Annotated in this window: 52 protein-coding genes and 1 pseudogene (2 of these 53 running past the window's edge); 23 read left to right on the top strand and 30 right to left on the bottom strand. The window is 60.6% G+C overall.

Annotated features, from left to right (window positions below; translation table 11 throughout):
• Together AC1DM5_RS08140 and AC1DM5_RS08135 are read right to left on the bottom strand one after the other, a co-directional pair.
• On the bottom strand, positions 1-326 hold the 5' end (the start) of the coding sequence (locus AC1DM5_RS08140) for an ABC transporter ATP-binding protein (protein WP_477818727.1). It extends 1,570 nt beyond the left edge of the window; 326 of the gene's 1,896 nt are visible here — the first part of the coding sequence; the start codon lies at positions 324-326; its stop codon lies beyond the left edge, outside the window.
• A gap of 24 nt (positions 327-350) precedes the next feature.
• Complete coding sequence (locus AC1DM5_RS08135) at positions 351-2,204, bottom strand: ABC transporter ATP-binding protein (protein WP_477974836.1); 1,854 nt, start codon at positions 2,202-2,204, stop codon at positions 351-353.
• A 312-nt stretch (positions 2,205-2,516) separates the two neighbouring features.
• Between AC1DM5_RS08135 and AC1DM5_RS08130 the strand changes: the two genes are divergently transcribed.
• From AC1DM5_RS08130 to AC1DM5_RS08120, 3 genes are all read left to right on the top strand, one after another.
• Positions 2,517-3,386: an aldose 1-epimerase family protein gene (locus AC1DM5_RS08130; protein ID WP_477818725.1), complete on the top strand. Its 870-nt coding sequence runs from the start codon at positions 2,517-2,519 to the stop codon at positions 3,384-3,386.
• A 277-nt stretch (positions 3,387-3,663) separates the two neighbouring features.
• Positions 3,664-5,070 carry an FAD/NAD(P)-binding protein gene (locus AC1DM5_RS08125; RefSeq protein WP_477818724.1) on the top strand — a complete coding sequence of 469 codons (1,407 nt, stop codon included), beginning with the start codon at positions 3,664-3,666 and terminating at the stop codon, positions 5,068-5,070.
• Between the two features lie 77 nt (positions 5,071-5,147).
• Positions 5,148-7,073 (top strand): hybrid sensor histidine kinase/response regulator, encoded by a 1,926-nt coding sequence (locus tag AC1DM5_RS08120; RefSeq protein WP_477818723.1) that lies wholly within the window; start codon positions 5,148-5,150, stop codon positions 7,071-7,073.
• 8 nt (positions 7,074-7,081) lie between these two features.
• Here AC1DM5_RS08120 and AC1DM5_RS08115 read toward each other — a convergent pair whose 3' ends face one another.
• The 5 genes from AC1DM5_RS08115 to cyoA are packed head-to-tail and all read right to left on the bottom strand — an operon-like array spanning position 7,082 to position 12,106.
• On the bottom strand, positions 7,082-7,840 hold the full coding sequence (locus tag AC1DM5_RS08115; protein WP_477818722.1) for an SURF1 family protein: 759 nt from the start codon (positions 7,838-7,840) through the stop codon (positions 7,082-7,084).
• A 46-nt stretch (positions 7,841-7,886) separates the two neighbouring features.
• The gene (cyoD, locus tag AC1DM5_RS08110; protein WP_113320590.1) at positions 7,887-8,288 is read right to left on the bottom strand and encodes a cytochrome o ubiquinol oxidase subunit IV; all 402 of its coding nucleotides are present in this window, start codon (positions 8,286-8,288) and stop codon (positions 7,887-7,889) included.
• Complete coding sequence (gene cyoC, locus AC1DM5_RS08105; protein WP_477974834.1) at positions 8,285-8,905, bottom strand: cytochrome o ubiquinol oxidase subunit III; 621 nt, start codon at positions 8,903-8,905, stop codon at positions 8,285-8,287. The genes cyoD and cyoC overlap by 4 nt, the downstream gene beginning before the upstream one ends.
• 6 nt (positions 8,906-8,911) lie before the next feature.
• A complete protein-coding gene (cyoB, locus tag AC1DM5_RS08100) occupies positions 8,912-10,915 on the bottom strand; it encodes a cytochrome o ubiquinol oxidase subunit I (RefSeq protein ID WP_477818720.1) in 2,004 nt (667 codons plus the stop codon).
• A gap of 42 nt (positions 10,916-10,957) precedes the next feature.
• Complete coding sequence (gene cyoA / locus AC1DM5_RS08095; RefSeq protein WP_477818719.1) at positions 10,958-12,106, bottom strand: ubiquinol oxidase subunit II; 1,149 nt, start codon at positions 12,104-12,106, stop codon at positions 10,958-10,960.
• 377 nt (positions 12,107-12,483) lie between these two features.
• Between cyoA and AC1DM5_RS08090 the strand changes: the two genes are divergently transcribed.
• The gene (locus tag AC1DM5_RS08090; RefSeq protein ID WP_477974832.1) at positions 12,484-13,815 is read left to right on the top strand and encodes an MFS transporter; all 1,332 of its coding nucleotides are present in this window, start codon (positions 12,484-12,486) and stop codon (positions 13,813-13,815) included.
• Between the two features lie 72 nt (positions 13,816-13,887).
• Here AC1DM5_RS08090 and AC1DM5_RS08085 read toward each other — a convergent pair whose 3' ends face one another.
• The 10 genes from AC1DM5_RS08085 to AC1DM5_RS08040 form a co-directional block, all read right to left on the bottom strand.
• On the bottom strand, positions 13,888-14,355 hold the full coding sequence (locus tag AC1DM5_RS08085) for a cyclic nucleotide-binding domain-containing protein (protein WP_025669918.1): 468 nt from the start codon (positions 14,353-14,355) through the stop codon (positions 13,888-13,890).
• A 96-nt stretch (positions 14,356-14,451) separates the two neighbouring features.
• Positions 14,452-17,166 (bottom strand): ABC transporter transmembrane domain-containing protein, encoded by a 2,715-nt coding sequence (locus tag AC1DM5_RS08080; RefSeq protein ID WP_477818718.1) that lies wholly within the window; start codon positions 17,164-17,166, stop codon positions 14,452-14,454.
• 194 nt (positions 17,167-17,360) lie between these two features.
• Positions 17,361-18,494, bottom strand: coding sequence for a glycosyltransferase family protein (locus AC1DM5_RS08075; protein ID WP_477818717.1), 1,134 nt, complete (start codon positions 18,492-18,494; stop codon positions 17,361-17,363).
• A complete protein-coding gene (locus AC1DM5_RS08070) occupies positions 18,491-19,738 on the bottom strand; it encodes a glycosyltransferase family 4 protein (RefSeq protein WP_477818716.1) in 1,248 nt (415 codons plus the stop codon). Before AC1DM5_RS08070 ends, AC1DM5_RS08075 begins: the two co-directional genes overlap by 4 nt.
• A gap of 11 nt (positions 19,739-19,749) precedes the next feature.
• Positions 19,750-20,958, bottom strand: coding sequence for a glycosyltransferase family protein (locus tag AC1DM5_RS08065; protein WP_477818715.1), 1,209 nt, complete (start codon positions 20,956-20,958; stop codon positions 19,750-19,752).
• A 95-nt stretch (positions 20,959-21,053) separates the two neighbouring features.
• Entirely contained in the window at positions 21,054-22,229 is a 1,176-nt protein-coding gene (locus AC1DM5_RS08060; protein WP_477818714.1) for an ABC transporter permease, read from the bottom strand.
• The gene (locus AC1DM5_RS08055) at positions 22,229-23,227 is read right to left on the bottom strand and encodes an ABC transporter permease (RefSeq protein ID WP_477974830.1); all 999 of its coding nucleotides are present in this window, start codon (positions 23,225-23,227) and stop codon (positions 22,229-22,231) included. Before AC1DM5_RS08055 ends, AC1DM5_RS08060 begins: the two co-directional genes overlap by 1 nt.
• Positions 23,228-23,230: 3 nt before the next feature.
• On the bottom strand, positions 23,231-25,135 hold the full coding sequence (locus AC1DM5_RS08050; protein WP_477974828.1) for an ABC transporter substrate-binding protein: 1,905 nt from the start codon (positions 25,133-25,135) through the stop codon (positions 23,231-23,233).
• Complete coding sequence (locus AC1DM5_RS08045; RefSeq protein ID WP_477818712.1) at positions 25,135-27,024, bottom strand: ABC transporter ATP-binding protein; 1,890 nt, start codon at positions 27,022-27,024, stop codon at positions 25,135-25,137. Before AC1DM5_RS08045 ends, AC1DM5_RS08050 begins: the two co-directional genes overlap by 1 nt.
• Positions 27,025-27,208: 184 nt before the next feature.
• Positions 27,209-28,549 (bottom strand): adenylate/guanylate cyclase domain-containing protein, encoded by a 1,341-nt coding sequence (locus AC1DM5_RS08040; protein WP_477818711.1) that lies wholly within the window; start codon positions 28,547-28,549, stop codon positions 27,209-27,211.
• A 425-nt stretch (positions 28,550-28,974) separates the two neighbouring features.
• On the opposite strand from AC1DM5_RS08040, the gene AC1DM5_RS08035 reads away from it, so the two are divergent.
• Entirely contained in the window at positions 28,975-30,318 is a 1,344-nt protein-coding gene (locus AC1DM5_RS08035; protein ID WP_477818710.1) for a nucleotide sugar dehydrogenase, read from the top strand.
• Here the strand turns inward: AC1DM5_RS08035 and AC1DM5_RS08030 are convergent.
• Positions 30,308-31,483, bottom strand: coding sequence for a DUF3095 domain-containing protein (locus AC1DM5_RS08030; RefSeq protein ID WP_477818709.1), 1,176 nt, complete (start codon positions 31,481-31,483; stop codon positions 30,308-30,310). The genes AC1DM5_RS08035 and AC1DM5_RS08030 overlap by 11 nt on opposite strands.
• Before the next feature lie 121 nt (positions 31,484-31,604).
• Between AC1DM5_RS08030 and AC1DM5_RS08025 the strand changes: the two genes are divergently transcribed.
• Positions 31,605-32,084 (top strand): class I SAM-dependent methyltransferase, encoded by a 480-nt coding sequence (locus AC1DM5_RS08025; protein WP_477818708.1) that lies wholly within the window; start codon positions 31,605-31,607, stop codon positions 32,082-32,084.
• A 7-nt stretch (positions 32,085-32,091) separates the two neighbouring features.
• Here AC1DM5_RS08025 and AC1DM5_RS08020 read toward each other — a convergent pair whose 3' ends face one another.
• The gene (locus AC1DM5_RS08020; RefSeq protein ID WP_477818707.1) at positions 32,092-32,547 is read right to left on the bottom strand and encodes an Rrf2 family transcriptional regulator; all 456 of its coding nucleotides are present in this window, start codon (positions 32,545-32,547) and stop codon (positions 32,092-32,094) included.
• 134 nt (positions 32,548-32,681) lie between these two features.
• Here AC1DM5_RS08020 and AC1DM5_RS08015 point away from each other — a divergent pair, with 134 nt between their 5' ends.
• A complete protein-coding gene (locus AC1DM5_RS08015; RefSeq protein ID WP_477818706.1) occupies positions 32,682-33,587 on the top strand; it encodes an NAD(P)/FAD-dependent oxidoreductase in 906 nt (301 codons plus the stop codon).
• A gap of 12 nt (positions 33,588-33,599) precedes the next feature.
• On the opposite strand, the gene AC1DM5_RS08010 is transcribed toward AC1DM5_RS08015, so the two are convergent.
• On the bottom strand, positions 33,600-34,478 hold the full coding sequence (locus tag AC1DM5_RS08010) for an FkbM family methyltransferase (RefSeq protein WP_477818705.1): 879 nt from the start codon (positions 34,476-34,478) through the stop codon (positions 33,600-33,602).
• Entirely contained in the window at positions 34,478-36,193 is a 1,716-nt protein-coding gene (locus AC1DM5_RS08005) for an adenylate/guanylate cyclase domain-containing protein (protein ID WP_477818704.1), read from the bottom strand. The genes AC1DM5_RS08010 and AC1DM5_RS08005 overlap by 1 nt, the downstream gene beginning before the upstream one ends.
• A gap of 192 nt (positions 36,194-36,385) precedes the next feature.
• On the opposite strand from AC1DM5_RS08005, the gene AC1DM5_RS08000 reads away from it, so the two are divergent.
• Both AC1DM5_RS08000 and AC1DM5_RS07995 read left to right on the top strand, forming a co-directional pair.
• On the top strand, positions 36,386-37,480 hold the full coding sequence (locus AC1DM5_RS08000; protein ID WP_477818703.1) for a glycosyltransferase family 4 protein: 1,095 nt from the start codon (positions 36,386-36,388) through the stop codon (positions 37,478-37,480).
• Positions 37,470-38,237: a polysaccharide deacetylase family protein gene (locus tag AC1DM5_RS07995; RefSeq protein WP_477818702.1), complete on the top strand. Its 768-nt coding sequence runs from the start codon at positions 37,470-37,472 to the stop codon at positions 38,235-38,237. Before AC1DM5_RS08000 ends, AC1DM5_RS07995 begins: the two co-directional genes overlap by 11 nt.
• Here the strand turns inward: AC1DM5_RS07995 and AC1DM5_RS07990 are convergent.
• The gene (locus tag AC1DM5_RS07990; RefSeq protein ID WP_477818701.1) at positions 38,219-39,049 is read right to left on the bottom strand and encodes an MBL fold metallo-hydrolase; all 831 of its coding nucleotides are present in this window, start codon (positions 39,047-39,049) and stop codon (positions 38,219-38,221) included. The two genes, AC1DM5_RS07995 and AC1DM5_RS07990, sit on opposite strands and share 19 nt — an antisense overlap.
• Positions 39,050-39,558: 509 nt before the next feature.
• Between AC1DM5_RS07990 and AC1DM5_RS07985 the strand changes: the two genes are divergently transcribed.
• The 4 genes from AC1DM5_RS07985 to AC1DM5_RS07970 all read left to right on the top strand — a co-directional run bounded on the left by AC1DM5_RS07985 (position 39,559) and on the right by AC1DM5_RS07970 (position 43,610).
• Entirely contained in the window at positions 39,559-40,674 is a 1,116-nt protein-coding gene (locus AC1DM5_RS07985; protein WP_477818700.1) for an ABC transporter ATP-binding protein, read from the top strand.
• The gene (locus tag AC1DM5_RS07980; protein ID WP_477818699.1) at positions 40,667-41,626 is read left to right on the top strand and encodes an ABC transporter substrate-binding protein; all 960 of its coding nucleotides are present in this window, start codon (positions 40,667-40,669) and stop codon (positions 41,624-41,626) included. Before AC1DM5_RS07985 ends, AC1DM5_RS07980 begins: the two co-directional genes overlap by 8 nt.
• 10 nt (positions 41,627-41,636) lie before the next feature.
• Positions 41,637-43,316, top strand: coding sequence for an ABC transporter permease (locus AC1DM5_RS07975; RefSeq protein WP_477818698.1), 1,680 nt, complete (start codon positions 41,637-41,639; stop codon positions 43,314-43,316).
• 84 nt (positions 43,317-43,400) lie between these two features.
• Positions 43,401-43,610, top strand: coding sequence for a hypothetical protein (locus AC1DM5_RS07970; RefSeq protein ID WP_439017645.1), 210 nt, complete (start codon positions 43,401-43,403; stop codon positions 43,608-43,610).
• Between the two features lie 2 nt (positions 43,611-43,612).
• On the opposite strand, the gene AC1DM5_RS07965 is transcribed toward AC1DM5_RS07970, so the two are convergent.
• From AC1DM5_RS07965 to pcaD, 6 genes are all read right to left on the bottom strand, one after another.
• Complete coding sequence (locus tag AC1DM5_RS07965; RefSeq protein ID WP_477818697.1) at positions 43,613-44,380, bottom strand: SDR family oxidoreductase; 768 nt, start codon at positions 44,378-44,380, stop codon at positions 43,613-43,615.
• Positions 44,381-44,442: 62 nt separating this feature from the next.
• Positions 44,443-45,489 carry a 3-carboxy-cis,cis-muconate cycloisomerase gene (locus tag AC1DM5_RS07960; protein WP_477818696.1) on the bottom strand — a complete coding sequence of 349 codons (1,047 nt, stop codon included), beginning with the start codon at positions 45,487-45,489 and terminating at the stop codon, positions 44,443-44,445.
• Positions 45,490-45,609: 120 nt separating this feature from the next.
• Complete coding sequence (gene pcaG / locus AC1DM5_RS07955; protein WP_477818695.1) at positions 45,610-46,221, bottom strand: protocatechuate 3,4-dioxygenase subunit alpha; 612 nt, start codon at positions 46,219-46,221, stop codon at positions 45,610-45,612.
• Position 46,222: 1 nt separating this feature from the next.
• Positions 46,223-46,972: a protocatechuate 3,4-dioxygenase subunit beta gene (gene pcaH / locus AC1DM5_RS07950; RefSeq protein WP_477818694.1), complete on the bottom strand. Its 750-nt coding sequence runs from the start codon at positions 46,970-46,972 to the stop codon at positions 46,223-46,225.
• 9 nt (positions 46,973-46,981) lie between these two features.
• A complete protein-coding gene (gene pcaC / locus AC1DM5_RS07945; protein ID WP_477818693.1) occupies positions 46,982-47,380 on the bottom strand; it encodes a 4-carboxymuconolactone decarboxylase in 399 nt (132 codons plus the stop codon).
• Positions 47,377-48,180 carry a 3-oxoadipate enol-lactonase gene (gene pcaD / locus AC1DM5_RS07940; protein ID WP_477818692.1) on the bottom strand — a complete coding sequence of 268 codons (804 nt, stop codon included), beginning with the start codon at positions 48,178-48,180 and terminating at the stop codon, positions 47,377-47,379. The genes pcaC and pcaD overlap by 4 nt, the downstream gene beginning before the upstream one ends.
• Positions 48,181-48,273: 93 nt before the next feature.
• On the opposite strand from pcaD, the gene pcaQ reads away from it, so the two are divergent.
• The 7 genes and pseudogenes from pcaQ (at position 48,274) to AC1DM5_RS07905 (ending at position 53,445) form a co-directional block, all read left to right on the top strand.
• Complete coding sequence (pcaQ, locus tag AC1DM5_RS07935) at positions 48,274-49,212, top strand: pca operon transcription factor PcaQ (RefSeq protein WP_477818691.1); 939 nt, start codon at positions 48,274-48,276, stop codon at positions 49,210-49,212.
• Positions 49,213-49,273: 61 nt separating this feature from the next.
• Positions 49,274-49,750 (top strand): annotated as a pseudogene (locus tag AC1DM5_RS07930) (NAD(P)-dependent oxidoreductase); the annotation flags it as partial.
• Entirely contained in the window at positions 49,736-50,173 is a 438-nt protein-coding gene (locus tag AC1DM5_RS07925; RefSeq protein ID WP_477818895.1) for an NAD-binding protein, read from the top strand. The pseudogene AC1DM5_RS07930 and the gene AC1DM5_RS07925, both read left to right, overlap by 15 nt.
• Positions 50,174-50,254: 81 nt before the next feature.
• Positions 50,255-50,932 carry a response regulator transcription factor gene (locus AC1DM5_RS07920; RefSeq protein WP_477818690.1) on the top strand — a complete coding sequence of 226 codons (678 nt, stop codon included), beginning with the start codon at positions 50,255-50,257 and terminating at the stop codon, positions 50,930-50,932.
• Positions 50,929-52,299, top strand: coding sequence for a sensor histidine kinase (locus tag AC1DM5_RS07915; protein ID WP_477818689.1), 1,371 nt, complete (start codon positions 50,929-50,931; stop codon positions 52,297-52,299). Before AC1DM5_RS07920 ends, AC1DM5_RS07915 begins: the two co-directional genes overlap by 4 nt.
• Positions 52,300-52,385: 86 nt before the next feature.
• Positions 52,386-52,955: a class I SAM-dependent methyltransferase gene (locus tag AC1DM5_RS07910; RefSeq protein ID WP_477818688.1), complete on the top strand. Its 570-nt coding sequence runs from the start codon at positions 52,386-52,388 to the stop codon at positions 52,953-52,955.
• A 4-nt stretch (positions 52,956-52,959) separates the two neighbouring features.
• A complete protein-coding gene (locus AC1DM5_RS07905; protein ID WP_477818687.1) occupies positions 52,960-53,445 on the top strand; it encodes a DedA family protein in 486 nt (161 codons plus the stop codon).
• An 18-nt stretch (positions 53,446-53,463) separates the two neighbouring features.
• Here AC1DM5_RS07905 and AC1DM5_RS07900 read toward each other — a convergent pair whose 3' ends face one another.
• Together AC1DM5_RS07900 and AC1DM5_RS07895 are read right to left on the bottom strand one after the other, a co-directional pair.
• Positions 53,464-54,219 carry an IclR family transcriptional regulator gene (locus AC1DM5_RS07900; RefSeq protein WP_477818686.1) on the bottom strand — a complete coding sequence of 252 codons (756 nt, stop codon included), beginning with the start codon at positions 54,217-54,219 and terminating at the stop codon, positions 53,464-53,466.
• Between the two features lie 114 nt (positions 54,220-54,333).
• On the bottom strand, positions 54,334-55,245 hold the full coding sequence (locus AC1DM5_RS07895; protein WP_477818685.1) for an acetamidase/formamidase family protein: 912 nt from the start codon (positions 55,243-55,245) through the stop codon (positions 54,334-54,336).
• 231 nt (positions 55,246-55,476) lie between these two features.
• On the opposite strand from AC1DM5_RS07895, the gene AC1DM5_RS07890 reads away from it, so the two are divergent.
• From AC1DM5_RS07890 to AC1DM5_RS07880, 3 genes are all read left to right on the top strand, one after another.
• The gene (locus AC1DM5_RS07890) at positions 55,477-55,890 is read left to right on the top strand and encodes a YbaN family protein (RefSeq protein WP_477818894.1); all 414 of its coding nucleotides are present in this window, start codon (positions 55,477-55,479) and stop codon (positions 55,888-55,890) included.
• The gene (locus tag AC1DM5_RS07885) at positions 55,874-56,245 is read left to right on the top strand and encodes a hypothetical protein (RefSeq protein ID WP_477818684.1); all 372 of its coding nucleotides are present in this window, start codon (positions 55,874-55,876) and stop codon (positions 56,243-56,245) included. The genes AC1DM5_RS07890 and AC1DM5_RS07885 overlap by 17 nt, the downstream gene beginning before the upstream one ends.
• A gap of 350 nt (positions 56,246-56,595) precedes the next feature.
• Positions 56,596-56,812, top strand: the start of a protein-coding gene (locus AC1DM5_RS07880; protein WP_477818683.1) for a 3-oxoacid CoA-transferase subunit A. Its footprint extends 491 nt past the window's final position; only the first 217 of its 708 coding nucleotides appear in the window; it begins with the start codon at positions 56,596-56,598; its stop codon lies off the right edge, out of view.

Here is a 56,812-nt window from a genome sequence, read left to right as displayed (position 1 = left end):
TTGATGAGAATGGCGATGAGGAAGGCGACGATCGCACCTATTAGCGCCGAGTTGCTGTCGTCCGGCTGCATGCCGTGATCAATGGCATAGCGAATGATGAGCGGAATGAGCAGCTGCATAGAGGTGAAGACCAGCACCGAAATCACCGACAGGATGACATCGCGTCGATAGGGATGCACGAAGGCCCAGATGCGCTTGACGATGTTGGTATCGAAGACCTTGCCGAAGATTTCCTCTTCGACGCGCTGCGATCCGACAACCGCCCTCGGCGGGCGTCTGCCATCCTCGCGAACGTCCGGACGCTCGGTTTCCAGTTCCTCGGCCATGCTGTTTCCTCCTGCGCCGGTTTCTTACGCGCTCAAAGCGTCGTCGCCCGGTCGCACCTGCAAATCGTAAAGTGCCTTGTATCGTCCGCCGAACGTCAACAACTCGTCATGCGTGCCCTGTTCGACGATGCGGCCATCCTCGATGAAGAAGATTCTGTCGGCATGCATCAGCGAGCTCAGGCGGTGCGCGACAATGATCGTCACACGGTCGGCAGCGTAGCGGCGCATGGCGCTGCGGATGCGCTGCTCCGTCGCCGCGTCGATTGCTGCGGTCGAATCGTCGAACACCATCACGGCGGGCTTGAGCATCAGGGCGCGGGCGATCGAAAGCCTCTGGCGCTGGCCGCCGGAAAGTGAGACGCCGCGTTCGCCGACGACGGTGTCGTAGCCGGTCGGCAGGCCGAGCACATAGTTGTGGAGCTGCGCGCTTTCGCTGGCGCGCTCGATGCGGCCTTCCTTTGCCCAGGGATCGCCATAGGCGATGTTGTTCTCGATCGTCGTAGTGAAGAGGAAGGAATCCTGCTGCACGACGGCCACGGAGCGGCGCAGCGACTGCAACGTCGCCTTACGGATATCCTGGTCGTCGATGGTGATCTTGCCGCCGGTTGCGTCATAGAAGCGGGGGATCAAGTGCGCGAGCGTCGACTTGCCGCTGCCGGGCGGCCCGACGATGCCGATCGTCTCGCCACGCTTTGCCTCGAAGCTCACCTCATGCATAACCTCATGCATCGGCGAACTCGGATAGGCGAAGCTGACATTCTCGAAGCGCAGCGTGCCATCGGTGACCTTTAGCTCCTTGGCATCGGAGGCATCGCGAACAGCGATTTCCAGATCCAGCAGCTCGAAGAGGCGCGTGCCGCAGGTCGAAGCGCGGGCAAAGGCGTTGACCATCAGGCCGAGCTGGCGCACCGGCATCTGCAGGATGGTCATGAAGGTGAGGAACGAGGCGAGTGTGCCGACGGTGATCTCGCCGGAATGCACCTTGGTGCCGCCGACCCACAAGACCAGACCCATGGCCGCAAAGAAGGAGAAGGTCATGGCGCTGGTGTTGATGACGCGGATGCCGACGCGCTGATGGGCAAGCTCCAGCGCATTCTTGGAGGCCGCTTCGAATTTCGAAAGCTCGTGCTCCTGCGCAGCGAAGGCGCGGACCACGCGGATGCCACCAAGGTTTTCCTCCATGATACGCGTCAGCACCGACAGCCGCTGCTGCAGGTCGAGCCAGGTGGCGCGCAGGCGAAGCTGCGTGACGGAAGAGCGCCAACCGACGAAAGGCACGAAGGAGAGCGCCAGCAGACCGAGCACGACATCCGTGGTCAGAAGCATATAGGCGCCGATGCCGATCAGCATGGAAAGCAGAAAGACGCGCACGAGCGCGGTCGAAAAATACATGCGTACGCCTTCCAGATCGAGAAGGCCGACGGTGATCAGGTCGCCCGAATGCACGCTGTCATGGAAGGAGAAGGAGAGGCGCTGGATCTTTTCGTAGCAGGCGAGGCGAAGCTCGTAGCCCATGTGGTGGCCGACGGATTCACTGTAATAGTTCTGGACCATCGTGAAGATGCCGCGCAGCACGCTTGYGCCGAGCAGAAGCAGCGCCGTTGTCAAAAGCGCGTCCTGCGCCTGCTGCCCGAGCGTGCCGCCATGAAGCGCCACCTGCGTATGATCCACCGCCTGGCCGAGCAGGCGGGGAATCAAGAGCTGGAAGGTCGAGGCTATCAGCGTAGCGCCGATGGCGAGGCCGGCTTGCCAAGGATGGCGGAAGGCCATGACGGTGATGCGGAACAGTGTGTAGAGGCCCTTGCCCCACCCTGCCGCGGTTGCAAGCGCCATCGAAGCCGAAGGCTTCGTCGCGCGTATAGACGCATCGCTGCTCACGGTATTTTTTCCAATAGATGTGTGCTCGGACCAAGTGGCCCGGAAAGAAGGCAAATCCATGAAGGGATTGATAGCGCACCCACATTTGCCGATTCCGACAGGGGGTTCAAGTAAAGAATTCACCAGTCGGTTATTTTTACGTGAGCCTTCCTCGCATTGGACGGTAACGCTACCGTTATGGCCTGCCGACTGCACGCGGCAGGCGCATTTTTCTGCCGGAAAACGAAAGTCTCGGAGCGGCGCATCGCCAGTGGAAATCCCTGTGCCGCGCATGTATGGTCCGCTCGCCAACCAGCACGAAGAGGGCGTTCGATGTCATCCACGGTCCGGATCGCAAATCAGTTTCTCACTGTCGACGTTTCCTCGCTCGGCGCCGAAATGCAGGCGCTGACATCAAGCGACGGCCGCTCCTGGGTCTGGAACGGCGATGCCGCCTTTTGGACAGGCCGTTCGCCGATCTTGTTTCCGATGGTTGGCAAGGCACCGAACGACATTCTAAAGGTTGGCGGTCGCAGCGCGCCGATGGCCCAGCACGGCTTTGCCCGTCGCAGTGAATTTGCGCTGGTATCCTCGTCCGAAGGGAGCTGCCGCTACGAGCTTGTCGCTTCAGAGGTGACGAAGGCGGTCTATCCCTTCGATTTCCTGCTGGCCGTCATCCATAGCGTCGAAGGCCGAGCTCTGACCGTTGCTGCCGAAGTCACCAACCGCGACAGCCGGCCGATGCCTTTCGGTATCGGCTTTCATACTGCTTTCCGCTGGCCGCTGCCGGGTGCTGAGAACAAGCCGCATACAGTCACGCTGGACAATGGCGCTGAGCCGGCACTTGTCAGGCTCGAAGGCGGTCTGATCTCGCCGAAGAAACTTGCTTCGCCCTTCAGGTCCGGCAGCCTGGTGCTCGACCATTCTATGTTCGAGCAGGATGCGATGATCTTTCCGGAAGGCGCGGGCCCCGGCTTGCATTATAAGGCCGAAGGCGGCCCGTCCATGCATTTCAGCTTCGAGAACCTGCCCAATCTGGCGCTCTGGACCAAGCCCGGCGCTCCCTTTCTCTGCATCGAGCCCTGGCACGGAACGGCCGCGGAAAATGGCGGCCCGGACGATCTGGAGGGTCGCCCCTATACAAAGGTGCTTGCTCCGGGCGAAACGGTGCGTTTTTCCTTCACCGCCGAAATCCTCTTATAGGCCGGGACTCATTTTCCATTTTGGATCAGGGTGTTGGGCAGGTGGTAAAATAAACTTCTTGCCACCATGCGCTTTTCGCGCTTTCATACACGACTAGTTTAATAGACTATGGGGTGGACTGAGAGTGTCTTCTCCGGCCTGCAATGGTTCCGAATGGAACCCGATTTAGCGGCGAACGTTTTGCATGGCCGCATGAACCTGCCCAACGCAGGGCTTCAAATGTTCTGCGTTGAAACCTTGATCGAGACACATGCGGATGAGCCGCAAGGGAGTTGAGATGACGGTTCAGGGACTTTTTTCCGGCAAGGCGAATGTGGCGGCCCAGATTTCCGCCGTGCCACGCATTGCGATCGTCGGCCGCGGGTTTTCCGGCATGATGATGGCGGTGGCGCTGATGCGCACTGTGCGCACGCCGTTTCACCTCCAGCTTTTCGATCCGAACTCTACGGTCAACGGCGGCCAGGCGTTGGCGTCAGCAAGCTCCTCGACCATCCTTAATACGCGGGTGCGTGATCTCTCCGTTTCGCTCGGCGATCCCGACGATTTCAACGACTGGCTCTGTAGCAACGCCGAATTCCGCGCCGCCGTGCCAGCCGCAATCCCCGGTTTCCGGCAGATCTTCGTACCCAGGGAAATCTTCAGCGACTACGTCTACCAGCGTTTTTCCGAAGCGCTCGCTGCCCGCCGGGACATCACCGTCCAGGTTTGCCATGATCCGGTCGTGGCGATCCGCAGGAGCCATGGCAGCCGATTCCTGCTTGAAAGCGCCAATCCGTCTAATCCGCTTTTCGATACCGTGATCCTCGCGACAGGCTACGGCCTGCCTCGACCCGAGGCCGCGGAGCAGGAGGTTTCACCGGTCAGGGCGCAGCGCCTCGTCGCCCGGCCGCACACGGTGCTGCTCGGTAGCGGCATTCGCGTCGTGGACCAGCTGCTGCAGCTTCGCGACGCCGGTTATACCGGGCAGGTAACGATCATTTCACGGCACGGTTTCCTGCCGCAGAGCCATACGCCGAATTCCGCCGATCCGGTCTTCCCCGCTGAGGCGCTACCGCAAAGCCTGCCTGACATTGTCAGCTTCATCCGCCAGGCCTGCCGCGAGGCGGAAGAGGAGGGGCGAAGCTGGCAGTCGGTCATGAACGGCCTTCGCAGACACGCGCGTTCGCTCTGGCGATCGTTGCCGGCGAGCGAGAAGCGTCAGTTCAACCGGCATCTGCGGGCGATCTATGACAGTCACCGCAACCGCCTGCCGGAGACCATGCATCTGCGCCTCAAGCGGGAGCTTGCCGAAGGCCGCACGGTGCTCAGGCGCGGCAGCGCAGGGCGTCGAGGTCTCAGCGGCCTGTTCTTCACGCCGGCCGGTTCGTCGAGCGAGGAGGTCATCCATGCCGAGCGCATCATCGATTGCCGCTGCCATGCGCCTGATCTTTCCGCTCCTCTGATTCAGAGCTTGCTCGCGGCGCGTCTCGCCATGCCTGACGAGCTTGCGCTTGGACTGGCGGTCAATGCCCGCGGCGAAACGTTCCTGGACGACGGCTTGTCGATTGACGGGCTTTTTGCGGTCGGCCCGCTCGGCCTCGGCAGCCTGCCGGACATCGATCTCGTGCCTGAGATCGTCACGCAGGCCTATTCGGCGTCAGAGCGAATTGCGGAACGCTTCTATCCGCAGAGCCAGGCCGTCTGAGGGAATTCGTCGTTTCAGCTGGAACCATCGGCCCAAGCCGGCGTTATAGTGCGCTGGTAAAGCGTTTAGAGGGGCAGATGGAAGCGGTGGATCGATATGATACGTCTCTTCAGAACGAGGGGCGTTTTCGGGTGCTCGTCGATGCAATCACCGACTATGCGATCTACATGCTGAGCCCCGAAGGTTATGTGACGAGCTGGAATTCCGGCGCCCAGCGTTTCAAAGGGTATCGCGCTTCCGAAATCCTCGGCCAGCATTTTTCCCGATTTTATCTTGATGCCGATCGGGAAGCCGGCCTGCCGGCCCGCGCGCTGGCGATTGCCACGAAAGAGGGACGCTTCGAGGGCGAGGGCTGGCGGCAGCGCAAGGATGGTACGCGCTTCTGGGCACATGTCATCATCGATCCGATCCGCCATTCCTCGGGCGAGCTGATCGGCTTTGCCAAAATCACCCGTGACCTGACGGAGCGCAAGGCGACAGAGAACGCATTGAAGCGCAGCGAAGAGCAGTTTCGCCTTCTCGTTCAGGGCGTCTCCGATTATGCGATCTACATGCTCGACCCCGAAGGCAACGTTACGAGCTGGAATTCCGGTGCCGAACGCATCAAGGGTTATAGGTCGGAAGAGATCATCGGCCGACACTTTTCCACTTTCTACACAGATGAGGATCGCCTTAACGGATTGCCTCAGCAGGCACTGGCCACCGCCAGCCGCGATGGGCGGTTCGAAAAGGAAGGCTGGCGCCAGCGCAAGGACGGTTCCCGCTTCTGGGCCAGTATCGTGATCGACGCGATCAGGGACGATTTCGGCGAGATTATCGGCTTTGCAAAAATTACCCGCGACATCACTGAGAAGCTGGAAACGCAGCGTGCGCTGGAGCGGGCCCGCGAGGAACTCTTCCAGGCGCAGAAGATGGAAGCGATCGGCCAATTGACCGGCGGTATCGCGCACGACTTCAACAATCTACTAATGGCGGTGCTAGGCAGCCTCGAAATCCTCAAGAAGCGCATGCCGCAGGACCCTGTATTGTCGCCGCTTGTCGACAACGCCATGCTCGGCGCACAGCGCGGTGCGGCACTGACCCAGCGCATGCTTGCCTTTTCCCGCCGCCAGGAGTTGCAGGTGGAGACGATCGATGTTTCCGAGCTCTTGCGTGGCATGATGGATATGGTCTCGCGCTCCCTCGGCCCGACTGCCTCGCTTGAAACCGAATTTCCCGAGAGCCTGCCGGCGATCGCCACCGATCCGAACCAGCTCGAGACGGCAGTGCTCAACCTCGTCGTTAATGCCCGCGATGCCATGGCTGGCGGCGGGCTTATTAGGATCAAAGCTACTGAAGAGGTCGTGCCTGACGGCGGCACCATCCCGGCCGGCCATTATGTGTGCGTCGCCGTTGCCGATGAGGGCGAAGGCATGGACGAAGAGACGCTGAAACGGGCGGTGACCCCGTTCTTCACGACCAAGGGCGTCGGCAAGGGTACGGGTCTCGGCCTTTCCATGGTGCAGGGGCTCGCCGGTCAGTCCGGCGGCAGGCTCGTGCTGAAAAGTCGGCTCGGTGAAGGCACGACAGCTGAGCTCTGGTTTCCTGTTACAGGAGCCGAAAACATTGTTGAAGAGCCTGAACAATGCGTGCCCGAAGCCGCAAATAACTCACGGCCGTTACGCATTCTTGCCGTCGATGATGACGGGCTGGTCCTGATGAACACCGCGCTGATGCTGCAGGATCTCGGCCACACGGTGATCGAGGCGACGGCCGGCGCCGACGCGCTCGATATCCTTCGCAACGAAAACGTCGATCTCGTTATCTCCGATCATGCAATGCCGCGCATGACAGGCTCGCAGCTTGCCCTCGCAATCCGCAGAGAGTGGCCGAAGATGCCGATCATCCTTGCGACTGGCTTTGCCGAGATTCCCGAGGGTTCCGGCATTATCGATATACCGCGCCTCGGTAAACCCTTCTCACAGGCGCAGCTTGCAGAGGCGATCGGCCGCATTGCCCAATAGATCTCTCGTTAAGAGATCCTGCGAAGCCTGACTTCGTTCCGCACGATATAGACGAGCAGCCCCGCCACCATGATCGCCAGCACATACCAGGTGATCGCATAGACAAGGTGGTTGTTCGGAAAGTCGAGGACCGTCAGCCCTCCGACGGGTAAGCCGCCGGCATTGGGTGTCGCGTCAGCGTCGATGAAGAAGGGGGCAACGTCCGCAATACCACGCTTTTCGGCGATGGCTGCGACATCGCGCGAATACCAGCGGTCGGCAGCCGGATCGTTGGAGCGCAGCAAGATGCCCTTCGGCTCGGTCATGCGCATCAGCCCAGTGACGGTTGTCGGCCCGGTGATCTGGCTTTGCGATCGTAAGGCCGGGTCGCGACGGTCGGTCGGCACGAAGCCGCGATTGATTGATATCGCGCTGCCGTCCGCGAGCCTGAACGGCGTCAGCACCCAATAGCCGGCGCCGAGCGCTGTCGATGCCGTGACCAGCGTTTCCTTGTCGTTTTCGAAAGTGCCTGTAGCCGTCACTCGCCGGTATTCGTCATCGGCGGCGTTGACCTTACCCCAGTCGGTGCGAGTTGGCGGGGCGACTGGTTCGGCGTGGACGCGCGCATCGACGCGAGCGATGAGGTCGAGTTTCCAGGAGAGTCGATAGACTTGCCAGGTGCCGAGCGCGATCAAGGCGGCAACGAGAGCCAGAAGGCCGAGCCCAAGGATCGCAAGGGTTACGGCCGAACGCGGCCTGTCCTGTTGGTCGGAAGAGATATCGGTCATTGGTAAACCGCAACGGGCGGCGTTGCCGCCGCCCGTTCCTTTGCCTTTATGGCATGTTCTTCATCATTTCAGGGCTCATCGGCATCATGTTCGCATTCAGATGATACATGACCCAGAGCGAACCCGAGAGAGCGATGGCGACGATGATGATCGTGAAGATCAGCGCCATGATCGTCCAGCCGCCTTCCGACTTCGTGTTCATGTGCAGGAAGAAGATCATGTGAACGACGATCTGCACGGCGCCGAGCACCATCACGAAGATGGCGGTCACGACATGATTTTCGAAGACCTCTCCCATGACCAGCCAGAAGGGGATGGCAGTCAGGATTACGGAGAGAATGAAGCCCGTCACGTAGCTCTTGAAACTGCCGTGACCGGCCTGGTGCCCATGGCTGTGGCCGTGGTGAGCCTCGTGGGCATCCTCATGTGCGGGTGCTTGCGAACTCATCCGAGAACTCCCATCAGGTAAACGAAGGAAAAGACGCCGATCCAGACGACGTCGAGGAAGTGCCAGAACATGGAAAGGCACATCAGACGGCGGCGGTTGGCTTCATGTAAGCCATGCATGGAGACCTGCACCATCAGCGTGATCAGCCAGATGATGCCGAAGGTGACGTGCAGACCGTGCGTACCGACCAGCGTGAAGAAAGACGACAGGAAGGCGCTGCGCTGCGGACCGGCGCCCTCGTGGATAAGGTGCACGAACTCGTAAAGTTCGAGGCCGAGGAAGGCCGCGCCGAAAAGGCCGGTCACGGCCAGCCAGAACAGCGTTTCCGCCTTTGCGTTTCGCTCCATCTGCAGCATGGCGAAGCCATAGGTGATGGAGGAGAGCAGCAGCATCGAGGTGTTGATGGCGACCAGCGGCAAATCGAAGAGATCGGCCGGTGACGGACCGGCCGCATAGCTGCGGCCGAGCACGGCATGGGTGGCAAACAGGACCGAGAATATCAGGCTGTCGCTCATCAGATAGAGCCAGAAGCCCAGATTGGTGCTGTTTTCCGGATGATGGTCTTCCGCCAGATAGAATTCAGGCTTTTCGGCCGTGTCGATAGTATGATCGCTCATGGTCTCTTACACCTGTTCGGCAAGCAACTGCGTGCGCTTGCCTTCCGTTTCGGTGACTTCATCCGCGGGGATGTAGAAGTCGCGGTTGTAGTTGAAGGTATGGCCAATCGCGACGACGAGCATGGCAACGGCGGAGACGACCACCAGCCACCACATGTACCAGATCAAGCCGAAGGCGAGCGCGATGCTGATGGCGGACAGAATCGCGCCGGTGCCGGTATTCTTCGGCATGTGGATCGGTTTGAAGCCGCCGAGCGGACGCTCGTAGCCGCGATTCTTCATGTCGTACCAGCTGTCGTGATCGTGCACGACCGGCGTGAAGGCGAAGTTGTAATCCGGCGGCGGTGAAGAGGTCGACCATTCTAGCGTGCGGCCGTTCCACGGATCGCCACTGTCATCGCGCAGCTCTTCGCGCCTCATGAAGGAGACGACGATCTGGATCAGGAAGGACGCGATGCCAAGCGCGATCAGCCCGACGCCGAAGGCGGCGATGATAAACCAGATCTGCAGCGACGGATCCTCGAACTGGCTCATGCGGCGGGTGACGCCCATCAGACCAAGCACGTAGAGCGGCATGAAGGCGAACCAGAAGCCGATCTGCCAGAACCAGAAGCTCATCTTGCCCCAGAAGGGATCGAGCTTGAAGCCGAAGGCCTTCGGGAACCAGTAGTTCACGCCGGCGAACATGCCGAACAGAACGCCCCCGATGATCACGTTATGAAAGTGGGCGATCAGGAATAGCGAGTTATGCAGCACGAAGTCGGCCGGCGGGACGGCAAGCATGACGCCGGTCATACCGCCGATGACGAAGGTCACCATGAAGCCGACTGTCCACAGCATCGGCACCTCGTAGCGAATACGGCCGCGATACATAGTGAAGAGCCAGTTGAACATCTTTGCCCCCGTCGGGATCGAGATGATCATCGTGGTGATGCCGAAGAAGGAGTTGACGGAAGCGCCCGAACCCATTGTGAAGAAGTGGTGCAGCCAGACGAGGTAGGACAGGATCATGATCACGCAGGTGGCATAGACCATCGAGGCGTAGCCGAAGAGGCGCTTGCCGGAGAAGGTTGCGACCACTTCCGAGAAGATGCCGAAGGCCGGCAGAACCAGGATGTAGACTTCCGGGTGGCCCCAAATCCAGATGAGGTTGACATACATCATTGGATTGCCGCCGAGGTCGTTCGTGAAGAAGTTCGTGCCGGCATAGCGGTCGAGCGACAGGAGAGCGAGCGTTGCGGTCAGGATCGGGAAGGAAGCGACGATCAGGATGTTGGTGCAGAGCGCCGTCCAGGTGAAGACCGGCATCTTCATGAAGGTCATGCCCGGAGCACGCATCTTCACGATGGTCGCGATCAGGTTGATGCCTGACAGCGTCGTGCCGACACCGGCCACCTGCAGGCCCCAGATGTAATAGTCGACGCCGACGCCAGGACTATAGTCGGCACCCGACAACGGCGGGTAAGCGAGCCAGCCGGTCTGGGCGAATTCGCCGATGAAGAGCGAGAGCATGATGATGATTGCGCCCGCCGTCGTCATCCAGAACGAAAAGTTGTTGAGGAACGGGAAGGAGACGTCGCGCGCGCCGATCTGCAGCGGCACCACGAAGTTCATGAGGCCGGTGACGAAGGGCATCGCCACGAAGAAGATCATGATGACGCCGTGGGCGGTGAAGATCTGGTCATAATGGTGCGGCGGCAGTGGGCCTTCATTGCCGTTGAAGGCGATCGCCTGCTGCACGCGCATCAGGATGGCGTCAGAGAAGCCGCGCAACAGCATGATGACGGCCAGGATCACATACATGATGCCGATCTTCTTGTGATCGACGCTGCAGATCCAGTCGCGCCAGAGCGGACCCCAGAACTTGAAATAGGTGATGATGCCAAGCACCGCGATCGCGCCGATAGCGACGCCGATGAAGGTCACGACCAGGATCGGCTCGTGATAGGGGATCGCGTCGAGGGTCAACCGGCCGAAGATGAACTTCAGGAGGTCAGGATTGGAAAACATGGAACAACCCGTTCATTATGTCTTGCGACGCAAAGCGCCAGGTTAATTGTTATTGTTGAGCTGCGCCGGCGCCGGATCGCCGCCAGTGCTCGTGCCGGGCATGGAATGACCCTCATGCTGCATGTCCATGCCGGGCATGTTCTGCATGCTGTTGCCATCGGTGCTTTCGGCCGGCTCACTGCGTGCGGGAGCGCCTGTTGCGGGCGCGGCGATCCCTTCATCCGCATGGCGATTGTCGTAGGTCAGCTTTTCGCGGTTTTCTTCGCTTTCCTTGCCGCCGCCGCCCATCATGTCGATGTGCATCATTTCGCTCGCGCACATCTTGCCGGGCGTGGCGCACATGTTGAGGATCGCGTCGTAAAGATCGGCATCGGCGCCGGCGTAATAGCGCACCGGCTCCTTTTCGCTCGGCTTTTCGAGCTTCAGATAGGCGTCGCGGTTGAGCATCGTGCCGCGCTGCTTGACCTGCGCCACCCAGGCATCGAAGCCCTCCTGGTTCAGGCCGTGGAACTTGAAGCGCATGTGCGAGAAGCCTTCACCGCTGTAATTTGCGGAGAAGCCGTCATACTCGCCTTCCTTGTTGATGACGGCATGCAGTCTCGTTTGCATGCCGGGCATGGCATAGACCTGGCCGGCAAGGGCGGGGATGAAGAAGGAGTTCATCACCGAGGAGGCGGTGATCTTGAAGTCGATCGGCACGTCGACGGGAGCTGCGAGCTCATTGACCGTCGCAATGCCGAGGTCGGGATAGAAGAATAGCCATTTCCAGTCGAGCGCCACGACCTCGACAGTCAGCGGCTTGGTATCTGCCGGAATGGCACGGTCCGCATCGATACGGTCGAGCGGGCGGTAGGGATCGAGCTTGTGCGTGGAAATCCAGGTGACGGCGCCAAGCGCGATAATGATGGCGAGCGGCGCTGCCCAGATCACGATTTCGAGGCGCGTGGAATGATGCCATTCGGGCGCGTAGTCCGCGGCCGTATTGGAGCGCCGGTAGCGCCAGGCGAAAAACAGTGTGAGGAAGATCACCGGAATGATGATCAGCAGCATCAGCACCGTGGAGACGATGATGAGGTCGCGCTGTTGGGTGGCGATATCGCCTGAGGGCGACATGACCACCATGTTGCATCCTGCCAAAAAAAACAGCGGCAAGATTAATAGAAGGCGGGAAAACTTCTGCAGTTTTGGCACGTCTCTAAGCTCTTTTTGTTTCGTTCGATTGCCGACTAAAGCACTGGCACGATGAGCGATATGAGGTCTTTGGTCGCAGTGCAACATGCATTTTGCACCGCGGGAGAAGTCAGCTTCCACGGCGCCCCACAAATCCTGATAAAAGTGAGAAGGAAATTTTTCCGGCGCCGCTTCGTGTATAGCTGAAAAGCGTGGCTTTGCCCAATAAAACTCTGGAATAGGTCGGGATAGGTATCACGCGATTTTTCCATCGCATCGATTTTTGAGAATTCGGCGTCAACTATTTGCGCAACAAGGACTTGATAAGCTGCAAATATGGAACAAGATCAGCTTGAGGTGCTTTGCAAAAAGCACCTTAAACGAGGGAGGCGTTTCATATGGCTACTGCCACACATTTAGGACCATCATCTTCATCGCTGGAGCGGGATGCGCGGCGCATTCACGGTGACAAGCCGGTTTCGCCCGGCAGCATCGCTATCGGCGTGGTGATTGGTCGCATGTCGGAGTTTTTTGATTTCTTCGTTTACGGCCTCGCATCCGTTCTCGTCTTTCCGCAACTCGTCTTTCCCTTCGCCCCGGACCGGCTGACGGCCACGCTCTATTCTTTCGCGATTTTCTCACTGGCCTTCCTCGCCCGTCCTGTCGGCTCCGTCGTCTTCATGACGATCGACCGCTTCTATGGGCGTGGCACCAAGCTCACCATCGCGCTTTTCCTGCTTGGCGGCTCGACGGCATCGATCGCCTTCCTGCCGGGCTACGATGAAATCGGCTACTGGTCGATTGCGCTATTGGCGCTCTTCCGGCTCGGGCAGGGCTTTGCGCTCGGCGGCGCGTGGGATGGCCTTGCATCGCTGCTTGCCCTCAATGCGCCGCCGAATCATCGCGGCTGGTATGCAATGATCCCGCAGCTCGGCGCACCGATCGGCTTTGCGCTGGCGAGTATCCTGTTCGGTTATTTCGTCGCCAACCTCTCCCCGGAAGACTTCCTCTCATGGGGCTGGCGTTATCCGTTCTTCGTCGCCTTCGCGATCAACGTCGTCGCGCTCTTTGCCCGCCTTCGGCTTGTCATGACCAAGGATTTCGGCACGCTCTTGGAACAGCATGAGCTTGAAGCAGCACCAATCCTCGACGTGCTGCGCGTCCACGGCCGCGATATCCTGATCGGCGCTTTCGTGCCGCTTGCAAGCTTTGCCATGTTCCACCTCGTCACCATCTTCCCGCTCAGCTGGATGAGCCTTTACGGCAACCAGCGGATCGGTGCCTTCATGGTGGTGCAAGTCATCGGCGCCGTGGTCGGCTTCGTTGCCATCATTGCCTCGGGTGTGATCGCTGACCGCATCGGCCGGCGCAAGCAGCTTGCGATCTGCGCTGTGCTGATTGCGATCTTCAGCTTCATCGGCCCGTTCCTGATTGGCGCCGGCAACACCGGTCATGACGCCTTCCTCATCATCGGCTTCGGCGTGCTCGGCCTTTCTTTCGGCCAGGCGACCGGCTCCATCTCGTCGCGCTTCGGCCGCGGCTATCGCTACACCGGTGCGGCCTTCACCTCCGACCTTGCCTGGCTGATCGGCGCTGGCTTCGCACCGCTGGTGGCGCTCAGTCTGTCGAGCCAGTTCGGCCTGCCCTTCGTTGGCTACTACCTGCTCTCGGGCGCGATCTGCACGCTGGCGGCTCTTGCATTCAGCAGGGCGCTGGAGCAGCGTGAGTAGCGCATAGGTATAACGAAATGGCCCGTCTGGGAAACCAGGCGGGCCTTTTTGTTTGGGATCTATTTTCGGATTTTACTGCGCCATCTGCGGCTGCTTGGCAGCGCGCGCGGCGGTCAGTTCGGCAGTCGTGTGGTTGAGACGGTCGGCGAGCACGCGCATGATTTCCACGGCCATTTCCGGGAAATCGCTCAGAAGCTTGAGGAAATGTTCCTTGCTGATGCGCAGGACTTCGAGCGGCGAGGTGGCGCGCACGGTCGCGGTACGCGAGACGTCGCAGAGAATGGCAATTTCGCCCACGATGGAATTGACCTCAACATCGGCGACCTTGATTTCGCCGGCAGGTGAGGAAACGATGATATCGGCGGTGCCTGACAGTACAACATAGGCGGCGTCGCCAACATCGCCCTGACGGAACAGGTTCTGGCCGGCGTTGTAGGTCATACGGTCGGAGGTGAACGCCAAGAGCTTGAGTTTCGCCGGTGCGATCCTCGAGAAGATCGGCACCCGCCGCAGCATTTCGACTTCATCTCTCAACAGCATGAGCGTTATAACCCCCTGCCGCATGGTCCTTGATCATGCGCTAAAAACCAATTCCAAGCACCTTGCGAGCGCCGTCTCTGCCGCCCCAATAGAATATTACGATAACAGTTCCTTGAACATCCCGTTTTTCTCGGAAAGTTCCGGATAGTTGCCCGCCTCGGCAAGATCGCCGCGATCGAAGAGCAGAATCCGATCGAAGATTTCCGCAAGCTTGGCGTTGGACAATACCCAGATGATCGCCGGGCGCTTGCCTTCCTCGTGCAGGCCTTCGATGATGTTGTGGGTGATCTGGTCCTGGATGCGTTGGTCGAGCGCCGGGATCGGCCGGTTGAAGATGAAGTAGTCGGAACGCTTGAGCAGGGCGCGGGCGAGATTGAGCTTCTGCCGCTGCACCCCCGTCAGGCGCTTGCCGCCGGAGCCGACGTCAAATTCGAGCCCGATCGACAATACGTCGTCATAGAGATCGAGCGCATCGAACAGTTCACCCATGATGAGGCGGATGCGGTCGGAGGCATCGGCCTGCTGATAGGCGATGCGGCCGAAGAGCACATTGTCCATCAGGCTCGCGGATGCCGTGAAGCGGCTGATGTCGTAACGCTCGATCAGCTCGGCGAGATCGTCGGGGATGTTCTGGTGGAACTGCTTGCGGGCGCTGACGATCTTGTCCATCAGCGCCTGGGTCAAGAGGCCGAAGCGGTGCCGTGGTTCGATATAGGCGAAGCTCAGGCGGATGATGCTTGCGCGGTCTTCCGGCGTCGCATCCTCGAAGCGCTTGCCCTGCAGCTTCTGCAGCAGCGCCTGGTAGGTCGGAATGTCGTCCGCCGTCATGAAGGTGAGCTGCTGGAAGAAGGGGTGATCCGGCGGCAGGTCGTGGAAGAGTTCCACCGCGTTCTCGGCGATTTCCAGCCCCATAGCATAGAGATCTGTGCTGAGCCCGGTAGCGCGGAAGAGCTGCTGGAAATAGGGATGGCCGGCAAGCCGGCGGTTGTTCATCAGCGGCCGCTTCATCGTGCCGAAGAGCAGGTTTTCGCCGACGGTCGCCTGTGTGTTGTAAGCGTCGAAATCGAAGGGCACGACGATGGCGTCGAGGTTTTCCCTGGCAAGCCGCTCGCGCAGCGACGTCCGAAGCTTGACGATTTGGCTGCCGAGGGCAGTATGAACCTCGGTGTTGACGGTGGAACGCAGCGCCAGATCCAGAATGTCCTGCGACAGCATGACRGCGTCGAGCACCGGCCGGATTGCTTTCAGCAGATCTTCAGGCCCGTTCGCGCCAGCGGCGCTGTAGTCGACCCAGTCGCTGTTGAGATCGAGTGTCGGATTGCCGGCCTTCTGCGATTCCGCGACGTGCCATTTGAATTCCTGCGCGGTCTTATCATCATACTCCGGTTCTTTCATCGGCGCATGCTTGAGGCCGTAGACCAGATTGTCGCGGAGCGTGCCGTGGAAGAAGTAGCTTTCGGCGGACGCATAGGAGATGCGCCGGCCGGTGATCGATTCCGGCAGATCCAGCAGGTCCTGTCCGTCGATGGTGATGCGGCCGGAATCCGGCCATACGAGACGGCCGAGCGCTTCGGCGAAGGCTTCAGCGCCGCTGCCGTTCGGCCCGACGATCGCAACCGTCTCGTTCGGCTTGATCTCGACCGAGACGTGGTCGACGAGGCGGGCGCCGCTGTCGTCGCTGACAGAGAGGTTTGTGACGACGAAGGCACTGGTCAGCGGTGCGACCGGCGCCGTTGCAAGCTCCTGGATGCGGCTGTCGATCAGCGGCTCGACATTGAACTGCTCGTAGACCTGCGCATATTTGACCTGCACGTCCTGGCGCATCTGGTCCCAGTCGATCAGTTCCTTCAGCGGGCCGGGCAGGTCCTTGTAGGCTGAAATGACGGCGACGAGCTGGCCGATGTCGAGCCGGCCCTGCAGAGCCAGATAGCCGCCAATCGCGTAGAAGAGGAAGGGCGTGACCTGGGCGAGGAAGTTGTTGATGAACTTGACCAGGAACTTCCACTGATAGAGATCGTAGCGGATCGAGAAGATGCGGCCGAGGCGGGTTGCGATATCGGCGCGCTCGAAGTTGGAGGTGTCGTTGCCGTGGATCGTGCCGATGCCGTCAACGATCTCCCCCACGCGCCCCGAAAGTTCACGCGCGGTCAGCTGCCGCTGACGGCCGAGTTCCAAGAGACGCTTGCGCATGCGGGGAATGACGATCGCCTGCACGCCGACGATGCCCGCCGCGATCATGCCGAGCCAGAAATTCTGGATGATGATGAAGGCAAGCGCGGTGATCGCCTGGCCGCCGAGCAGGGCGGGCGAGACGAAGGCGTCGCCAGTGAAGCCGCCCATCGGCTCCACCTCGTCCTTGATCATGGTGGCGATTTCGGCCGATTTCACCCGCTTGAAATGGGCGGGCGGGAAGCGCAGCACGCGATCGATAAGCTCGAAGCGGATACGGCGCAGCATGCGTTCGCCGAGCCGGCCCTTATAGGTATTGATATAGAACTTGAAGAGGCCGTTCAGCACCACCAGCGCCAGGAAGACGAGGCTCAGTGCCATCAGCATCTGGAAGCGGTTGAGCTCCAGGCCCTTGAAGAATTCGACATGGCCGATCAGCGGAATGTCGTAGGCGATATGCATGAAGATCTGTCGCGCCCCCGGCCCCTCGAAGCCGTCGCCTTGAATAGGTCCGTTGACGATCTGCTTCGGCAGGTCGAAGGATAGGAAGTAGGGCACCATGGAAAATGCGACGACGAGCAGAATCCAGAGCTGCTGCAGCCGCGTGTTCTTCCAGATGTAGCGCGCGAGGCTTTTTTCCATGGCTAACCGTCAGACTGTGGGAAAAGTCCGTACAGCGATCCTGATGCTGGGGAAGAGGGAATCTCCGAGTACAGGACCATGCAGTCAGACCGCCGATATCGCAACGAAAACAAGGCGGAGCGGACTGATGTCGAAACGCCGATTCTCGCCGGAATTTTTCTTATATCACATGAATTTTAGAATAGGCGAGGGTTTCAGCCGATCATTGAACGAATGATGACTGCACTTTTTGCGGCTCCGTCGAGATCGAGGGATACGGCCGGACGCGGTGGGGCGGCAAGCGCCCGTTCGACCGCGGATTTGACATCCTCGAGGGTCAGCCCCTGCTCTGGCAGGATTTCGGCAAGACCGAGCGCCTGCAGTCGTTCGGCGCGAACGGTCTGCTCCGTTTCGCCGGCGGCCACGAAGGGAATGAGGATCGAGCGGCATTGCGTGCGCAGGAGATCACCCACCGTGTTGTAGCCGGCTTGCGAGATCGAGACTTTCGCGCCGCGCAGCAGCGAAGGAAAATCCTTGCGGAACCGCACCAGCGTGACATTGGCAGGCGCATCTTCCGACAATGCGGAAAAATCGGCTTCCGGAAGATTGGGGCCGGTAATCAGCAGCCAGCGAAGCTCGGCAGGCAGGAGTGCGGCCGCATCGCGCGCGGCGCGCATCAGTTCCAGCCCGACGGCGCCGCCGCCCGCCGAAGCGATGATGTCGAATGCCTCGGATGGTTCAAGCGCGGGCGACGGAGCAATGAGACCGGTATAGCGCAGCCGATCGGCGATCTCAGTTGTCAGCGGGAAAGTATCTTCCAGACGCACGAAGTCAGGATCGCCATGGACGAGCACTGCGTCGAAATGGTCCTTGACCAGCTTGACGGTTTCCTCGTCGCGGCCGGGCTTGCGGTTTTCCTGCAGGATGTCGCGCACGGAACTCAAAAGCTTCGGGCGTGGGTTGGCCTTTTCGATCGCCTCGAGCAGCGGCAGCAGTTCGAAGCGCATCTGCCGGCGCCCGAAAGGAAAAGCCTCGATGATGACAACGTCAGGCTTTTCCTCGTCGAAGGCTTTGAGAAGCAGGTCGCGGCGATTGGACAGGAATTCCTCGTTGGCTGGCTTCCCATCGGCAGCAGCAAGACCGGAAAAGCCGATATTGCTGGCGACGACCGGCGGCAATTCGACTGTTCTGACACCCTCGCCCGGAAAGCCCGGCACGGGCAGGCCGCCGGTAACGACCGTTACCTCGAAACCATCCTTCACCAATGCATTGGCGATACGGCTCGCACGCGCAATATGGCCGATGCCGAGCAGATGCTGGACATAAAAGAAGATGCGGGGAGCCCTCATGACGCCTTCTGCCATTCTGCCTCGAACAGGCCACTCAACTGCCGGATGCTGGAGTGATAATCGAAGTGGCCGCGCACGCGCTCCTCGGCCGCGTCGCCCAGCCGCTTGCGCAGATCGGGATTACGGATCGCCGTCTCGAGTGCTTTTGCAAGCGCTATCGGATCTTCCGGTGGCACGACCAGACCGTTCTCGCCGTCGCTCAGCAGTTCCGGTACGCCTGAGACATCGGTGGAGAGACAGACGAGCCGCTGACTGGAGGCTTCGACCAGCACATTCGGCAGTCCGTCGCGGTCGCCATTGGCGGCGATGCGGCAGGCGAGCGTGAAGAGATCGGCGCGGCGATAATGCTCAAGCACATCTTCCTGCGCCAGCGCGCCTTTCCAGGTGATGCGCTCGGCAACGCCGAGTTCAGCCGCAAGTTTCTTCAGCTTGGAAAGCTCCTCGCCGCCGCCGATATGGTCCATGCGCCAATTCAGTTCTTTCGGTAGCAGGGAAAGGGCACGCAACAGTACGTCATAGCCCTTCTTTTCCACTGCGCGGCCGACGCTGAGGATGAAGGCGGGGTCGGCGGGATCGCTGCCATTGCGGTTCGAGCGCTCGCCGGCGAAATGGCCGAAGCGGGCAAGGTCGAGGCCGTGATAGCTCAGATGCACCGCATCTTTGCGGCCGGTCAGCGCTTTCATATGCTCGTAGCCGCTGCGGGTGCAGGTCACTGCCCAGCGGGCGCTTCCAAGCTTCTGGCCGAGGTCCCAGTCGGGCGAGGTCCAGATATCCTTGGCATGGGCCGAGCAGGTCCAGGGCGTGCCTGTCAGAATGCTCGCATATTCCGTCACGGAAGCCGGCGTGTGGATGAAATGAGCATGCAGCCATTCGCCGTTGTCAGGCCATTCGCGCGCCAGCACCAGGGCCTGTCCGAGCCGGCGGAAGCGGTTGCGGGAGATATCGCGCGGCAGATCGGCGAAGAAACGCTTCATCAGCGCACCGAAGCCTGGTTTCGAAAAACCGGCGAAAAGGCCCTTCACCACACGGATCGGCTCTTCGTGCAGATATTCTGGCAGATAGACGACGCGCGCCTTGATCTCGTCATGGACAGGATGACGCTTCTTGTCGGTCGGCCGGCGCATGGAAATCAGCGTCAGGTCGAAGCCGGCCTTTTCGAGGCCGAGCAATTCCTGGGCGATGAAGGTTTCCGAAAGGCGGGGGTAGCCTTTCAGCACAACGAGAATCTTGCGGCGTGGCGGCAAAGGATGGCTCTTTATTCTGCGCCGACGAGGGAAAGATGGCGTCCGCGATCGTCCAACCATTCGCCGACCGTACGCGAAATCTGATTGAGCCCCTCCAGGTGCATGTTGGAGCCGCTTTTTGATGGCGGAAGCCGCGAAGGCAGGCGCTTCAGCGTTTCGGCCATGACCGTCGGGTCGGCAGATTGTTCAGGCAGCAGCATGTCGATGAGGCCGAGTTCGCTGGCGCGGCGGGCGCGCAGCAATTGCTCTTCGCGCGGGGCGACGCGCGGCACGATGAGCGCTGGCTTGTCGAAGGAGAGAATCTCGCAATAGGTATTGTAGCCGCCCATGGCGACGACGGCAGTGGCGCCGTCGATCAACTCTTCCATATGATTGTCGAACTCGATTACCTCGATATAGGGGATCTTCTCCCCTTTTTTCACTAGCTTTGCACGTTCGGCGGCCGGCATGTAGGGACCGAGCACGACAAGCGCCTTCTGCGTCAGCGTTTCGTCAGCCTCATAGGCATTCATCACGTCATGGACCAGATCGGAGCCGTCTCCGCCACCGCCGGTCGTGACAAGAATATAGTCATCCTTGCGGGCATTCACGGAGTTCTTGCCCCTGGAGACGCTGCGCTGCAGGAAGCCGACGAAATCCATCTTGCGGCGAACGCCCGCCGGTACATCGAGATCGACAAGCGGGTCGTAGAAATCGGGAGGCCCATAGACCCAGATGCTGTCGTAATACTGATCGATCTTCTGCATGATGCTGTTTTTCTTCCACTCGGCTTCGAGCAGATGGGGAGCGTCCATGATCTCGCGAAGGCCGAGCACGAGAATGGTGCCGCGTGCTTTCAGATAAGCGAGCGTCTCCTCGACCTCACCCTTCAGGCCCATCGGTTCCTTATCGACGATGAAGATATCGGGCTGGAAGGTCTCAGCCGTGTGGCGGATGCTCGATTCGCGCATCTTCAGCGTCTCGTGCAGGTCGATATGGCTGGCAAGCGACGTATATTCGCCGTTGCGAAGCTTGATGACGCTCGGGATCTTTACGAAGTCGACTCGGGCGCGGTAATCGAAGGCGCCGGCAATCGTCGCGCCCGAGATGATCAGGATGTTCAGGCCGCGATAATCCTCGACGAGGGCATGAGCGATCGTGCGGCAACGGCGCAAGTGGCCGAGGCCGAATGTATCGTGGCTGTACATGAGGATGCGCGCATCTTCGAGGCGTCTGGCCATGTGGGTGCCCTCTGAGGTGGACGACATACTTCTACCACCCCCGTAAATCGGAGGCCACGAGGCGGCGGACGCGAAGCACCCCGCCGAACTCGACGTTATTTGTAGGGATCTGCCGCATCGCGCAAGCCATCTCCCAGAAAATTGAACGCCAAAATCACCAGCACCACCGGAACGATCGGGAACAACAGCCATGGGTAGAAGGCGATCACGCTTACGCTCTTGGCCTCCGTCAGCAGGATGCCCCAGCTGGTGATGGGCGGCCGCAGGCCGAGGCCGAGGAAGGAAAGCGCCGTCTCACCGAGGATCATACCCGGGATGGAAATGGTGGCGGATGCGATGAGATGCGACATGAAACCGGGCACGAGATGCCGCCCGATGACACGGGGGGTGCTGGCACCCATGAGCTGGGCTGCCTGAACATAATCTTCCTCACGCAGCGCCAGAAGCTTGGAGCGCACGGCGCGGGCGAGACCTGTCCAGTCGATGATGCCGAGAATGACGGTAATGCCGAAATAGATGACGATCGGGCTCCATGTCACAGGCATGATGGCGGCAAGCGCCATCCAAAGCGGCAGCGAGGGCAGTGATTGCAGCACTTCGATCAGGCGCTGCACGATGAGATCGAAGATACCACCCCAATAACCGGCAAGGCCGCCGATGACGATGCCGAGCACAAAGCTGATGGAAATACCGATCAGCCCGATGGTGAGTGAGATGCGCGCGCCATAAAGGATGCGCGAAAGCACGTCACGGCCGAGACGGTCGGTGCCGAGCAGGAACATCTGCCCGCCGATTGCTGGACAAACGAGATGATAATTGGAAGCGACAAGCCCCCAGAATTTGTAGCCATCGCCACGGCAGAAGAAGCGGATCGGCTGGATGTCCTTCTGATTGTCGGTATAGAGACGGTGCAGGGTGTCGATATCGAGCGTCATCTGCCGGCCATAGACGAAGGGGCCGACGAAATTGCCCTGGCTGTCGAAAAGACGGACGCGCTGAGGCGGCGTATGGATAAAGTCGACGTTGCGGGTATGCAGCCCGTAAGGCGCCAGGAACTCGACAATCAGGATCATCAGGTAGACGGCGGCAAGGAAAATGCCGGATGCAAGCGCGAGCTTGTGGCGCTTGAACTTCCACCACATGAGCTGCTTCTGCGAAGCGAGATGGATACGCGACTGCGCTGACGTCATCGTCTCCGTTGCGATCGGATCGAACGGGGCGGTCGAAACATAATGCGGCAGCGGTGCACCGGGTGCGGGTAGGGGCGACATTATTTGGTGCYCCTGCCTTGCAGACGGATGCGGGGATCGAGGAAGCCGAGAGCGATATCGGAAATCAGCACGCCGATGACGTTCAGGAAAGCGAGGAACATCAGGAACGAACCGGCAAGGTACATGTCCTGGCTCTGCAACGCCTTGATTAGCATCGGCCCGGTCGTCTCCAGGGACAGCACGATGGCGACGATCTCGGCGCCTGATATGATCGACGGCAGGATCGAGCCGATATCGGCAACGAAGAAGTTGAGCGCCATGCGCAGCGGATATTTGATAAGGGCGCGTATCGGATGCAGGCCCTTGGCGCGCGCCGTCGTCACATATTGCTTCTGCATCTCGTCCAGCAGATTGGCGCGAAGGCGGCGGATCATGCCGGCTGTGCCGGCCGTTCCGACGATGACGACGGGGATCCAGAGGTGAGCAAGGATCGACCTCGCCTTCTCCCAACTCATCGGCTGGTTCAGATATTGCTGGTCCATCAGATGGCCGATGGAGAGCCCGAACCAGACATTGGCGAAATACATCAGGATCAGCGCCAGCATGAAGTTCGGGATGGCGATGCCGAGCAAGCCGAGGAAGGTCAACCCGTAATCGCCCCAGCTATATTGATGGGTCGCCGAATAGATGCCGATCGGGAAGGCGATCAGCCAGGTGAGAAGGATGGTCGAGAAGGAGACGAGGATCGTCAGCCACAAGCGGTCACCCACAACGTCGGAAACCGGCAGCTGATATTCGAAGGAATAGCCGAAATCGCCATGCAGCATGCCCCCGACCCAGAAGAAGTAACGCACGATCTCCGGCTGGTCGAAGCCGTATTGATGGCGCAGCTCCTCGATTTCCTGCAGGTTTGCGGTCTCGCCCTGGGCGCGCAGTTCGGCGATCTGGCTTTCGAAGAAGTCACCCGGCGGCAGTTCGATGATGACGAAGACAAGCGCCGATATCACGAGCAGGGTCGGCACCATGGCGGCGATACGCCAGAGGATATAGCGGATCATCGCTCAGTCCTCCTTGAACCAGAAGGTGTCCGGCATGTAGACGCCGAGGAAGGAGGTTGGATCGAAGCCGTAGAGCGCGTGCTCCGGCACGTTCTGCATTTTGGCGGATCTGAGGATCGGCTGCAGCGTGCTGTTGATGAGGCCGATCGAAAAGACCTGCTGGGTATAGAGGGACAGCATCTTGTGCCAGATAACCTCACGCTCTTCCGTCGTGGCACTTTCGCCCCACTGATTCAGGAGATCCACAAGCTCGGCCGCCTCCGGCAGATCGGGCGCCTTGCCCTCCTGACCGGCCGAAAGATAGTACATGCCCCAGAGCGGCCATTGAAGCTGGTCATCCAGCGTAGGGGCTAGTCCATAGGGAGACATGTCGGCGGTTGGCACGCCGTTATCCAGCCCGTACCAGATCGACATCATGATCGAGCCGCTCATGGCGCGATTGCGGAAGACGTCGCGCTGCGAGGTGCGGGTGAAGAGCGCCAGACCGATATTGGCCCAGTGATCGTGCACGAGTTCCAGAACGTCCGTGTCGAGATTGCTCTCGCCGGCTGTCTCGACGGTGATCTCGGCGCGGCGTCCATCGGGCAGCAGGCGGATGCCATCGCTGTCGCGCTTGTCGAGGCCGAGTTCGTCGAGCAGCTTGTTGGCGGTGTCGGGGTCGAAATTCACATAGGCGTCGGCATATTCCTGCTTGAAGAGCGGGCTTTCGGGCAGCACCGTATCGGCACTCACCTTGCCGAGGCCGTAGAAGGCCACCATGTTGATCTCATGCCGGTTGATCGCCAGCGACAAGGCTCGGCGGAAGCGCACGTCGCGAAAGAGCGTGCGCCAGGCTTCGTCGGCGACATTGAGGTTCGGCAGCAGCGTAATGCGTGAGCCGCGCGCCAYCTTCCAGAGATTGACCTTCACCGGGAAGCGCTTTTCAGCCTCTTTCAGGAAGGTGTAGTCGTTGAAGTCGATGCCGGTCGCCTGCAGGTCGGATTCGCCCGCGCCCGCCTTGGCAGCGATGATCGAGGAGGAGGATACGTTGAGGATGAAGCGGTCGAGATAGGGCAGCTGCATGCCGTTCTCGTCCACGCGGTGGAAGAACGGATTGCGCTCGAAGACGAACTGATCGGCCGGCGGAGCCGTGCGGTTCTGCCAGGGATCGAGTGTCGGCAGATCGGGATTGTTGGGTCGGGAAGCGAGGGCCATCTTGATGTGCAGATCGGCCCACTTCTTGGCGCGGTTCTTTTTCATCAGCTCTTCAAGCTTGGCCTTATCCTGAAAGCCTTTGTGGAATTGTTTCAGGTAATGGCCTGGGCCGTAGATAACGAGCGGTAGAGGTCCGGCAAGCGCCGAGAGGAAAACCGGGTTGGGCTTGTCCCAGGTGTAGCGCACAGTCAGCTCGTCGAGCACTTCGAAGCGCGGCAGGGAGCCGTGTGGACGCAGCTCCAGCGCACCGCCGCCGGGCGTCAGTTCCTTGTTGAGGATGACTTCTTCCCACCAGTAGCGGAAGGCTTCGGCCGTGAAGGGATGCCCGTCAGACCACTTGTGCCCGTCACGCAGGTAAAAGGTAAAGACCGTGTCATTTTCCGAGGTGAAGTCGCGTAGGATATCGGGCTGGAACTGCAGCTTCGTGTCGTAGCCGACCAGCCGCGAATAGCCGTAGACCGTCATGTAGCGGATATCGCGCACACCGCCGATAATGGTGCGCACATTGCCGCCATAGGTGCCGGGTACACGGCCCATGTCCTTGAGATTGACGATACGCGGCTCGTTCGGAATGCGCTCAGCCATCGGCGGCAGGCTGCCATCGGCGACCCTGGCCTTCAAAAATTCTGGCTCGGCGACCTGCTGGGCCCGCAGCACCAAAGGCGCGATGGCCGAGCCGATCAGGCCGCCGAGAAAGATGCGGCGCGTCACCATCAGACCAGCTCCTTCACGTCGGCGCCCTTGCGGGCGCGCACCAGATGGCCGCCGCCGAGATCGGCATAAGCGAGTTCGGAGGCGTCATCGTGGTCCGCCCGAAAGACGGGCCCCCAGTTCTGCTTATCGGCCGCGCCGTTTTCCTGCAGCGCCTTGAAGTCGAGCGGCCGGTCGAGATCCGGGAAGGGAACGGCGGCAAGCAATGACTTCGTATAGGGGTGAACCGGATTGCGCAGAATGATCTCACGCGGGGCGATCTCGACGATACGGCCCTTGCACATGACGGCGATGCGGTCCGCCATGTAGTCGACGACTGCGAGATTGTGCGAGATGAACAGATAGGTCAGCCCCAGTTCTTTCTGCAGATCCTTCAGAAGGTTGAGGATCTGCGCCTGCACAGACACGTCGAGGGCCGAGACCGGTTCGTCGAGGATGACAAGCTTGGGACCAAGGGCGAGTGCGCGGGCAATCCCGATGCGCTGGCGCTGGCCGCCGGAGAAGCTGTGTGGATAGCGGCTGAGATAGCGCCGGTCGAGGCCGATTGCGCCCATCAGCGCCTCGACCTTGGTCTTGCGCTCGGCGCTGTTGCCACGATCGTGGATCTCGAGCGGCTCACTGAGGATATTGCGCACCGTCATGCGCGGCGAAAGCGAAGAAACCGGGTCCTGAAACACCATTTGGATCTTGGTGCGCAGGTCCTGCAGTTCGGAACCCTTGACGGAGAGGACGTCGATGACATCCTTGCCGTCGTTGAAGACGACCGCGCCACTATCGGGCGTGATCGCGCGCATGAGAATCTTGCTGACGGTCGTTTTGCCGCAGCCGGATTCGCCGACGAGCCCCAGACATTCGCCGCGGCGGATGTCGAAGCTGACGTCGTCGACAGCGTGCACGACCGTGGCTTCCTGGCCGCCGAAGAAGCTACGCTTGCGTGTCTTGTAGGTCTTGGAAAGGTTGGCGACAGAAAGGAGCACGCCGGGCGCTTCCTTTTCGACAGGCTTCTTCTTGCCGATCAGCGATTCCAGGTTGACCGGAACCTCCCGCAGAGCTTTCAGTCGCTCGCCCGGCTTCATGTCGAAATGCGGAATCGCGGCCATCAGGGCCTTGAGATAAGGATGTTGCGGATTGCGGAAGATTGCCTCGACCGGGCCAGCTTCCATGATCTCGCCGTGATAGATCACCACCACTTCATCGGCCATATTGGCGACGACCCCGAGATCGTGGGTGATGAGCAGCATGGCCATGCCAAGCTTGGCCTGCAGGTCGCGCAGCAGTTCGAGAATCTGGGCCTGGATCGTCACGTCGAGCGCGGTGGTCGGCTCGTCGGCGATCAGGAGCGCCGGCTTGCAGATCAGCGCCATGGCGATCATCGCGCGCTGGCGCATGCCGCCTGAAAGCTCGAACGGATACATGTCGTAGGTGCGTTTCGGATTGGAAAAGCCGACGAGGCCGAGCATTTCCTCGGTGCGCTCGCGCGCTTCCTTCTTGTCGGCGTCCGTGTGGATCAGCAAAACCTCGCTGATCTGATTGCCGACCGTGTGGAGCGGTGAGAGCGACGTCATCGGCTCCTGGAAGATGGTCGCCATGCGGCGGCCGCGCAGGTCGCGCATCTCGGCGCTGTCACGCGACAGGGAGAGAATATCGGTCGCCTTGCCATCCAGCGGGTCGGTAAACAGGATGCGGCCGCTCGCATGGGCCGGTGCCGGCAAGATGCCCATGATCGACTGGCTGATAACGGATTTGCCGGAGCCGCTTTCGCCAACGAGGGCAGTCACTTTCCCCGGCAGAATGCGGAGATTGGCTTCCTTTACGACGCGCAGTCGGTCGCCGAAAACGGAGAAGGCGACGTCCAGATTCTCAATACGCAACAGATCGGCTGCAGACGCCATACCAATGAAATTCCCCAGTCCTTATGTGTTCCCGTTAAGGCACACTATCGTACCGTAAACGGGGTGTCTAGTTGATGACAGGCATGGGGAAAAGCGACGCATGGCACCTGTTTTACAAGGCGCTTGATGCGAGGGTTCTCATATACGGTGCAGCGGCTAAAGCGGCTGCAATGTTGGCGCGTGATTACTGAATGAATTTTTCGATCGGCGTACGTTTTACCTGTTTCTTGTCGCGGTGAAGCATGATGACCTGTTCGGCTTCGGAAAGGCCGTTCTGAACGGATTCGCGGAAGCCTTCGTCGACATGGAGGCCGGATGCCGGCGCCCGCGGCTGCAGCACCGTCACCTTCTGGCGGATGCCGCGTAGCTTTTCCTCGCCAAGCGTGATCCATTCGCCGCCGCAATAGCCGGCAAAGGCCTGGCTCGCGACGACCTCGCGGCTGTATTTCTTGGTCAGCACCTGCAGGCGCTGCACCTCGTTCACTGCAGAGCCGAAGGCGGAGAAGGTCAGGCGATCCTTCAGGCCGACATTGCCGAACATGACGTTGCCGACATGCAGGCCGATGCCGTAGCCGATCTTCGGAAGCCCCTTCGCCTCGCGATCCTTGTTCAGTTCGGCAACCCGCGCCTGCGCATGATGCACAGCGGAGAGCGCTGCCTCGCAGGCGATTTTGGACGGGTCCTTGTGGCGACCGCAGGGATAGACGGCCAGGAAGCCGTCGCCGAGGAAGCTCAGGATTTCGCCGCCATTGCGGTTGAAGGGTGCGGCGATCGCATCGAAGAACTGGTTGAGCGTATCGATATAGGCCTGTCGGCCCTCCTTCTCGGCATATAGGGTCGATTCGCGCATATCCGCCATAACGAGAGCGGCACGGATCGTCTCGCCGTCGCCGCGGCGAACCTGGCCGTTCAACACGCGTTTGCCGGCATCGCCGCCGAGATAGGTGGTCAGCATATTGTTGGCGAGCTTGGCAAGCACGGCCATCTTGGCGGCGACCGCCAGATGGTTTTGCATGCGCAGCAGCGCGTCGATCATGTCGTCGGAAAAACCGGCAGGGCTATCGGTCGACCAGGAGCCCATCATGCCCTGCACCGACCCGTCGCCGAAGGGTTGCACGAAGGCGAGGTAATCGGTGACCTTTTCCTGCCGGAGATCCTCGAAGATCGGAAATTCATTCGGGCCGTCAGGCATGATGCGGCGGCGGATATGCTGCAGATTGTTGTCGAGAAGATGGAAATAGGGGCTCTGCAGGAAACGATCCGGCTTCTGGCCGGCGGGCATGCGGAAGCCCTCGATGGTCACGCCGCTGGAGCGCTTCCAGGTGAAGCTCAGCGCGTCGTAAAGCGGATGCAGCATCGAGAAGGTCAGGTGCACGCGCGCGAGTGGCAGGCCGGCGGCCGCAAGCCGCTCGCAGAAACCGCGCACGATGTTTTCAAGGTCGTCACCGGCCAGCGAAGAATTCGTCAGCCATTCAGCAACACGGTCCAACAAAATGGAGGATACGCTGGATTCGATCGTGCTCATTCTTGGTATTATCCTCATGGCGCACGTCCATCCCGAAAGGCAAAAACAACCCGAACCTGCCCATTCACGATGAGCAGATCACAAAGAAATCAGGATGTACGAGCGGTATTATCGTGTCAACGATTGCCGATGACCGGCTCTGACACCCGCCGGCTTCCGACCTCCTGGAAACGGGCGAGCAATCTTTGCAAAGTGGTTCACTATCATCTGCCAAAATAGGCACGCTGAAAGTGCGAAACAATGGCATCAGGAATTTTTTTGTGCGTCCCGGTTGCCGGGATGGCGACCCCCGAGTCATTTCGGCCACACCCGGCTGATGAATCCAAGGCGCGGCGCGGAAAGGCGCTGCGAAGGGGCCGGGTTTAATTTGCCGCGATCATGCATTAGATCAGCGTTCGGATTCACTTTTCGCAAGAGGCATGGCCTTGGACGCACGCTCTTCCACCTTCGAGACGCTTTCAAAGAAGATTGAGGCCCGCACCGCGCGCGCCGGCATCATCGGCCTTGGTTATGTCGGCCTGCCGCTGGCGATGGCTGTGGCGCGCAGCGGCTTTGCCGTGACCGGCTTCGATATCGATCCGAAGAAGATCGTCGCGCTGGATGCCCGCCGCTCCTATATCGATGCGGTGACGAATGAGGCGCTGACGGTCGAGATCGATGCGGGGCGTTTCTCCTCGACGACCGATTTCGCCAGCCTTTCGGATTGCGACGTGATCGTCATCTGCGTGCCGACGCCGCTCACCAAACATCGCGATCCCGATCTTTCCTTCGTGGAAGCGACGTCGCGGTCGATTGCCGCCCATCTGCGGCCGGGCCAGCTCATTGTGCTGGAATCGACAACCTATCCCGGCACGACCGATGACATCGTGAAGGTCATTCTCGAAGGGACCGGGCTGAAATCCGGCTCCGACTTCTTCGTCGGTTTCTCGCCGGAGCGCGAGGACCCCGGCAATCAGCATTACCACACCGCGACGATCCCGAAGGTCGTTGCAGGCGACGGCACGCAGGCCCTGTCTCTGATGAAATCGTTCTACGGTGCTGTCGTCTCGACCGTCGTCCCGGTCTCCTCCAATGCAACGGCGGAAGCGGTCAAGCTCACCGAAAACATCTTCCGCTCGGTCAATATCGCACTCGTCAACGAGCTGAAGACCGTCTATGCGGCAATGGGCATCGATGTCTGGGAAGTCATCGACGCCGCCAAGACCAAACCGTTCGGTTATATGCCTTTCTATCCCGGCCCTGGTCTCGGTGGTCACTGCATTCCGATTGACCCTTTCTATCTCACCTGGAAGTCGCGTGAATACGAGCTGCCGACACGCTTCATTGAGCTTGCCGGCGAAATCAATTCGGCGATGCCACGCCATGTCGTTGGCAAGCTGGCCGAGGCGCTGGATATTCGTGCCGGCAAGGCGCTCAGCCGCTCACGCGTCCTCGTGCTTGGCCTCGCCTACAAGAAAAACGTTGCCGATATCAGGGAAAGCCCGTCGTTGCGCCTGATTGAAATCATCGAGGAGCGCGGCGGCAAGGCGGATTATCATGACCCCTTCGTCGCGGAGATTCCGCCGACCCGTGAATATCAGGCGCTGAAGGGCCGGAAATCCGTCGACCTGACGCCGGAAGCCATTGCGGGATACGACGCGGTTCTCATCGCGACCGATCACGACATGATCGATTATGCGGCTCTTTCGAAGAGCGCCAAACTGATTGTCGATACCCGAAACGTCTTCAGCCGGCTCGGCCTTGCGGCCGATCACATCATCAAGGCGTAACGAGCACGCCGGAAAGCTGCTTGCCGGTGATCTGGCTGGCGGCGACGGCGTAACCGCCGGCGGCGCCATCGATGAAGTGCATGTGGTCGCGCGACAGCGGCGTGGGTACGAAGCAGGTCATCAGTGCCGATGACTGGCGGTGCAATCCGTAACGCGCCACGCCCTTTTCCTGCGCCTGCTTCAACAGCATCTCGATGCGGGTTAAGTGGGCGGCGTCGACGTCGATGGTCATCTTCAACCCGTCGTCGAATTTGCGGAAATCCGAATTGCCTGAGACGTCCTTCTTGTAGCGGCGCGCGTTGAAATGGGCGAAGGTGATGCCGAATTTGTGCAGGAAAACGGTCAGGCCGATCTGCAGAAGGATAAAGAGCTTTTGCCGCAGGCGTTTGCCTTCCGGCGCCGTGGCGTTCACCTCGCGATTGATGCCCTTCATCGAGAAGGCAAGCTCCGGCCCGTCTTCCGGCACGGGATGCCCGCTGCGGTTCTGTTCGGCTGTGATGGAAACGATGCCGGCGACAAGAGCCTGAAATTCCGGGCCGGGACCGCCCTCGCCGGGCACGGCGATGATCGAGACGATCTCGCCGTTGCGGGCCTCGATCGGGCTCCAGCGACAAGAGAGGCCGCTTAGATCCGGCCGAGTGCCGGGTCCGGCCTTTTCGATGCCGTACCGGCCCATCTTCATGTTCTTTTCGGCCCAGATCGTGCCACCGCCGGAAAACATCGCATAGGTGACGTAAGGACTTGCCGAATAGCGGGCGACGCGCACATCGAGACCCTCCGCGCGGATATCGGTGATCGGCACGATGGCGATACGAAGATCGAGATCAAGATCCTCCTTCACCCAGACCTGCGTTGCGGCAAGCGCCACGCGCGCTTCCTTCTCAAGCGAAGCGGGCAAGGCGATCAGCGCGCCGTCACCGGCAAAGACGAAGGGATAATCCCCCTTGCCGACGGCATTCAGCACCGCGGAAATGACGCTGGCGCCGGCCATGTTGACGTCCTTGTAGCGGCCGCCGGAAATCGCTTTCGTCGAGCCGACGATATCGGCCATCGCCAGTACCCACCCTTCGGGCAGCGGCTGGTAATTGCTCTCATCGGTCACGCCTTCGAAGTCGCTGAAGACCGGCACGTTGGCGAAGAATGCGTCGTTGGACATCTCGTTCATGAGACCGAGTTTATCACAGACCCGTGTTGCCGTCGCAACGGCAATTTGCGTTTCCGGCAATCGACTTACACTGCATCGATATGGTAGCACCACTGACATATTTTATGACGGACAGGACAAGATGAGCCGCCTCGACAGCTTCATTCGCCGATTGACGGCTCAACGCGATATTCTCAATGCCATCATCGGCCTGGTGGAAGAGGTGGAGGGGCCGGTGCTCGAATTCGGCCTCGGCAACGGCCGCACCTACGATCATCTGCGCGAGTATTTTCTCGACCGCCGCATCATTGCCTTCGATTGGGAAATACGCTCCTATTCCGCCTCCACGCCGCCGGTCGAAAATATGGTGACGGGCAATATCCGCGATACCGGCCAGGCGTTCCTCGGGATCAATGCCGCGCTCGCCCATGCCGATATCGGCACCGGCCATGACGAGATCGATGCCGTCACGCTGACCTGGCTGCCGCAATTGATGGCTGGCGTGCTTACCCATCACGGCATCGCCGTCAGCGGGCTGCCGCTGGAACATCCCGAGCTTTTGCCCCTGCCTCTGCCCGCCGGCATCAAGGAAGGGCGCTATTTTCTATACCGCCGGAAGTAATCCGGGCTTATGAGGCGCAGGAGTAGGACGTAGCCGAGAGCGCGGCAAATTTTGCCTCGAAGTCGGCCGCGATTTCGTCCAGCGTCACGCTGCCCAATCGCCGCAGGAGCAGGGCCTGTGCCTCCTTCATCGCATCATCGAGAGCGGCATTCACGGCCTGTTCCACAAGGCATTTCGGCTGATCGTCGGCTGGGCCGATGGCGAAAAGATGCGGTTCGCCGATGGCGCGGTAGACATCGAGCAGAGTGATTTCCGATAACGGACGCACCAGCGTCCAGCCCCCGCCATGCCCCTTTTCGGAACGGACATAGCCCTGTTCGCGAAGGCCGGCCATGGTGCGACGGACAACGACGGGATTGGTGTTCAGCATCTTTGCAATCATTTCGGAGGTCGCCGAATGCTCATGCCGATCCATGTGGATCAACACGTGCAGCATGCGTGAAAGGCGGCTGTCATTGCGCATGAGATTCTATTCCTGTCGATCGAATGGCCATTATCACAAGTGGTTCGTAACAAAACAAGTAACATGATGCTTGACCCCCTCGCTTCATGTAACTTATGTTGATTCATGATCGGGCAGCGTCAAAGGAGGGTTTCATGTCATTCGAGGTCATCGTCATCGGCGGAAATTTCGCCGGCCTGTCCGCGGCCATGCAGCTTGCCCGGGCGCGCCGGCGCGTTTTGCTTATCGATGCAGGCGCGCCGCGCAATCGGTTTTCGCAGGCGTCACATGGCTTCCTGGGCCAGGACGGCCAGGCGCCGGCGGCGATCATGCGGGAGGGAAAGCGGCAGCTGTCGCTTTATCCAACCATCAACATTCGCGACGGGGAGGTTATTCAGGCGCGTGCCGATGGCGACGAATTTGTAATCGGTATCAAGGGCGGTGGCGAAGAAAGGGCAGCGCGTATCGTCCTGGCAACCGGTATAAGCGACACGCTGCCAGAAATCCCCGGGCTGCGGGACCGATGGGGGCGCTCCGTGCTGCACTGCCCCTATTGCCACGGCTATGAGGTGAGCGGTGGTAAGCTCGGCGTTCTCGCAAACCACCCGCATTCGGCACATGCGGCCATGCTGATTCCCGACTGGGGAGAGACAACCTATTTCACTCAAGCGCTGTTCGAGCCCGATGAAGGGCAACTCGCAGGGCTGACCGCTCGCGGTGTACGGATCGAGCGCAGCCCTGTCGTGGAATTATTGGGCGACACTCCCAGGCTTGAGGCCGTTCGCCTCGCCGATGGCCGGGTCGTGCGGCTGGACGCTGTGTTCGTCGCTCCGAAAACGGCAATGGCGAGCCCGGTTGCCGAACAACTTGGCTGTGTCTTCGACGACGGTCCGTTCGGCCCGCTCATCCGGACCGGCGATAACAAGGAAACCACCGTCAAGGGTGTCTTTGCCGCCGGCGATGCGGCAAGCGCCATGCATAACGCCACGCTCGCTTCCGCCTCGGGCGTCCTCGCCGGTGTGCATTGCCATCAATCGCTGGCGATACAGCCCACCCGATAGCTCTGCGTCGGTCTAAGGCAGGAACAGCACGTCATACTGATCGAATCCGCCCGGCAGATCACGGACTTTCATCTCCTTCTCGCCGTCCTCGAAGACCACGAGGCAGTTCTCGTAGAAGCCTGCGAGCGTGCGAATGAAGGCCTTTGTGCCCTCCTGGCCGTAAAAGAGCGGCGTGAATTCCATATAGAGAGGCGCGCGGCGGGCAAGCAACGGCAGCATCGAGCGGCAGGCAACCGGCTCGTAACCCTCGATATCCATCCAGACGAGTCCGATGGCAGTCTGGTCGATGCCGAGCTCGTCGAGGATGCCGGTCACGGATCGCACCGGAACACTGATCTTCCGGTCGCTGGCGCTCTGGCGGATGGCGCTGCTCTTGCCGTGATTGGCGCTGTTCAAAAAGAAGTCGATCTCGCCTTCACCTTCGCCCGCGGCGCAGTTGACGAGGCGCACCGTGTCGATAAGACCGTTCTGGCGGATATTTTGTTCCAGAAGGCGGAAATTGCGCGGATCTGGCTCGACGCTGACGATCCCGGCAAATGCGCGGGCGAGCGCAAAATAGACTGTCTGTGTGCCGATATTGCCGCCGATCTCCAGCAGCATGCTGTCCTTTTTCAGCAAGCCGCGCTGGCGCAGGATCACGAGCAGCCGGTCGACGGCCTCGCGTTCGAAATGACCCTTCCGGAAGACCTTGCGGCCGATATAGTCGGCGGGTGAAAAACTCATCAGGTGATCGCCGGCATCGATCGTCATGGAGGTGACACGTGGCCCGATATTCTCGATCAGCAGCCGGCGGCCGGTGCGGGTGTCAAAGAAACGTGTGGCCAGCGCATTGCGCGCCTTACGCAAACGGCGCTTCCAATATTTGCCAGTAAGCCATGCATGGCCGGACATTATTGTCTTTCCTTGAGCGGTTCGGCGGCTTTCTCTCTCGGAATGACGTAGACTTTCAAGGGGAGCGCCCGGCCACGCACATTGATTTCGCAGCTTTCGACCGTTTCCAGATCAATGCCGGCGCCTATCGCGACCGGCTCGGAAATGACGATCGCAGCGTTGAGCTCCTTGGCCGCCGTCTCCAGGCGGCTTGCGACATTGACTGTATCGCCGACGGCCGTCAGGCTGCGTACCCGCCCATAGCCCATCGTGCCGACGACTGCCGGGCCGGTGTGGATGCCGATAACGATCTGCAGCGGCAAAGGCAGTTCGTCGGAAAGTTCGGCGGCGAGCTTTTCCACCTCGGCAACAATCGTAGTTGCGGCTGCTACCGCCTGCCGGCAGGCTTCCTCAGGCGTGGAGTTGAGGCCGAAGAGTGCCATGGCGCCGTCGCCGATGAATTTGTCGAGCCGTCCGCCGGCCTGTTCCACCGCCTTGCCGACGATCCCGAAATAGCGGTTGAGCAGGAAGACGACGTCGAAGGGCAGGCGGGTTTCGGTCAGCGTCGTGAAATGGCGCATGTCGCAGAAGAGCACGGCGATTTCGCGCTCGCGACCGGGGCTGGTTTCCTGGCTGTTGGCGGGAAGGGCAGCCTCTGTCTGCGGCACAAGCAGCGGCGCGACGGTCAAGTCCCTATCCGGGCGGAGCTGACAGGCGAGGCGTACGTCGGGTGCCGCATTAATGCGCTTCAGAGTCGTCTGTTCCAGCTTGTCGGGCGGCGGCAGGGTCCAATAATCGCCGAGAATCTGCACGCGGCAGGTGGAGCACTGACCCTTGCCGCCGCAGACCGAATAGTGCGGCAGGCCGCCAAGCCTGCTTGCCTCCAGCACTGTGAAGCCGCGTGGCACGCGCACGGTCTCGCCGCCGGGATAGTGAACTGCGACTTGGTTCGCCCGCTCTTTCAGCCTGCGGCGCGCCCGTGCCAGGATGACGAGGGCAAGCGCTGCGGAGAAGCTGCCGTAGAGCCCGGCGCGGATCGTCGCGATTTTCTCGCGCGCCTCAGGATCGTTGTAATAGCGGGTATTGATCGTTTCTAGGTAATGTCCGGATTCGGCCTCGATATAAGAGGGATCGGACAGCGTGCGGCCCATCTCGACGAAACCGAGCAGCGCCAGCACGGGCAGGAGGATGGCGATGGCCAGAAGTAGCGATGAGGAATTGTCGTACCAGGGCCGATAGCGCAGCCAGAAATGTATGCCGATACAGCCGTGGATCCAGACGGCAAGCAGGGCGAAGGTCTGGCGTACGCCGTCCTTCGGCGAGTTGATCCATAGCGTGCGAACGATCGTCTCGTAATTATCGGTATAGCTGTAGAGCGCGTGGACGATGCGTGTGCCGATGACATGGTCGATGAGCAGCAGCGGAATCAGAAGGCCGAGAACGATCTGTGCCATCTCGTTCTTCGGCATGACGAGGCTGCGGCGCATATAGAGCCCACGCAGCACCAGCGTCATGTGGACGAGGACCGAGCCGTAGAAGAGCAGGGTGCCCAGCGGATTGCGCCAGATCGCCAGAAACAACCGGCGCGCATCGTCGGCCGCTGTCAGCGAAACGAGCCCCAATGCATGATTTGACATATGCAGGGTGATGAAGACGAACATGACAAGGCCGGAACCGAGCCGGGCCTTCCTGATCGTGCGCTCCGAAAAAATCCCTGTGGCCCAGACCGTCGTCATCAATTCCTGTTCTTGAAGCTCAAATCGCAAATGCACTAGAGAAGGCGAAAAAGGGCGGAATTATCGTCTCGTCTAATCACGATCGCTTCGGTATGTCTGCCTGTATCGTTCAAGGATAGTGACAATAGCGGAAATTTTCGCTTACGGCGCGAGCGCCGATTGGAAACACACTGTCATACGCGGAGTGTCGCGATGCGGATTGCCTTCTACGCGCCGATGAAGTCGCCGAGCCATCCGGTGCCCTCAGGTGACCGGTTGATGGCGCGGCTGTTGATCCGGGCGCTGGAAATGGCCGGGCATTCGGTCGAGGTCGTGTCCGAGTTCCGCATCCATGCTGGCACGCCGGAAGCGGCGGCCGAAGCGCTGGCGAGGGCCGAAGAGGAACTTGAGCGGCTTCGACGCAAATGGCTGGAGGAGCCGAAGCCAGAGCTCTGGTTCTGCTATCATCCCTACTACAAGTCCCCCGATCTCTTCGGACCGGCGATCGCGGCGGAATTCACAGTTCCCTACGTTACGGCGGAAGCCTCCTATTCGCGCAAGCGCGACGGGATGGGCTGGGCCTTGCTCCAGAAACCGGCGGGCGAGGCGATCCGCCATGCGGCGGTCAATATCGCCTTTACCGAACGCGACCGGAAAGGATTGGAAGAGGTCTTTCCCGAAGCGCGTATCGTCGGAGTAAAGCCTTTCATCGACACAGCGCTCTTCGAGGCGGTAACGCCTGCTCCCGATCCACAACGCTTGGTGAGCGTGGCAATGATGCGGGCCGGTGACAAGATGGAGAGCTACAAGATGCTCGCTGCGGCACTGCGCATGATCGAGGATCGGTCCTGGACGCTCGGCATAATTGGTGACGGTCCGTTAAGGGCTGAGGTGGAGGCGCTGTTTGCGGGTTTTGCCCCCGGTCGTATCGACTGGCTTGGGCAGAGGGAGCCGGAAGAGATAGCCGACCAGCTTTCGAAGAGCGGCATCTATGTGTGGCCGGGCTGCGGCGAAGCCTATGGACTTGCCTATCTCGAAGCGCAGGCGGCGGGCCTTCCTGTCGTGGCGCAAAGGACTGCCGGCGTGCCTGCCGTAGTGGAGGCCGATATGACCGGGCTATTGACGCCTGATGGCGATATGCAAGCCTATGCGCGGGCGATTGCCGGACTGCTGGATGACCGGGCGCGCCGTGACACTATCGCATCCGCCGCCCGCCGCTTCGTCATCGGCGAGCGTTCGCTTGCCGACGCGGCGAAAGAACTGGATTTGATCCTACGCAATCATGCAGGAGCAGCATATGACCGATAGCAGCATCCGCGAGCCGTTGTATCGGGAGCTGGAGCGCTGGAGCGACGCCGGTCGCGGGGCGCGGCTCTGGCTGCGGGATGACGATGCAATCGAGCCGACAGCGGCGCTGGAGCGACTGCTCGCCGAGACGAAAAACTACGGCATCCCCGTCACGCTTGCGGTCATCCCGGCTCTTACCGGCGCGCCACTCGCTCAGCGGCTTGCGGACGAGACGCATGTCAGCGTGGCGGTTCACGGCTGGGCGCATCACAATCACACCGGACCCGATGGCAAGAAGCAGGAACTCGGTGGATCACGTCTGGAAGAAACCATTCTCGGCGAACTCTATGAAGGCCTCCTGAAGCTGAAGGATCTCTACCCGACACACTTTCTGACGATGCTGGTTCCGCCCTGGAACCGGATCGACAAGGGTCTCATTCCCAAGCTGCCGGCGCTCGGCTTCGAATCCCTTTCCACCTACGGACGCGTCAAGGGCGAAAGCCCGCTCGCCATCGTCAACTCCCATGTCGACCTTATGGACTGGCACGGCACCCGCGGAGGGCGGCCAATGGCAGACCTGATCGGCGAACTGGTCGCGGAGCTGCAGGACAGGTTCGAGGGCAGCAGCGAGCCGATCGGCGTGCTCGGGCATCATCTGGTGCATGATGCGGCCGCCTGGGATTTCCTTGCCGAGCTCTTCGAGGCGACTGCGGGCCATCCCGCAGTGGAATGGGTTTCAGCAGGCACGCTGGTGCAGGATCAGATGTCGACGACCTGATTGTCGCGGGCGGCGAAGGCACCGGCAAAGGCGGCCTGCGCCTCGCTTTCCATGACGGCAAGCTGTTCATCGGTGCGCGACGGCGCATGATGGAACAAGGCGAAGCGCTTTGCGCCTGCCATCTTCGCAAGTTCAGTGCCGTGCTGCCACGTAGAGTGGCCGAAACCCTTGAAGCGCTGCATCTCGTCTTCGTTGTAGGTGCAGTCGTAGACGACGAGATCGGCGTCCTTCATCATCTCGAGCGCCACCGGATCATGCGTGCCCGGAATGTGTTCGATGTCGTAGATCAGCGCCACGATGCGGCCTTTCCAATGGATGCGATAACCGATCGCTCCGCCCGGATGGTTCAGCATGTAGGTCTGCATTTCTACGCCTTCATGCGGGGTCAGCGTCTGGCCCGCATGGAAATCGCGGAAATTCATCGTTGCCTGACAGATATCGGTCTTTACCGGAAACCAGGGCGGGCTGATGAACTGCTCGACCATCTCGCGCGTGCTCATCTTGCCGTCCAGATGGCCGGACCAGATGTTGACGTTGATCGAAGGGTAGTAGATCGCCTTGAAGAAAGGCAGGCCGATGATGTGGTCGTAATGGCAGTGACTGAAGAAGAGGTCGACATCCCGGACCTCATCCGCAAGGAGCGAAAGGCCAGCCTCGCGCAGTCCCGAGCCTGCGTCGAAGATCATCCGGTGCTCGCCGCAGCGAATTTCTATGCAGGAGGTGTTGCCTCCATATCGGTCGAATTCCGGGCCTGATACGGGAATGCTTCCCCGAACGCCCCAAAATTTTACCTGAAACAGATCGTTACTCATTTTCCTTCAAACCAGCTTTCCCGCTTCGTCATCGTAGTCACCATCGATCCCGATGCGAAGCTGCAGAATTCCACGGGTTTGCCTATATCCCCTCGCACTCTTCTAACGGCTAGCCGAAGAAGAAGTAGATTTTCCTAAGCAATCGGCTTTTGGCTCAGAATGCAAGCCGGTATGGTTCGTTTTCTGTAAACGTTCCAGCGTATGCGAGGTCGCGACATTTCCCGCGGGATCATGCAACTTAAATGGTTGTGCGCGACCGAAAATGCAAATCCTCTGCTTTTGGCGGTGCTGAAGCCGCGGAACGGCCTGAAAAATGCGTCGAAGACGGACAGCGGCAAAGCGCGGCGGCGGGAAGGCTGCGTGTCTTAGTCGTGGACCCCGGCACGAGACGCCAACGTCCGCATCTGCAGAAGATATTGTCACAAAACTGAAATAGATCTGTCGCAGAGCTGTCATCCGGGGTGCCTAAATGTCGCCATACTTTCTTTAAAGCGACATTTGGTCTGCCCATGAACGCCCCCTCAATTCGATCGTCCTCTGCCGTTGCCGCAGCGGGTCTGGAATTGAGTTACGGGCCAACGCAGATCCTCAAAGGCATTGATTTTTCTCTGGAAAAGGGCAAGACGCTGGCGTTGCTCGGCCCTTCGGGCTGCGGCAAAACCACGCTTCTTAGGCTGGTTGCAGGCCTGCTTGCGCCGACCAAGGGGGCTGTTTCGATTGCCGGCACCATCGTTGCCGATGGTGCGACCGGCGCCTTCGTTCCCCCGGAGAGGCGCGGGCTCGGCATGGTCTTCCAGGACTATGCGCTCTGGCCGCATCTGACGGTCGGCGGCAATGTCTCCTTTCCGCTTGAAATGCGCGGCGTCGGCAAGGCGGAGCGCCATACCCGGACGATGCGCGCCCTTGAGCGCGTCGGCCTTTCGGCCTATGCCGACCGGCGGCCAAGCGATCTCTCCGGCGGCCAGCAGCAGCGCGTGGCGATTGCGCGCGCCATCGTCGCCGAGCCGCAGCTTATCCTTTTCGATGAACCGCTTTCCAACCTCGACCGCGAACTGCGCGAAAACATGGTGGGCGAGCTCGCCGAGCTCATCTCCACACTCTGCCTGACGGCGATCTATGTGACGCACGACCATAGCGAGGCGCTGACGCTGGCTGATGAGGTCGCGGTCATGCGGTCCGGCCTGATCGAGCAGCTTGCCTCGCCTGACGACCTGATCGAGCGGCCGGCGACGCCTGAGGTTGCCGACTTCCTGCGGCTTGGCTGCCTCGCCGATATCGAGCGGCGCGGACGCGCCTGGTACTTCAAGGACAGCGACATCATGCTGACCGAAGCCGAAGGAGTTGCCGGCGACGGCGCTCGCGTGCTGATCCCGGTCGCCTGCATCTCGGCCGGTGAAGCCTCTCCCGATCGACTAGCCGCCACCGTGCTGCGTTCGCAGTTCCGCGGCGATGGGCATCTGGCAAGCGTTTCGCTCTCCGGTCTGCCCGGCTTGGAATTGCAGGTTCTAAGCCGCGCCAAGCTGCGCGCCGGCGAGACGGTCGGCCTTTCGATCGACTCAGCGCAAATCCGTTGGTTTCAGCAGAAAATGCACCAATCCATAGAGGAGAAACTGGAACATGTTTAAGTCATTGAAGAGCATCACTTTTGGCGTCGTCGTCGCCGCCCTGATGGCCGGTGTCGCCCATGCCGACGTCACCGTTTATACCGCCGGCCCGCAGAGCCTCATCGACAAGCTGTCGGCCGGCTTCACCAAGCAGACCGGCGTCAAGGTCAATGTTTTCCAGGCAACGACCGGCAAGGTCATGGCCCGTATCGAAGCCGAAGCCGCAAACCCCGTTGTCGACGTCGTCATCTCGGCTTCCTGGGATACGGCTAACGACTTTGCCAAGCGCGGCTGGCTCGTCAACTATTCGAGCCAGTACGCTGCCAAGGTTCCGGATTTCCTGAAGTCCGAGGGCGCCGTTGCACAGGGCATCTCGGCTCTCGGCATCGTCTGGAACTCCAAGAGCGGAACGCCGAAGCCGTCCGAATGGGCTGACCTGACGAAGCCGGAATACAAGGACCTCGTCAATATTCCGGATCCGGCGCAGTCCGGTTCATCCTTCGAACTGACCGCTGCTCTCGGCGGCCAGGACGACTGGAAGCTCTTCAAGGCTCTGCAGGCAAACGGCGCCATCATCGCCGGCGCAAATGCTGACGCCCTGAACCCGGTTCTGCAGGGTGCCAAGGCCGTCGTATTCGGCGCTGTCGACTACATTGCTCTCGCTGCCCAGAAGAAGGGCGAGAGCATCGAAGTCGTGTTCCCGAAGTCCGGTACCGTCATCGCGCCGCGCCCGGCCATGATCATGAAGTCGTCCAAGAACCAGGAAGACGCCAAGAAGTTCATCGACTACATGCTCTCTGACGAAGGTCAGGCACTGGTTGCCGGCGAAATGCTGATGCCGTCGCGCACCGACGTTGCCGCCAGCCGTCCGCTGATCAGCGACCTGACGCTTCTGAAATACGACACGGCTGCTGTTTACGGCAAGCGTAAGGAAACGCTGAGGACCTTCGCCGATCTCTACGGCGCCAAGTAAGGTCCAGACAATGCGAGGAAACGGCATCGGCGGCACGGCTCCGGCCGCCTGGCTGGCAACAGCGGGTCTCGTTCTCATCGTTGCCGTTCCCTTCATTGCGGTGGTGCTGCAAGGCATCTTTCCCGAACTCGGACAGGGCTCGTTTGCTAGCCCTTTCTCGTCGCTCTATGCGACGCTCGCCGATAGTTCGCTGATCCGCATGGGCGGCAACACCATCCTGCTCGGCGCTTGCGTTGTGTTTGCTTCGGCGCTCGTCGCTGTGCCGCTCGGCGTCTTCCGGGCCCTCTACAGAATTCCCTTTGCGCCTGTCTGGGACGTGCTGCTGCTCGTGCCCTTCATGATCCCGCCTTATATCGCCACGCTCGGCTGGATCATGACCCTGCAGCCGCGCGGTTATCTGCAGCAGCTTGCCGGTTTCAATCTGGCACCCTTCCTGTTTTCGATCTTCGGCATGACGCTGGTCATGGCCTTCAACACCTTCCCGGTCGTCTATTTCGCGGTGTCGCGCACGGTCGAGGCCGTCGGCGCACGTTATGCCGATGTCGGCCGCGTCTTCGGCGCGTCGCCGGCACGCGCCTTCTGGCGCATCACGTTGCCATTGTCGGCGCCTGGCCTGACGGCGAGCCTCATGCTAGTCTTTGCCGCTGCGATCGAGGAATATGGCACGCCTGCAGCGCTCGGTCGCCGCGCCGGTTTCCAGGTGCTGGTCACCGGCATCGACCTGCGTGTCACCGACTGGCCGATCGATCTGCCGGGTGCAGCGATCCTGTCGCTGGTGCTGGTCGCCATGTCGCTCGTCACCTTTCTCTTTCAGCGCTGGATCCTGGCACGGCGCTCCTACCAGACGGTCGGTGGCAAACCGACGGCAAAGGACAAGCGTCCGCTTGGCACGCTGAAGGTGCCTGTCATGATCGCCTTCAGCGTCGTTGCGTTTCTCGCGACCGGCGTGCCGCTGCTGGCGATCCTTGCGACGGCACTGGCGCGCACGATCTCCGGCGGTCTCGCCTTCGACAATGTCAGCCTCGACAATTTCATTGCGGTCTTCGGTAATAGCGCTGGCGCCGTCACGGCGCTGATCAACAGCTTCTCCCTCGGCATCGGCACGGCGCTGATAACAGGCCTGATCGGCGTGACTGCTGCCTACACAGTGGTAAAGACCAGGATGTCCGGCCGGACGGCGATCGATGTCATGACCATTCTGCCGAATGCGCTGCCGGGTATCGTCGTGGCCGTCGGCCTCATCCTCGCTTGGAACATGCCGGGCCTGCCTATCACGCCCTACAACACCGCATTCATCTTGCTGCTTGCCTATTGCTGCATTCTACTGCCGCAACCGGTGCGCTACACGACGGCAGCATTCCAGCAAATCGGCGACAATCTCGAAGCTGCAGCCCGCGTCTGCGGCGCAAACGGCGTGACTGCATTCCGCCGTATACTCCTGCCGCTCGTCTTCCCGAGCCTTGCCTCTTCCATGCTGCTCGTCTTCGCGCTGGCCTCGCGCGAACTCGTTGCCTCGGTCGTCGTCGCACCGGTTGGCATGCAGACGATCGCGACCTTCATCTGGCGTCAGTTCGAACAGGGTTCGATTGGCCTCGGCATGGCCATGGCTTTCATCGCCATTTGCATCACGACATTACTGCCGCTGATCCTGATGGGGCTGATGCGCCGCGGCAATATGGTTGCGGATTGAGGCGCGCCTGAAGACAGACTTATGGGTGCTTGTCTCCTGACCCGATCGCTGAGATAATTTCGGCGGCGACCTTGGGAATGCGGCATGGCAACACTCGCAGAGATACTCATAGGCCTCGGTGCCGGCGTCATCCTGATCGCCTCGGCGATCGCAATTTCATTGTCCTGGAACAGTGTCTGGCAGAAAATCTTCCCCGCGGTCAACCTCAACGCTCATGATAGCTTCGAGAGTAATGATAGCCGCTCCGAGGGCGACCACACCGGATATCATCACGGGAGTCATGGTGGCCACTAGGCTCAAAGCGAGGCGGTAATTCCGCCGTCTACCATCAGCATATGCCCGTTGACGAAGGACGACGCATCCGAGGCAAGAAAGACGGCTGCTCCAACCAGCTCCCCGACATTACCCCAGCGACCCGCCGGCGTGCGGGTCTCAAGCCACCCTGAGAACTTCGGATCGTCGACCAGTGCCTGATTGAGCGGCGTCTTGAAATAGCCCGGCGCGATGGCATTCACCTGAAGACCGTGTCTTGCCCAATCCGTTGCCATGCCACGGGTGAGATTGCGGACGGCGCCTTTGGTCGCCGTGTAGGGCGCAATGCCGGGGCGGGCGAGCTCCGCCTGCACCGAGGCGATGTTGATGATCTTGCCGCGGCCGCGGCCGATCATCGCCCGCGCGACCGGCTGACTGACATAGAAGATGCTGGAAACGTTGGTGCGGAAAAGTTCGTCCCACTTTTCGACCGGGAAGTCCTCCAGCGGCGTGCGAAACTGCATGCCGGCATTGTTGACGAGAATATCGATCGGGCCGATTTCCGCTTCGATATAGTCGATCGCCGAACGGCAGGCCTCGGCATCGGTTACATCGAAGGCAGCGCTGACGGCATGGCCTTTGTTTTCACGGATCGCTTTGGCTGCCGCTTCCGCTTTCTGGGCATTGCGCCCGTTGATGATGACTGAGGCCCCGTGCTCGGCAAGCCCGAGCGCCAGCGCATGGCCGATGCCCTGGCTGGAGCCTGTCACGAGCGCTCGGCGGCCGGAAAGATCGAAGAGGGGAAAGGTCACGGGATCACTCCTGAAATCACCATCCCTGCATAGCCGGTTTTACCGACTGAGTGCAAAGGTGATCAGTTCGTCCCTAGACGCTTGATATTACCAACGAGTTCCGTGGCGAGCCGCAATGACGCGGCAGTCGCCATGACCATCTGCGGCAGCACCAGCCATTCGAGCGTCCAGGCGGCGCCCGATCGCTCCTGTTCATGGACGAGCGAGTGGTGGATCGCTGAAAGCTGCGTGGCGTTGAACCGGGCAAGCGCGACCAATGTTTCGGCGGCAACCGGGTTCTGTTTGTGGGCCATCGCCGAGGATGTGCCGCCGCCCGCAAGCTCGATCTCGCCTCCGGCTTCGGCGAGCAGCGCCACGTCCTGTCCGAATTTGCCAAGGCTGCCCGAAATCAGTGAGTAGAGATTGGCGAGATCGGCGAGGCGGCTCCGCCGGCTCTGCCACTGCGGCTCGTCGGTCAGCCCCAGTTCCAGTGCCAGCGAGGCGCGCACGGCGGATGCCTCGGGTCCGAGTTTTTCGAGCGTGCCGGCAGCACCGCCGAACTGAACGGGGAAGGTCTGCTCCGTCAGCCGGTCTCGATAGGTCTCCAACGGCAGCCGCCAGGCGGCTATGCGATCGGCAGCGGTGATAGGGATCGCGGCCTGCATGCGCGTATGGCCCATCAGGCGGTTGTTGCCGAGTTGGCGATCCAGTGCGGCAAGTCCCGTGACCACCGAATGCAGGCGTGCGCCAAAGAGGAAGCTCACAGATTTCAGCCGCAGCATGAGGCTGGTGTCGATGACATCCTGGCTGGTCGCGCCAAAATGGACGTGCTTTGCAACCTCTTCCCCTGCGGCCTTCCGAAGCTGCCGAACCAGATCTGGAATGACGACGCCATCCCGGGTGGTCGCGGCTTTCAGGCTTTCCATGTCGGGGGTGATGCCTGCACAGGTCTGGCCAATCGCCCGTGCGGCTTCAGCCGGAATGACGCCGTGTGTGGCCTCGGCACGAGCAAGCGCTGCCTCGAAAGACAGCATTGCTCGGATATCCGCCTCGGCGGAAAAATACGAGGCTATTTCACTGTCGCCGAGCAGGCCGGAGAGGAAGGGATGATCGAAAGGGGAAGTGGTCATTCGGTATCTCGTTTCATAACCGCCCGTCTGGCCTGTCGCGCCATCAAGCTCAAGGACAAGTTAGGGCAGCACGACGCTACTTGCCCGGCACATTGTGGACAAGTAGCGTCTGCGTACGGGTCAGATGTCGAGAAACACCGTTTCCTTCGGCCCCTGAAGATAGATGTCGAAGGTCAGGTTCGCACCGTCGCGGGTGGCGATCAGCGTGAGCACACGATCACGGTGCTCGATGCGCGCCAGGATCGGATCGGCGGCGTTGGCTTCCTGCTCTTCCGGGAAATACATCCGTGTGTGCAGGCCGATATTGATGCCGCGGGCAACGATCCAGAAGGTGATGTGCGGCGCCATCTTGCGCCCGTCCTTGAACGGCACCTTGCCGGGCTTGATGGTCTCAAAGCTGTAGACACCGTCTTCGGCGCGGGTGGGGCAGCGGCCCCAGCCGGTGAAGTTCGGATCGGCTGTGCCGCGCATTTCCGAGGGACTGTTATAGAGGCCGGCACTGTCGGCTTGCCAGATCTCGATCACAGCGTCGCGCACCAGCGCGCCGGCGCCGTCGAAAATGCGACCGCTGATGGTGATGCGCTCGCCGAGCGTCTTGTCATTGACCATCTGAATACCAAGGTCGGTATCATAGACGCCCGTAATGTCGCAGAAATTCGGCGTCAGGCCGATATGCACATAGGGGCCGGCGGTCTGGGATGGGGTTTCCTTGAGGTAGCCGAGTTCCTGCATGTCAGTTTCCCTCCGGCTTGTTTTCGAACATGGTCGAGCGTCGGCCGCGCAACACAATGTCGAACTTGTAGGCGCGGCTGTCCATCGGGATCGTATTACCCCAGTCCATCGGGGCGATCAGCTGCTCGATCGCCGTCTTGTCCGGGATCGAGCCGACGATCGGACATTTCCAGATCATCGGATCGCCTTCGAAATACATCTGGGTGATCAGGCGCTGCGAAAAACCGTGGCCGAAGATCGAAAAATGGATATGGGCCGGGCGCCAGTCGTTGACGCCGTTCGGCCAGGGATAGGCGCCGGGCCGCACGGTGCGGAAGAAATAGCGGCCTTCCTCATCGGTCACGAAACGGCCGCAGCCGCCGAAATTCGGGTCGATGGCGGCGAGATAGGTTTCCTTCTTGTGGCGGTAGCGGCCGCCGGCATTGGCCTGCCAGAACTCGACCAGCACGCCGGATTGCGGGCGGCCGCGTTCATCCAGCACACGGCCGTGAACGATGATCCGCTCGCCGATGGCGCTTTCGCCCGGGCGGGCGAAGTTATGGATCAGGTCGTTATCCATTTCGCCGATCATCGACTGGCCGAAGACCGGGCCGGTGATTTCTGAGATCGTTCCGTCGAGCGACAGCAGCGCACGCTGCGGCGAACGCAGGATCGAGGTCTTGTAGCCCGGCGCATAGGCCGGCGGATGCCACGCGCGGTCGCGGCCGAAAAATGCCCCGGTTTCTGGCTTGCGATTCGGTAAGTCGGACATCTTCTCTCCTCAACCCGCCTTGCCGGCGTCCATCTGCTCGAAAACCTGCTTTGCGATCTTGATCGCGTGATTGGCCGCCGGCACACCGGCATAGATTGCCACATGCAGCAGCGCCTCGCGAATATCCTCCCGCGAGGCGCCGGTATTGGCGGTGGCGCGCACATGCATTGCCACCTCGTCATCCTGACCGAGCGCGGCAAGCAGCGCGATTGTGATCATCGAGCGCTCGCGTTTCGTCAGCTCCGGCCGGGACCAGACATGGCCCCAGGCAGCCTCGGTGATCAGTTCCTGAAACGGCCTGTCGAATTCGGTTGAGGCCGCCTGCGCGCGGTCAACATGAGCATCGCCGAGAACGGAGCGGCGGGTTACCATGCCCTGGTGATAGCGTTCGGACGCGGTGTCGCTCATGGGCTCTTTTCTCCAATGGATGAGAGGAAGGCGCGGATGATCGCCGTCAGCGCTTCCGGCTGCTCGACAGGCGGAATATGGGCGCAGTCCTTGATGACTTCATAACGCGCGTCAGGGATCAGTTTTGCCGTTGAGAGCACCAGATCCGGCGGCGTCGAGCCGTCCTGATCACCGACCACGCAGATGGTCGGCACTTTGATCTCGCGCGCGGCTTCGGTGAAATCGGCGTCGCGGATCGCCGCGCAGGTGGCGACATAACCTTCTACCGGCTGGCGGATCAGCATGTTGCAGTAGCCGGCATAGGCGATGTTTTCCGGTCGGCGGAAGGCTGGTGTGAACCAGCGCTCCATCACCATGTCGACAATGCTGGCGATGCCGTTCTTCTCGACGGCGGCAATGCGGTTGTTCCAGCTTTCGACCGTGCCAATCTTGTGGGCTGTGTCGCAGAGAATCAGCGCCTTCACCAGATCCGGACGGCGCTGGTAGAGCGATTGGGCGATAAGGCCGCCGACCGAGAGACCACAGATGACCGCATCCTTGACCGACAGAAGGTCGAGCAGGCCGGCAAGATCGGTGGCATGATCCTCCATGGCGTAGGGCACCTGGCCGACATCGGAGAGGCCGTGGCCGCGCAAGTCATAGAGAATGATGGCGAAGTCGCCGGCAAGACGGACGATCACGTCTCGCCAGATTCGGAAATCCGTGCCGAGCGAATTGGCAAAGACGATAACCGGCCTGTCAGCCGGAGCCCCGATGAGCTGGTAGTGGATCGTTACGTCATTGATACTGGCAAACTGCACTTTAAATCTCCTCCATACCCAATTTGGTGAGTTGATCCGGTTAAGTAAAATGATATTTTCCAGCTTTCCAATAACTCATGGGTTATGAAAGCAATGATCGATAGCCGCATCAAGTTTCGCCATCTGCAGGCCTTTGTCGAGGTGGCGCGGCAGAAAAGCGTGATGAAGGCGGCCGAGCTTTTGCATGTCAGCCAACCGGCGGTAACGAAGACGATCCGTGAGCTGGAACAGGCGCTCGGTGTCGACGTCTTCGAGCGCGATGGGCGCGGCATCCGGATCACGCGCTACGGCGAGGTCTTCCTGCGCCATGCGGGTGCTGCGCTGACGGCGCTGCGGCAGGGGCTTGATTCCGTCTCGCAGGAACAGTTCGGCGATGCTCCGCCGATCCGTATCGGCGCGCTGCCAACGGTCTCGACGCGCATCATGCCACGGGCGATGGACCTGTTTTTGAAGGAAAATACCTGGAGCCGGGTGAAGATCGTCACCGGCGACAATGCCGTGCTTTTGGAGCAACTGCGCATAGGCGATCTCGACCTCGTCGTCGGCCGTCTGGCGGGAGCGGAAAGGATGGCCGGCTTCTCCTTCGAGCATCTCTATTCCGAACAGGTCGTTTTTGCCGTGCGCGCCGGCCATCCGCTGCTTGCCTCCGGCAAATCGCTCTTCGCCGAGCTCGGCCGCTATACGCTTCTGATGCCGACCCGCGGTTCGATTATCCGGCCGGTGGTTGAGAATTTTCTGATCGCCAATGGCGTCGCCAGTCTGCCAAGCCAGATCGAAACGGTTTCCGATGCCTTTGGCCGCGCTTTCGTACGCGACAGCGACGCGATCTGGATTATTTCCAACGGCGTGGTTGCGCGCGATATTGCCGATGGCGTGCTGGCTGCCCTGCCGGTCGATACCAGCGAGACGAGGGGGCCGGTCGGACTGACGGTGCGTACGGATTCCATTCCTTCGCTGCCGCTGTCGATCCTCACGCAGACGATCCGCGAGGCGGCGCTGGAAATTTCCGGCCAGCTCGCACCTGCGCACTAACCTTCAAGACAGCCGCCACCTTTGTTCGTAGACTTGTTGCCCCTGGCTATCCAAGGAGGCGGCAGTAATGAAAACAGGCTTCATCGGTCTCGGCGTGATGGGCACGCCGATGGCGCTCAATCTCGCGCGGGCAGGCCGCGACCTCATCGTCTGGAACCGTTCGCCGGAAAGCGTGGAAAGGTTGCGGGCGGCAGGCGCCGAGGTGGCTGCCGATGTCGATGCGGTGTTCGGCAAGGCCCGCACCGTGATCCTGATGCTGGCGACAGAGGCGGCGATTGACACGGTTCTCGGGCGTGGTACGCCTGACTTTGCCGCACGTGTCGCGGGGCATGTCGTGATCCATATGGGAACGACGGCGCCGGCCTATTCGAAAGCGCTTGAAGCGGATATCCGCACAGCCGGCGGTCGGTATGTCGAGGCGCCCGTTTCGGGCTCGCGCCGGCCGGCGGAGGAGGGCCAGCTTGTCGCTATGCTTGCCGGAGAGGCTGACGTTATCGATGAGGTCCGTCCGCTGCTGACGCCCATGTGCCGGGAGACGGTCGTCTGTGGCGCGGTGCCAAATGCGCTGTTGATGAAGCTCGCCGTCAACATCTTTCTCATCACGTCGGTGACGGGCTTGGCGGAAGCGGCCCATTTTGCCGGCAGGCAGGGGCTGGACATGGGGATTTTCAGGGCCGTCGTCGATGCCGGCCAGATGGCGAGCGGCATATCACGCATCAAGAGCGGCAAGCTGGTGGAGCGGGATTTCTCAGTGCAGGCGGCGATCTCTGACGTGTTGAAGAACAACAGGCTGGTCGCCGAAGCGGCGCGGCAGACGGGCATCGCCTCGCCGCTGCTCGATGCCTGCCATGCGCCCTACGCTGAAACCGAAAACCTGGGTTTCGGGCGCGAGGATATGGCGGCCGTCATCCACGCGCTTGAAGCGCGAACCGAGGCAATCAGCCTGCCTTTCGGGGATTGACGCCACACCGCTCTGGCATTTGGCGTCATGCTGACGCAATCTTGCCTGTGCAGAGAGCAGCTTTTGAAGTTGGACGGTTAAATGCGCGTCTTGCTGGCGGAAGATGAACCGGAAATGGCCGCCGTGCTAGTGGCGGCGCTCCGCAACAACAATATCATCACGGACCACGTTTCTACCATCGAGGCGGCCGAGGAGGCCGTGCGGCTGAACAGCTATGATGCCCTGCTGCTTGACCGCAGCCTGCCTGACGGCGACGGGCTGGAGCTGATCGCCGACGCGCGCCGCATCCAGCCGGCCGTTCCGGTTATCATGCTGACGGCGCGCGGCGATCTGAAGGACCGGATAGAGGGGCTCGATCTCGGCGCCGATGACTATCTCGCCAAACCTTTTGCCGTCGAGGAGTTGATGGCGCGTTTGAGAGCGATCCTGCGCCGTCCGGGCAATATCGAGATCGAAAGCCTGTGCCTCGGCCGGCTGCATTTCGACCTGCGCAACCGCGAGGCGCGTGTCGGCGAGATGGCGCTCGAACTGCCTCGCCGCGAATTGCTGGTGCTGGAAGCGCTGATGCGCCGGGCCGGCCGCACGGTTGAGCGCTCCAGCCTCGAGGAAGCGGTCTACGGCATGGACGACGAGATCCAGTCCAATGCACTCGATGCGCATGTCTCGCGCGTGCGCCGCAAGCTCGATGTGGCGGGCGCCGGAGTCGAAATCCATACGATCCGTGGCGTCGGTTACCTGATCCGGCAGGCCCGGCCATGAAGAAGATGAAGTTCTATTCGCTGAAATGGAGGCTGATCCGCCGGCTGGTGGCGCTGCAGGCAGCGACCCTGGTGCTGATTGCGATCGCCTTTGCCTTCGTCTTCTGGATTTCGGGCATGAGTGGCATCTTCGCACCCGATGAACATGCAATCGATGCGGTCACGGAATCGATTGCCTGGAACGCCGACGGTTCGATGCGTATCACCAACACCGACGATCTGGGCTATCAGCGCGACAAGGCGGCCGACTTCTGGTTTCTGGTACGCGATCAGCAGGGACGCATGGTCAGCGAAGGCAATGTGCCGGCGCAATATCTCGCCATCGCCGCGTCGGGTACCGATATCGCCGAAGCCCGTTTCAATGGGGACGAGGACAATCCCGCGACGATTGCCGCACGCCTGCAGAAAATAAAGACGGATCACGGCGACCTGCTCGTCATCGTCGGCCGACAGGGCAGCCTTTCGGCCGGCAAACTTCTGGTCGTCTTCATGGCAATCGCTTCCGGTATCGTGCTGCCGGTGATTTTGCTGACAGGCCTCATAACACTGGCGGTCACACCCTTTGTGGCGCGAGGCATCCACCGCGGATTGAGCGAGGTGGCGCAGGCAGCACAAGGCATCGACGGGACGACACGCGGCTACCGGCTGCCGCTCGAAAACGTGCCGGAAGAAGTTGCGCCGCTGGTGATTGCCATGAACGAGACGCTGCAACGGCTCGACGACGACCACAACAAGCAGCGGCGCTTCATGCTGGCCGCCGCTCATGAGCTGCGCACGCCGATCGCCATCTTGCAAAACCGGCTGGAAACCATGCCGCCGACGGAGGCGACCAACCGGCTGCTGGAAGATGTCGCCCGCCTTTCGACGCTGGCTCAGCAACTGCTCGACCTGCAGCGGCTTAATCAGGAGCCGGTGCTGGATTGTTCCATCGACCTTGCGACCGTTGCGCGGCGGCAGGCCGCGGAACTTGCGCCGCTGATCATCGCCGCCGGCTATCAGGCGAATTTCGAGTTGCGTTCGATGCCGGAGCGCATCCTTGGCGATGAGACGGCGCTGGAACGGGCGATTGCCAATCTGGTGCAGAACGCCATCCAGCATGGCGGCAGGAGCGGTACGATCACAATTGCGGTCGAGCGCCCCGCACAAATTTCCGTCAGCGATGAAGGCCCTGGTATCGCGCCTGATGACCGGGAGCGGATCTTCGAGCCCTTCCAGCGTGCGAACGGTCGCAGCCAGGGCATCGGGCTTGGCCTCCATCTCGTGCGTGAGATCGTTAAGCTGCACCACGGGCGCGTATGGGTGTCGAATGCTGAGGGCGGTGGGGCGAGCTTCAACATGAGCTTCGAGCCGACGGTCCAGGCTGCGTGATTCTTTTGGATGGCGCGGGTGCACGTCATGCTCGCATCATGTGAAAGGGGAATACCGTAGGCGGACAATCGATGCTGGAGACCCGCATGCAACAGCCGCCGCTGGCCGCCTTCTTTAGTGCGCTTCTCGCCGAGCCCAGGAAAATCGGCGCGATCGTGCCCTCGGGAGGGCGGCTGGCGCGGCTGATGACCAGCGAAATTGAACCTTCCGCGGGCAAGGTGCTGGAGCTTGGTCCCGGCACAGGCGTTTTCACGCAGGCGCTTCTGAAACGCGGCCTGCCGGCGCGAGACCTCACACTGGTAGAACTCGAAACCCGCTTCATCGCTCCGCTGCAACAACGGTTTCCTGACGTAACCATCCTCCAGCGCGATGCGCGCGAGCTCGGCGCCTGCAAGGCGGAGCTTGGACTGCAGGCAGCAATCGTCAGCGGATTGCCCTTTCGCAATATGCCCTCGGAAATCATCCGCGCCATTGTCGGCGGCAGCTTCAGCCTGCTGGAACGTGGCGGCGCCTTCTACCAGTTCACCTACGGCCATGCCTGCTCTGTACCGCCAGACGTGCTCGATGACTTCGGGCTGCAGGCAGAGAGGCTCGGCCGGGTGCGCCTGAATATCCCGCCCGCCAGCGTCTTTCGCATTTCGCGCCGGCCGGAGTGACGATATGGCTTTGCCGAACTTCGTGACCTGTGTCCTTGCAACAGGCCTCTGCGGCGTGATGCTTGTCGCGATGCTGGAAAAACTGGTTCCGGTCGTCCCGTCCGTCGGCATCTACCTGTTCTTCGGGCTGACGGCAGGCTCGGAATTTTCGGCTGTGATCCCGCTGGTCATCATTTCCGCCTTCGGTTCGATGGCCGGGTCGCTTTGCTGGTACTATCTAGCGCGTTTCTCCGGTGCCTCTCCGGGCCTTCGGTCGTTGTCGGCATGGCTTGGGCGCTTCACGGTAGCGCGCAGAGCCTCGGGCTGGTACGCGGAAAGCATGACGCGCATGGCGCTGGTGCAGCTCGTGCCGGCCGCACGGGTCTATTCGGGCCTTGCTTCGTCGATGGTCTCGATCGATGCCATCCGTTTTGCGGTTGCCACATTCATCGGCTGTCTCATCTGGAACGGCGCGCTGATTTCGGCCGGCTGGATGGTCCGGCATTTCTAAAGCGTTGAGCGACATGCGTTAGCGCAGCACGGTGCGCAGCGTGGCCTGGGTTTCCTTCAGGAGCGGCAGGTAGCGTGCGACCATCTCAGCCGCCGGCACATGGGCGGCCGGCGCGCCGATATTAATGGCGGCGACCGTCTGGCCGCGATCGTTCTCAACAGGCACGGCGATGGAGCAGAGGCCGAGCTCCAGCTCCTGATCGATGAGGGCATAACCCTCGGCTCGGACCTTCCGGAACTCGGCCATCAATTCCCCAGGATCGGTCTTCGTGTTCGGGGTGTTCGCTTTCAGCTCGCTCCTGGAAAGCACAGCCCGGGCTTCGGCCTCCGGTAGGGCTGCAAGCAAGACACGACCCATCGAAGCACAATAGGCGGGAAGGCGGCTGCCAGGAGTGAGGTTGATCGACATGACGCGGCGCTGCGAGGCGCGGGCGACATAGACGATGTCAGTGCCGTCGAGCACTGATGCGGATGCGCTCTGGCCGGCTTTCTCGGAGAGCGCGTCAAGATGTGGCTGGATGAGCACCGGCAGCGGGGTCGCCTCCAGATAGGCATGCCCAAGCCGCAGGATCTTCGGCGTCAGAGTGAAGAACTTGCCGTCGTAATCGGCGTAACCCAGCTCGGCGAGCGTCAGCAGCGAGCGACGCACCGTGGCGCGGTCGAGGCCGGTGAGTTTCCCCGCGTCGGTGATTGATAGCCGACGATGCATTTCGCCGAAAGCTTCGATCACCTTGAGACCGCGGGCGAAGCCGCTGACGAAATCACTTTCCCGCATGGATTTGTCTGGTTTCCTCGTGATGGATTAGAAGTTAGGGCTTGCCGGATCTTTTGCCGGATCGACGATGATACGAGCTTTCGATCCCTGGCTGCCTTCGCCGGTGGCGATAGGTCAGCGCGCTGGAAGCCATTTCTTCGCAACCCGGCAGGCAACCGTATATGCGGGGTCGAAGACGTTGCCTATGTCGTAACGGATCACCTGGCCGAGCAGATGGCTGGCCGCCACCGTGGTCAGGCCGTAGTCTATAACAAGCAGGTTCAACATTTCGGTCGTCGCATGCTGCAGAGCCTGGTCGAGCGGCCTCGCATTGCCGATGGTGATGACGTCATCAGCAGTTTCAGCCCTCGGCCAGGACATTGGCCTTCCCTTTTCAACCGTCAGCCGGACAGTGACTTCGAACGTCGTCTCAACACCGGTGCCGACGATTTCGCCGTCACCCTGGACCGCATGGCAGTCGCCAAGAAAGAACAATGCGCCGGGCGCGAAGACGGGGAACCAGATCGTCGCGCCTGGACCGAGCACGCGATAATCCATATTTCCGCCATACGCACCGCTCGTCGCCGTTGAGATCGCCTGGCCAAAGCTCGGCGCTACGCCGAAACATCCGATCATCGGTGACAATGGCAGGACCAGATCTTCGATGCCGGCAACCGGTTCCTTCAGTTTCACGGTCATCGCTTGCCGGTCGATATCCCACAGCGTCTTTTCAGATCTTGGAAGGTCGCGAACGGCCTCGGGATCAATGACATTTGCCGCCAACACGCTGCGCGTGAACCCAGTGTCCCTCGTGGGATTCATGTCCAGGATTTCGACCTTGAGGGCATCTCCGGGTTCTGCACCCTCGACGAAGACCGGCCCGTTCATGGGATTTGGACCGTGTGCCTGCCGGACGTCATTCTCGTCATAACCCCAAGCGTCAAGCGTGCGGGTTACGACTGTGTCGCCGCTCGCGATCTTCAAAGCCGGAGGCATGGTTCCAATAACATTGTAAAAGGCAGTTGCGACGAAATGGTGGGTCGTCATTCTATGTGTTCCGCTCGGGTGTTGGGAATGGGTGCGCAGGGTGATGTGCTGGTTCGACGAACTTACGCGTCCGTTGGGCAACCGTCGACGTGAAATATTCGGGCTTCCATGGGTGCGTGGTGAAATATGGCGCCGAGACTTCAAGATGTGAGGCAGCAGGAGATTTTGATCTTTTCGTTGCAGGCCATCGTAGGGCTGACGATCCGATGAGGAGTGCGTGAATTGAGTTCTATGCCTGGCCCGCCGCGCAGTTCGTTCCAACGGGCGGTCTACATTTGCCTTGGTCTGCTGATGGTCGGTCTTGGAATTATCGGTGCCATCCTTCCGCTCATGCCGACGACAATCTTCTTGATCCTGGCTGCGTGGTTCTTCAGCCGGTCATCCCCACGCCTGGAGGCCTATCTGATGCGCAGTCGATTTGGCGGCTCGCTGCGCGACTGGCGTGAAAATGGCGCGATTTCCAGGAAATCCAAGATTTTAGCCTTGATGGGGATGTTGGCCGGATATGCGATATTCTTCGTTACTTCGAAGCCATCGATTTCTATTGCGATCATCGTCGGTGCATTGATCCTGACTTGTGCCACCTATGTCGCTTCGCGGCCAAGTTCCACCCGACGCTGCGAGCCGGATGAAAGCGGCGGCTAATCTGCGTTTACGACAAGAGGCACTTTACAACGAACCTAAACTCAAATTATACGGCGCGCTCGCTATTGCTCCCATACCCCAACATTCCCATCTGAGCGCCATGCCAAAAACTCATAAGCACAAGTTCCTGCGGGAACAATACCGACGCATGCTTGCGTCTGACCACCATATTGATCCACGCTGGCGCGACAGTTTCGACGCCTTCCTGACGGATATTGATCATCTGGCGCCAAACACCGGAAGCCGTCGAATTATTGGTCGCAGGAACCTCAAGCTCGGGTTCGTACCCGGAAATGTCGAATGGCATTGGGAGAGCACGACACTGCCGGCATCGCGGGAAAACAGAGGACGCTAGGCCCGACGCGCGACATGGCCGAAAGCAATCCCGCCAAATCGAGCCTCCACGCAGCTTTGGCCGTGTCTTATCCCTTTTTGAGCGTTTTCTCTTCTGCCGGTCTTGCCTCGGCCGGCCTACCAACAATCTGACGTCATTAAGAACCGGATGGCCGCCTATCCATGGAGGCGGAGCGGCTTTTGCGCGAGCCCCGGTAGTTCGCGTGAGAGTTCCGCGCGCAAATTTCTTTTGTGCGATATACGAACAAATATCAAATATCGCACAAAATTCTTGCCGTCGGGATGGCTGTCGCTTTATGCCTGTCGTCAGGGAGGCACGAGGAGGCCTCATCCCGCAAGGAGAGATCCCGCATGGACAAGATAATCGGGAGCGCGGCTGACGCCGTCTCCAAAATCGGCGATGGCGCCGCCGTCATGATTGGTGGCTTTGGAGGTTCGGGTGCGCCGATCGAGCTCATTCACGCCCTGATCGATAAGGGCCCGAAGAACCTCACGGTCATCAACAACAATGCCGGCAATGGCCGCATCGGTATCGCCGCCATGATCGATGCCGGCATGGTCAGGAAGA

The organism is Rhizobium sp. 01T437 (assembly GCF_056398505.1).
The sequence above is the reverse complement of the archived record's forward strand: the minus strand, read 5'-3'. Positions and strand labels throughout refer to the sequence as shown.

What these genes read in the sequence shown, in the direction of transcription:
- AC1DM5_RS08065 (WP_477818715.1), bottom strand. Translation starts at nt 20,958, where the DNA reads ATGGCCAGACGCCTCGAAGATGCGCGCATCCTCATGTACAGCCACGAT.
- AC1DM5_RS08090 (WP_477974832.1), top strand. Translation starts at nt 12,484, where the DNA reads ATGGCTACTGCCACACATTTAGGACCATCATCTTCATCGCTGGAGCGG.
- AC1DM5_RS07985 (WP_477818700.1), top strand. Translation starts at nt 39,559, where the DNA reads ATGAACGCCCCCTCAATTCGATCGTCCTCTGCCGTTGCCGCAGCGGGT.
- AC1DM5_RS07900 (WP_477818686.1), bottom strand. Translation starts at nt 54,219, where the DNA reads ATGCGGGAAAGTGATTTCGTCAGCGGCTTCGCCCGCGGTCTCAAGGTG.
- AC1DM5_RS08060 (WP_477818714.1), bottom strand. Translation starts at nt 22,229, where the DNA reads ATGTCGCCCCTACCCGCACCCGGTGCACCGCTGCCGCATTATGTTTCG.
- AC1DM5_RS08120 (WP_477818723.1), top strand. Translation starts at nt 5,148, where the DNA reads ATGGAAGCGGTGGATCGATATGATACGTCTCTTCAGAACGAGGGGCGT.
- AC1DM5_RS08040 (WP_477818711.1), bottom strand. Translation starts at nt 28,549, where the DNA reads ATGAGCACGATCGAATCCAGCGTATCCTCCATTTTGTTGGACCGTGTT.
- cyoC (WP_477974834.1), bottom strand. Translation starts at nt 8,905, where the DNA reads ATGAGCGATCATACTATCGACACGGCCGAAAAGCCTGAATTCTATCTG.
- AC1DM5_RS07990 (WP_477818701.1), bottom strand. Translation starts at nt 39,049, where the DNA reads ATGAGTAACGATCTGTTTCAGGTAAAATTTTGGGGCGTTCGGGGAAGC.
- AC1DM5_RS08075 (WP_477818717.1), bottom strand. Translation starts at nt 18,494, where the DNA reads ATGAGGGCTCCCCGCATCTTCTTTTATGTCCAGCATCTGCTCGGCATC.
- AC1DM5_RS07885 (WP_477818684.1), top strand. Translation starts at nt 55,874, where the DNA reads ATGAAAGCGGCGGCTAATCTGCGTTTACGACAAGAGGCACTTTACAAC.
- AC1DM5_RS08085 (WP_025669918.1), bottom strand. Translation starts at nt 14,355, where the DNA reads ATGCTGTTGAGAGATGAAGTCGAAATGCTGCGGCGGGTGCCGATCTTC.
- AC1DM5_RS08125 (WP_477818724.1), top strand. Translation starts at nt 3,664, where the DNA reads ATGACGGTTCAGGGACTTTTTTCCGGCAAGGCGAATGTGGCGGCCCAG.
- AC1DM5_RS08020 (WP_477818707.1), bottom strand. Translation starts at nt 32,547, where the DNA reads ATGCGCAATGACAGCCGCCTTTCACGCATGCTGCACGTGTTGATCCAC.
- AC1DM5_RS07975 (WP_477818698.1), top strand. Translation starts at nt 41,637, where the DNA reads ATGCGAGGAAACGGCATCGGCGGCACGGCTCCGGCCGCCTGGCTGGCA.
- AC1DM5_RS08005 (WP_477818704.1), bottom strand. Translation starts at nt 36,193, where the DNA reads ATGACGACGGTCTGGGCCACAGGGATTTTTTCGGAGCGCACGATCAGG.
- pcaH (WP_477818694.1), bottom strand. Translation starts at nt 46,972, where the DNA reads ATGTCCGACTTACCGAATCGCAAGCCAGAAACCGGGGCATTTTTCGGC.
- AC1DM5_RS07980 (WP_477818699.1), top strand. Translation starts at nt 40,667, where the DNA reads ATGTTTAAGTCATTGAAGAGCATCACTTTTGGCGTCGTCGTCGCCGCC.
- AC1DM5_RS08130 (WP_477818725.1), top strand. Translation starts at nt 2,517, where the DNA reads ATGTCATCCACGGTCCGGATCGCAAATCAGTTTCTCACTGTCGACGTT.
- AC1DM5_RS07905 (WP_477818687.1), top strand. Translation starts at nt 52,960, where the DNA reads ATGGCTTTGCCGAACTTCGTGACCTGTGTCCTTGCAACAGGCCTCTGC.
- AC1DM5_RS07910 (WP_477818688.1), top strand. Translation starts at nt 52,386, where the DNA reads ATGCAACAGCCGCCGCTGGCCGCCTTCTTTAGTGCGCTTCTCGCCGAG.
- cyoB (WP_477818720.1), bottom strand. Translation starts at nt 10,915, where the DNA reads ATGTTTTCCAATCCTGACCTCCTGAAGTTCATCTTCGGCCGGTTGACC.
- AC1DM5_RS07890 (WP_477818894.1), top strand. Translation starts at nt 55,477, where the DNA reads ATGCCTGGCCCGCCGCGCAGTTCGTTCCAACGGGCGGTCTACATTTGC.
- AC1DM5_RS08115 (WP_477818722.1), bottom strand. Translation starts at nt 7,840, where the DNA reads ATGACCGATATCTCTTCCGACCAACAGGACAGGCCGCGTTCGGCCGTA.
- AC1DM5_RS07920 (WP_477818690.1), top strand. Translation starts at nt 50,255, where the DNA reads ATGCGCGTCTTGCTGGCGGAAGATGAACCGGAAATGGCCGCCGTGCTA.
- AC1DM5_RS07915 (WP_477818689.1), top strand. Translation starts at nt 50,929, where the DNA reads ATGAAGAAGATGAAGTTCTATTCGCTGAAATGGAGGCTGATCCGCCGG.
- AC1DM5_RS07895 (WP_477818685.1), bottom strand. Translation starts at nt 55,245, where the DNA reads ATGACGACCCACCATTTCGTCGCAACTGCCTTTTACAATGTTATTGGA.
- AC1DM5_RS08045 (WP_477818712.1), bottom strand. Translation starts at nt 27,024, where the DNA reads ATGGCGTCTGCAGCCGATCTGTTGCGTATTGAGAATCTGGACGTCGCC.
- AC1DM5_RS08030 (WP_477818709.1), bottom strand. Translation starts at nt 31,483, where the DNA reads ATGAACGAGATGTCCAACGACGCATTCTTCGCCAACGTGCCGGTCTTC.
- cyoD (WP_113320590.1), bottom strand. Translation starts at nt 8,288, where the DNA reads ATGAGTTCGCAAGCACCCGCACATGAGGATGCCCACGAGGCTCACCAC.
- pcaC (WP_477818693.1), bottom strand. Translation starts at nt 47,380, where the DNA reads ATGAGCGACACCGCGTCCGAACGCTATCACCAGGGCATGGTAACCCGC.
- AC1DM5_RS07970 (WP_439017645.1), top strand. Translation starts at nt 43,401, where the DNA reads ATGGCAACACTCGCAGAGATACTCATAGGCCTCGGTGCCGGCGTCATC.
- pcaQ (WP_477818691.1), top strand. Translation starts at nt 48,274, where the DNA reads ATGATCGATAGCCGCATCAAGTTTCGCCATCTGCAGGCCTTTGTCGAG.
- AC1DM5_RS08025 (WP_477818708.1), top strand. Translation starts at nt 31,605, where the DNA reads ATGAGCCGCCTCGACAGCTTCATTCGCCGATTGACGGCTCAACGCGAT.
- pcaG (WP_477818695.1), bottom strand. Translation starts at nt 46,221, where the DNA reads ATGCAGGAACTCGGCTACCTCAAGGAAACCCCATCCCAGACCGCCGGC.
- AC1DM5_RS07995 (WP_477818702.1), top strand. Translation starts at nt 37,470, where the DNA reads ATGACCGATAGCAGCATCCGCGAGCCGTTGTATCGGGAGCTGGAGCGC.
- AC1DM5_RS07925 (WP_477818895.1), top strand. Translation starts at nt 49,736, where the DNA reads ATGTGCCGGGAGACGGTCGTCTGTGGCGCGGTGCCAAATGCGCTGTTG.
- AC1DM5_RS08000 (WP_477818703.1), top strand. Translation starts at nt 36,386, where the DNA reads ATGCGGATTGCCTTCTACGCGCCGATGAAGTCGCCGAGCCATCCGGTG.
- AC1DM5_RS07960 (WP_477818696.1), bottom strand. Translation starts at nt 45,489, where the DNA reads ATGACCACTTCCCCTTTCGATCATCCCTTCCTCTCCGGCCTGCTCGGC.
- AC1DM5_RS08015 (WP_477818706.1), top strand. Translation starts at nt 32,682, where the DNA reads ATGTCATTCGAGGTCATCGTCATCGGCGGAAATTTCGCCGGCCTGTCC.
- AC1DM5_RS08010 (WP_477818705.1), bottom strand. Translation starts at nt 34,478, where the DNA reads ATGTCCGGCCATGCATGGCTTACTGGCAAATATTGGAAGCGCCGTTTG.